Annotated in this window: 48 protein-coding genes, 2 tRNA genes and 1 pseudogene; 12 read left to right on the plus strand and 39 right to left on the minus strand. The window is 72.4% G+C overall.

What is annotated here, in order from left to right; genetic code table 11:
* The coding region (locus tag CXR44_RS31965) for an NAD(P)-dependent oxidoreductase (RefSeq protein WP_425437459.1) at positions 1-396 on the plus strand (396 nt) is incomplete at its 5' end.
* 26 nt (positions 397-422) lie between these two features.
* Here CXR44_RS31965 and CXR44_RS31970 read toward each other — a convergent pair.
* The 4 genes and pseudogenes from CXR44_RS31970 to CXR44_RS42265 form a co-directional block, all read right to left on the minus strand.
* Positions 423-1,337, minus strand: a complete 915-nt coding sequence (locus CXR44_RS31970) for a phosphatidylinositol-specific phospholipase C/glycerophosphodiester phosphodiesterase family protein (protein ID WP_101789877.1) — start codon at positions 1,335-1,337, stop codon at positions 423-425.
* A 179-nt stretch (positions 1,338-1,516) separates the two neighbouring features.
* Complete coding sequence (locus CXR44_RS31975; RefSeq protein WP_101789878.1) at positions 1,517-3,490, minus strand: ABC transporter ATP-binding protein; 1,974 nt, start codon at positions 3,488-3,490, stop codon at positions 1,517-1,519.
* Positions 3,491-3,700: 210 nt separating this feature from the next.
* Complete coding sequence (locus tag CXR44_RS31980) at positions 3,701-5,224, minus strand: hypothetical protein (RefSeq protein WP_245899652.1); 1,524 nt, start codon at positions 5,222-5,224, stop codon at positions 3,701-3,703.
* Positions 5,225-5,419: pseudogene (locus tag CXR44_RS42265) on the minus strand (helix-turn-helix domain-containing protein); the annotation flags it as partial.
* Between the two features lie 425 nt (positions 5,420-5,844).
* On the opposite strand from CXR44_RS42265, the gene CXR44_RS31985 reads away from it, so the two are divergent.
* Together CXR44_RS31985 and CXR44_RS31990 are read left to right on the plus strand one after the other, a co-directional pair.
* Positions 5,845-6,276: a hypothetical protein gene (locus CXR44_RS31985; protein ID WP_101789880.1), complete on the plus strand. Its 432-nt coding sequence runs from the start codon at positions 5,845-5,847 to the stop codon at positions 6,274-6,276.
* Between the two features lie 367 nt (positions 6,277-6,643).
* Positions 6,644-7,186 (plus strand): hypothetical protein, encoded by a 543-nt coding sequence (locus CXR44_RS31990; protein ID WP_101789923.1) that lies wholly within the window; start codon positions 6,644-6,646, stop codon positions 7,184-7,186.
* A 363-nt stretch (positions 7,187-7,549) separates the two neighbouring features.
* Here CXR44_RS31990 and CXR44_RS31995 read toward each other — a convergent pair.
* Positions 7,550-7,622 (minus strand) — tRNA-Ala (locus CXR44_RS31995).
* A gap of 241 nt (positions 7,623-7,863) precedes the next feature.
* On the minus strand, positions 7,864-8,922 hold the full coding sequence (locus tag CXR44_RS32000; protein ID WP_101789881.1) for a saccharopine dehydrogenase family protein: 1,059 nt from the start codon (positions 8,920-8,922) through the stop codon (positions 7,864-7,866).
* Between the two features lie 143 nt (positions 8,923-9,065).
* Between CXR44_RS32000 and CXR44_RS32005 the strand changes: the two genes are divergently transcribed.
* Positions 9,066-9,992 (plus strand): AraC family transcriptional regulator, encoded by a 927-nt coding sequence (locus CXR44_RS32005; protein ID WP_101789882.1) that lies wholly within the window; start codon positions 9,066-9,068, stop codon positions 9,990-9,992.
* Positions 9,993-10,065: 73 nt separating this feature from the next.
* Here CXR44_RS32005 and CXR44_RS32010 read toward each other — a convergent pair whose 3' ends face one another.
* The 5 genes from CXR44_RS32010 to CXR44_RS32030 all read right to left on the minus strand — a co-directional run bounded on the left by CXR44_RS32010 (position 10,066) and on the right by CXR44_RS32030 (position 13,687).
* Positions 10,066-10,890 (minus strand): alanyl-tRNA editing protein, encoded by an 825-nt coding sequence (locus CXR44_RS32010; protein ID WP_101789883.1) that lies wholly within the window; start codon positions 10,888-10,890, stop codon positions 10,066-10,068.
* A complete protein-coding gene (locus tag CXR44_RS32015; protein WP_101789884.1) occupies positions 10,887-12,134 on the minus strand; it encodes a CynX/NimT family MFS transporter in 1,248 nt (415 codons plus the stop codon). The genes CXR44_RS32010 and CXR44_RS32015 overlap by 4 nt, the downstream gene beginning before the upstream one ends.
* A 140-nt stretch (positions 12,135-12,274) precedes the next feature.
* Entirely contained in the window at positions 12,275-12,913 is a 639-nt protein-coding gene (locus CXR44_RS32020) for an SRPBCC family protein (protein ID WP_101789885.1), read from the minus strand.
* A gap of 31 nt (positions 12,914-12,944) precedes the next feature.
* A complete protein-coding gene (locus CXR44_RS32025; protein WP_180903804.1) occupies positions 12,945-13,325 on the minus strand; it encodes a hypothetical protein in 381 nt (126 codons plus the stop codon).
* Positions 13,322-13,687 carry a hypothetical protein gene (locus CXR44_RS32030; RefSeq protein ID WP_101789886.1) on the minus strand — a complete coding sequence of 122 codons (366 nt, stop codon included), beginning with the start codon at positions 13,685-13,687 and terminating at the stop codon, positions 13,322-13,324. Before CXR44_RS32030 ends, CXR44_RS32025 begins: the two co-directional genes overlap by 4 nt.
* A gap of 84 nt (positions 13,688-13,771) precedes the next feature.
* Between CXR44_RS32030 and CXR44_RS32035 the strand changes: the two genes are divergently transcribed.
* Positions 13,772-14,266: a 2-thiouracil desulfurase family protein gene (locus tag CXR44_RS32035; RefSeq protein ID WP_101789887.1), complete on the plus strand. Its 495-nt coding sequence runs from the start codon at positions 13,772-13,774 to the stop codon at positions 14,264-14,266.
* A gap of 3 nt (positions 14,267-14,269) precedes the next feature.
* Here CXR44_RS32035 and CXR44_RS32040 read toward each other — a convergent pair whose 3' ends face one another.
* From CXR44_RS32040 to CXR44_RS32050, 3 genes are all read right to left on the minus strand, one after another.
* Complete coding sequence (locus tag CXR44_RS32040) at positions 14,270-14,848, minus strand: TetR/AcrR family transcriptional regulator (protein ID WP_101789888.1); 579 nt, start codon at positions 14,846-14,848, stop codon at positions 14,270-14,272.
* A 72-nt stretch (positions 14,849-14,920) separates the two neighbouring features.
* The gene (locus tag CXR44_RS41835; protein WP_101789889.1) at positions 14,921-16,435 is read right to left on the minus strand and encodes a M20/M25/M40 family metallo-hydrolase; all 1,515 of its coding nucleotides are present in this window, start codon (positions 16,433-16,435) and stop codon (positions 14,921-14,923) included.
* Between the two features lie 141 nt (positions 16,436-16,576).
* Entirely contained in the window at positions 16,577-17,362 is a 786-nt protein-coding gene (locus CXR44_RS32050; protein WP_180903805.1) for a neutral zinc metallopeptidase, read from the minus strand.
* Between the two features lie 177 nt (positions 17,363-17,539).
* Here CXR44_RS32050 and CXR44_RS32055 point away from each other — a divergent pair, with 177 nt between their 5' ends.
* A complete protein-coding gene (locus CXR44_RS32055; RefSeq protein ID WP_101789891.1) occupies positions 17,540-17,950 on the plus strand; it encodes a hypothetical protein in 411 nt (136 codons plus the stop codon).
* A gap of 36 nt (positions 17,951-17,986) precedes the next feature.
* On the opposite strand, the gene CXR44_RS32060 is transcribed toward CXR44_RS32055, so the two are convergent.
* The gene (locus CXR44_RS32060) at positions 17,987-18,439 is read right to left on the minus strand and encodes a hypothetical protein (protein WP_101789925.1); all 453 of its coding nucleotides are present in this window, start codon (positions 18,437-18,439) and stop codon (positions 17,987-17,989) included.
* A gap of 44 nt (positions 18,440-18,483) precedes the next feature.
* On the opposite strand from CXR44_RS32060, the gene CXR44_RS32065 reads away from it, so the two are divergent.
* A complete protein-coding gene (locus CXR44_RS32065; protein WP_101789892.1) occupies positions 18,484-19,482 on the plus strand; it encodes a helix-turn-helix transcriptional regulator in 999 nt (332 codons plus the stop codon).
* Here CXR44_RS32065 and CXR44_RS32070 read toward each other — a convergent pair.
* On the minus strand, positions 19,460-20,419 hold the full coding sequence (locus CXR44_RS32070; RefSeq protein ID WP_101789893.1) for a GNAT family N-acetyltransferase: 960 nt from the start codon (positions 20,417-20,419) through the stop codon (positions 19,460-19,462). The genes CXR44_RS32065 and CXR44_RS32070 overlap by 23 nt on opposite strands.
* A gap of 115 nt (positions 20,420-20,534) precedes the next feature.
* Between CXR44_RS32070 and CXR44_RS32075 the strand changes: the two genes are divergently transcribed.
* From CXR44_RS32075 to CXR44_RS32090, 4 genes are all read left to right on the plus strand, one after another.
* Entirely contained in the window at positions 20,535-21,662 is a 1,128-nt protein-coding gene (locus CXR44_RS32075) for a MerR family transcriptional regulator (RefSeq protein WP_101789894.1), read from the plus strand.
* An 81-nt stretch (positions 21,663-21,743) separates the two neighbouring features.
* A complete protein-coding gene (locus tag CXR44_RS32080) occupies positions 21,744-22,223 on the plus strand; it encodes a sigma-70 family RNA polymerase sigma factor (protein WP_101789895.1) in 480 nt (159 codons plus the stop codon).
* The gene (locus CXR44_RS32085) at positions 22,220-23,170 is read left to right on the plus strand and encodes a YbgA family protein (RefSeq protein WP_101789896.1); all 951 of its coding nucleotides are present in this window, start codon (positions 22,220-22,222) and stop codon (positions 23,168-23,170) included. The genes CXR44_RS32080 and CXR44_RS32085 overlap by 4 nt, the downstream gene beginning before the upstream one ends.
* 83 nt (positions 23,171-23,253) lie before the next feature.
* Positions 23,254-23,916: an AIM24 family protein gene (locus tag CXR44_RS32090; RefSeq protein ID WP_101789897.1), complete on the plus strand. Its 663-nt coding sequence runs from the start codon at positions 23,254-23,256 to the stop codon at positions 23,914-23,916.
* A 114-nt stretch (positions 23,917-24,030) separates the two neighbouring features.
* Here CXR44_RS32090 and CXR44_RS32095 read toward each other — a convergent pair.
* The 4 genes from CXR44_RS32095 to nadD form a co-directional block, all read right to left on the minus strand.
* A tRNA-Ala gene (locus tag CXR44_RS32095) sits at positions 24,031-24,103 on the minus strand.
* Between the two features lie 118 nt (positions 24,104-24,221).
* Positions 24,222-24,851, minus strand: coding sequence for a histidine phosphatase family protein (locus CXR44_RS32100; protein WP_245899654.1), 630 nt, complete (start codon positions 24,849-24,851; stop codon positions 24,222-24,224).
* A complete protein-coding gene (gene rsfS, locus CXR44_RS32105; RefSeq protein ID WP_101789899.1) occupies positions 24,848-25,243 on the minus strand; it encodes a ribosome silencing factor in 396 nt (131 codons plus the stop codon). The genes CXR44_RS32100 and rsfS overlap by 4 nt, the downstream gene beginning before the upstream one ends.
* A complete protein-coding gene (gene nadD / locus CXR44_RS32110; RefSeq protein ID WP_245899656.1) occupies positions 25,240-25,926 on the minus strand; it encodes a nicotinate-nucleotide adenylyltransferase in 687 nt (228 codons plus the stop codon). Before nadD ends, rsfS begins: the two co-directional genes overlap by 4 nt.
* A gap of 86 nt (positions 25,927-26,012) precedes the next feature.
* On the opposite strand from nadD, the gene CXR44_RS32115 reads away from it, so the two are divergent.
* Positions 26,013-27,041, plus strand: a complete 1,029-nt coding sequence (locus tag CXR44_RS32115) for a M48 family metallopeptidase (protein ID WP_180903806.1) — start codon at positions 26,013-26,015, stop codon at positions 27,039-27,041.
* Positions 27,042-27,071: 30 nt separating this feature from the next.
* Here CXR44_RS32115 and CXR44_RS32120 read toward each other — a convergent pair whose 3' ends face one another.
* The 19 genes from CXR44_RS32120 to CXR44_RS32205 all read right to left on the minus strand — a co-directional run bounded on the left by CXR44_RS32120 (position 27,072) and on the right by CXR44_RS32205 (position 51,974).
* The gene (locus CXR44_RS32120; protein ID WP_245899658.1) at positions 27,072-29,588 is read right to left on the minus strand and encodes a protein kinase domain-containing protein; all 2,517 of its coding nucleotides are present in this window, start codon (positions 29,586-29,588) and stop codon (positions 27,072-27,074) included.
* Between the two features lie 82 nt (positions 29,589-29,670).
* Positions 29,671-29,847, minus strand: coding sequence for a hypothetical protein (locus CXR44_RS39785; RefSeq protein ID WP_180903807.1), 177 nt, complete (start codon positions 29,845-29,847; stop codon positions 29,671-29,673).
* Positions 29,848-29,912: 65 nt separating this feature from the next.
* Positions 29,913-31,196 (minus strand): glutamate-5-semialdehyde dehydrogenase, encoded by a 1,284-nt coding sequence (locus tag CXR44_RS32125; RefSeq protein ID WP_101789927.1) that lies wholly within the window; start codon positions 31,194-31,196, stop codon positions 29,913-29,915.
* Between the two features lie 438 nt (positions 31,197-31,634).
* On the minus strand, positions 31,635-32,753 hold the full coding sequence (gene proB / locus CXR44_RS32130; RefSeq protein ID WP_219602078.1) for a glutamate 5-kinase: 1,119 nt from the start codon (positions 32,751-32,753) through the stop codon (positions 31,635-31,637).
* Between the two features lie 22 nt (positions 32,754-32,775).
* Positions 32,776-34,128 carry a GTPase ObgE gene (obgE, locus tag CXR44_RS32135; protein ID WP_101789900.1) on the minus strand — a complete coding sequence of 451 codons (1,353 nt, stop codon included), beginning with the start codon at positions 34,126-34,128 and terminating at the stop codon, positions 32,776-32,778.
* A 231-nt stretch (positions 34,129-34,359) separates the two neighbouring features.
* On the minus strand, positions 34,360-34,617 hold the full coding sequence (gene rpmA, locus CXR44_RS32140; RefSeq protein ID WP_101789901.1) for a 50S ribosomal protein L27: 258 nt from the start codon (positions 34,615-34,617) through the stop codon (positions 34,360-34,362).
* A 15-nt stretch (positions 34,618-34,632) separates the two neighbouring features.
* Positions 34,633-34,935, minus strand: coding sequence for a 50S ribosomal protein L21 (gene rplU / locus CXR44_RS32145; RefSeq protein ID WP_101789902.1), 303 nt, complete (start codon positions 34,933-34,935; stop codon positions 34,633-34,635).
* A gap of 230 nt (positions 34,936-35,165) precedes the next feature.
* Positions 35,166-37,877 carry an Rne/Rng family ribonuclease gene (locus tag CXR44_RS32150; protein ID WP_425437460.1) on the minus strand — a complete coding sequence of 904 codons (2,712 nt, stop codon included), beginning with the start codon at positions 37,875-37,877 and terminating at the stop codon, positions 35,166-35,168.
* A 574-nt stretch (positions 37,878-38,451) separates the two neighbouring features.
* The gene (locus tag CXR44_RS32155; RefSeq protein WP_101789903.1) at positions 38,452-39,231 is read right to left on the minus strand and encodes a TIGR03936 family radical SAM-associated protein; all 780 of its coding nucleotides are present in this window, start codon (positions 39,229-39,231) and stop codon (positions 38,452-38,454) included.
* A gap of 161 nt (positions 39,232-39,392) precedes the next feature.
* Entirely contained in the window at positions 39,393-41,303 is a 1,911-nt protein-coding gene (locus tag CXR44_RS32160; protein ID WP_101789904.1) for a TIGR03960 family B12-binding radical SAM protein, read from the minus strand.
* 48 nt (positions 41,304-41,351) lie between these two features.
* Positions 41,352-42,518, minus strand: a complete 1,167-nt coding sequence (rodA, locus tag CXR44_RS32165) for a rod shape-determining protein RodA (protein WP_101789905.1) — start codon at positions 42,516-42,518, stop codon at positions 41,352-41,354.
* On the minus strand, positions 42,515-44,560 hold the full coding sequence (mrdA, locus tag CXR44_RS32170) for a penicillin-binding protein 2 (RefSeq protein ID WP_101789930.1): 2,046 nt from the start codon (positions 44,558-44,560) through the stop codon (positions 42,515-42,517). Before mrdA ends, rodA begins: the two co-directional genes overlap by 4 nt.
* On the minus strand, positions 44,557-45,024 hold the full coding sequence (mreD, locus tag CXR44_RS32175; protein WP_101789906.1) for a rod shape-determining protein MreD: 468 nt from the start codon (positions 45,022-45,024) through the stop codon (positions 44,557-44,559). Before mreD ends, mrdA begins: the two co-directional genes overlap by 4 nt.
* On the minus strand, positions 45,021-46,469 hold the full coding sequence (gene mreC / locus CXR44_RS32180; protein WP_101789907.1) for a rod shape-determining protein MreC: 1,449 nt from the start codon (positions 46,467-46,469) through the stop codon (positions 45,021-45,023). Before mreC ends, mreD begins: the two co-directional genes overlap by 4 nt.
* Positions 46,469-47,500 (minus strand): rod shape-determining protein, encoded by a 1,032-nt coding sequence (gene mreB / locus CXR44_RS32185; RefSeq protein ID WP_101789908.1) that lies wholly within the window; start codon positions 47,498-47,500, stop codon positions 46,469-46,471. The genes mreC and mreB overlap by 1 nt, the downstream gene beginning before the upstream one ends.
* A 235-nt stretch (positions 47,501-47,735) precedes the next feature.
* A complete protein-coding gene (ndk, locus tag CXR44_RS32190; RefSeq protein WP_101789909.1) occupies positions 47,736-48,146 on the minus strand; it encodes a nucleoside-diphosphate kinase in 411 nt (136 codons plus the stop codon).
* A gap of 221 nt (positions 48,147-48,367) precedes the next feature.
* Positions 48,368-50,332, minus strand: coding sequence for a hypothetical protein (locus CXR44_RS41840; protein WP_101789910.1), 1,965 nt, complete (start codon positions 50,330-50,332; stop codon positions 48,368-48,370).
* An 11-nt stretch (positions 50,333-50,343) separates the two neighbouring features.
* Entirely contained in the window at positions 50,344-50,685 is a 342-nt protein-coding gene (locus tag CXR44_RS32200; RefSeq protein WP_101789911.1) for a DUF4233 domain-containing protein, read from the minus strand.
* The gene (locus tag CXR44_RS32205; RefSeq protein WP_101789912.1) at positions 50,685-51,974 is read right to left on the minus strand and encodes a bifunctional folylpolyglutamate synthase/dihydrofolate synthase; all 1,290 of its coding nucleotides are present in this window, start codon (positions 51,972-51,974) and stop codon (positions 50,685-50,687) included. Before CXR44_RS32205 ends, CXR44_RS32200 begins: the two co-directional genes overlap by 1 nt.
* Positions 51,975-52,115 lie beyond the last annotated feature (141 nt).

Consider the following 52,115-nt stretch of genomic DNA (forward strand, 5'->3'; position numbering starts at 1 on the left):
GCGCGCGCCCTCGTCGAGGGGCTGGCCCGGGCCGCCGTCGGCCGGCTCGTCCTGGCCGGCATCGGCACCACGCTGGAGGCCGCGCCCGGCGTCATGGTGCACGACACGCCGGGGTTCCCGGAGGAGGCGCGGGCGTTCTCGCTCGGCCACGCCGCCGAGCTGGAGGCGCTCCGCGACGCGAGCACCGGCCTCGACTGGGTGGTGCTGGCCCCGCCGCCCGTCTTCCTCGACGACGCCCCCCGCACCGGCCGTTACCGGCTCGGCGGCGGCCAGGTCCTGCCGTCCTCCGGCGAGGCGACGTTCCCGTACGCGGACTTCGCGGTGGCGCTGGTCGACGAGGCGCAGGCCCCGACGCGCCACCGCACGCTGGTCGCCGTCGCCGGCCTCCAGGGCTGATCAGCGCTGGAGGCCGGCGACGCGCGTCACGCGGCGGCGTTCACCTGGTGGCGCTCGCCGTCCGCGCCGGTGTCGTGGGAGGCTCCGGCCGCGTCCTGCGGAGCGTCCGCCGCGTCGCGGTCGTGAGCGCGCAGGAACTGCTGGAGCCCGGCCAGGTCGTCGGTGTTGATGTGGTCCACGTCCGCCGCCACGAGCTCCCGCCAGAGCGCCTCGCGGGCGGGCCCGGCCGTGTCGGGGGTCGCCCAGAAGCGCACCCGCTGCCCGTCGCGGTGCGCGGTCCGGACGATCTCACGAAGCCGGTCCCGCTCGGCCTGCGGCATCTCACCCTCGCCGCGCCAGGCGAAGTGCTTGGTCCAGTTGTCGCTGATCAGCGGGATCAGCGACGCCCCGCCGAGACCGAGGTCGCCGAGCCGGCCGTCGTAGAAGGCGTACCGGTCACGCTGGGCGGCCATGAGGTCGCGCGGCCGGTCGCCGCTGACGACCACTGTCACGGCGCCGGGCTTGACCCTGCCCCGGTGGTAGGCGGTGAGCATCTTGCGGTACGAGCGCAGCACCCGGTCCAGCTCGGTGTAGGTCGCGGCGCCGTTGTTCTTGATGTCCACGAGGAGCTGGAGCCCCTGGCGGCTGCCGGGGAAGACCCGCCCGTGCCCGGCACGGACGCGGCGGGCCAGCGGGTCGAGGTAGAGCGACTGGAGGGTGCGGCCGGGCCGCAGGTCCTCCGGGTCGTGCCCGACGCGCAGCTCGCCGTCGACGAGGTAGATGTCGGCCTCGACGCTGGTGAAGCCGTGGTCGAGCGCGTCGAGGAGGGGGCGCTCGTGTTCGTAGTCGTTGTGGGCGTGGGCGCGGGCCAGCGGCTCGGCGGTGGTCGCCGCCGCGGCGGGGGTGACCGGCAGCAGCAGGGCGCCTGCGGCGACCAGCGCGCCGAGGGCTCGACGGAACATCACGTCTCCTTACGGATGCGACAGCGAGCAGTGATCGCGTGCCACGCTATGCGGGACAGGTGTTTCCGGAGTGACATTTCGCCAAATAGGCGAAGACAGCGCCATGTGACTGGAGGGGCGGAGCCGAGATCGCCACGGCACTCGAGTGAGCCCAGGTCGTACGCGGTCGTCCTCTGGGGCTACCTGCCGGCCGACCGCGTGTTCGGCGTCGTCATACGCGGGCTGTCGCCGTCCGTCAGGCCCGCCTCCGCGCCCGGCTCCCGCCCCGGCGGGCTCCCATCCGGCGAACCGGGCCCCTCGGCCTCCTGCGCCCGTCCGTCGCCCGAGGACCGTCCGTCGCCCGGCGACCGTCCATCGCCCGGCGAGTCGTAGCCGCTCGCCTGCAGGGTGAACAGCCGGGCGTACTCGCCCCCGGCCGCCATCAGCTCCTCGTGCGTGCCACGCTCGATGATCTGCCCGCCACTCAGCACCACGATGAGGTCGGCGTCGCGCACGGTGCCGAGCCGGTGCGAGATGAGCACGCTCGTCCGGTCGCCCCGGTAGCGGCGCAGGCTGGTGTGCACCTCGTGCTCCGCCTCGGCGTCGAGGCCGGAGCTGGGCTCGTCCAGGATGAGCAGGTCCTGGCGGCGGCGCATGAACGCGCGGGCCAGCGCGAGACGCTGCCACTGCCCGCCGGACAGGGCGACGCCGGACTGGTCGTCACGGTCGCCGAAGATGCGGCTGAGCATGGTGTCGTAGCCGCGCGGCAGGGCCGTGAGCGCGTCGTGGATGCCGGCCTGGCGGGCCGAGTCCTGGACGCGTCCGCGGTCGTCGCCCGCCTTCAGGTCGCCGAGCCGGATGTTGTCGGCCGCGCTGAGGTCGTACTCCATGTAGTCCTGGAAGACCGCGCCGATCCGCTCGCGCAGCCGCGACGGGTCCGTGTCGCGCAGGTCCACCCCGTCCCACCTGACGTGCCCGCGTTCCGGGTCGTACAGCCGGCACAGCAGCTTGACGATGGTGCTCTTGCCCGCGCCGTTGACCCCGACCAGCGCGACCGTGCGGCCCGCCGGGATGAACAGGTCGACGCCGCGCAGGATCCACGGGTGCTCGTGGCTGTAACGGAACCACACGTCGCGCAGCTCGATGCCCTCGCGCAGGGCGGGCAGCGGGGCGGGATCGGCGGGCACGGGCAGGTCGGGCCCGGCCTCCACGACCTGCGTGTAGTGGCCGAACATCAGCAGGGCGTTGTGGGCGTCCGCCCACTGGCCGACGATCGTGGTCAGCGCACCCTGCACCCCGGCGACGGCGGCGACGAACACCGTCACGTCGCCGACGGTGATGCCGCCCGACGCGGCGCTCAGGATGGCCCACAGCAACCCGCCGCCCGCGACGGCGCTGCCGAGCAGCGCCATCACGCCCTGGCTGCGCAGCGTCCTGCGGTCGAGGTCGCGCTCGGCGCGGTTGATGCCGCGTACCTCGCGGAGCATCCGCCCGCGCAGGTGGTCGCCCAGGCCGAACAGCCGCACCTCCTTGGCCGCCTCCGGCCTGGTGAGGAGGTCGCCGTAGAAGATCTGCCGGCGCATGGCGGGGGTGATGTCCCACATCATCTCGGCCCGTTCGCGGCTCAGCACGAGCTGGATCCGCACCGAGGGCAGAGCGGCCACGACGATGACGGCGACCATGATCCAGTTGACGGCCAGCAGCGTGACGACGAACCCCGACAGGGTGATCACCGCCTGGCCGATCATCAGGGTGCCCACGACGAGCCGGTCGGGCGCGTTGTTGCTGGACTCGTAGGCCAGCCGGAGCGTGTCGTGGAAGGAGGGGTTCTCGAACCGGCTGAGCCCGGGATGGGTGTTGACCGCCCGGAACAGCCGGTCGTAGATGAGCAGCCGCAGATCCCGGCGCAGCTGGGCCTGGGCGTAGTCGGCCACGTGGGGCAGCACGATGACCGCCAGTCCGGTGACGGCGAGCCCGGCGGCCAGCGGCACCAGGCGGGCGGCGCCGTCGCCTCGGGCGAGGGCGTCGAGCACGAGCTTCGTCAGCCAGGCCGTGACCACGGGCGCGAGCCCGGCGCAGACACCGAGGATGACGGCGCCGGTGGTGGCCGCCGGGTTCGCCTGCCAGGCCAGCGCGGCGACGGCACGGATCCGCCGTGACGTGGGACCCGCCATCACCGTCTCCCGACGGGACCGTCGCCTTGAGGCGATGGGGGAATCGGGACCGGGAGGGCCGTCGAGGCCCGAGTGTTCAGCGACCCGCCGGTTCGGGGCATCGGAGATCTCCGTTCGTCGCGTACGAGAGGTGCGGCGCTGTGATGCTGCTCGCGTGACTCGCCAGGTGCGCGCCTCCTCGGGCGGGATGCATGACCTCGGGGACCACCCCTACCGGTCGAACTCGATGAGCACCGGTTCCTCCGTGATCTGGATGTCGTCGCCTGCCCTGACGGCCGTCTCCCCGCCGTCCAGGCGGCGCACGATCCTGGCGCCGTCCCCCGTGGCGATCGTCGCCGTGCCGGTGTCCGTCCACACGACCGCCGCCTCGTGCCGGCGGCCGGGCTCGTCGATGGTGAACTGGCAGCGCCAGGCGTTGGCCGGCAGCCTGAACGCCAGGCCATGGCCGCAGGAATGGCCGCGGGCATGTGCGAGCCAGCGCTGCAGCTGCTCCACGGCCAGTGCGGCGGCGGTAGGGGGACTGCCCTCTGTCTGGAGCACGATGGGGATCTTGCCGCCGCCCCAGTTGTAGAAGTACATCCGTTCGACGTTCAGGGGGCGTGCGTACAGGCCGGTGAGGTAGAAGCGGACCGCGTAGGCGCGGGCCCTGGCGCCGTCCAGAGCGCCCTGCAGGGGGATGTCGTACGTGGTGCCGGTGCTCCACAGCCGGGGATGGACACCGGCCTGGTGGAACGCGCGGTCGACGGTCGCCGCGAGGCCGAGCATGGTCTCCGGCGGGTCGGCCGCTGTGCGCTGGTGCAGCTTGACACCCGCCACGTCGCAGTGGTCGTACCCGCCGAGCTCGGCGAACCTGCGCAACGAGGCACGCCCCTCCGCGCTCCACAGCCGGCCCATGCCGGGGCACACCAGCAGGGCGCCCGGATCGATCGAGCGGATGATGCGGCCGGCCCGTCGTGTCATCTCGACGAGGGTCTCCATGCTTCCGCTGTAGAAGCGACGGTCATTGGCGAGGACCCACAGTTCGTACGCCTCGATGCGGCCCCGGTAGCGCTTCGCCAGCGCGCCGACGAAGCTGTCCCAGTCGGACAGCCGGTCCGGCGGTGAGGTCCGCGAGCCGCCCGGGTAGGGACCGGTAGGCCCGGCGGGGCTGGCCCAGTGGGGAGTGCCGCCCATCACGAACAGCACCGGCAGCCCGGCCTGGCGGGCGCCGTTCACCAGCCGGTCCAGGATCGACCAGTCGAACTCGCCGCGGCTCGGGTGGATGTCGGACCACTTGGTGGTGCTGTCCCACAGGCGCACCGCGCCCACCCGGAACGCCGGCATGGCGCCGGTCGAGCTGTTGAGCGTGACGCCGAACAGCGTGGCCGGGACAGGGGCGGCCGGCCGCGTCCAGCCGCCGAGATCGCCTGGCACGACGAGAGCGCGCGATGCGTGGGGCCGCATCGGCGGGTGGACCGGCACGGCCGGGCCGTCGGACATCGGAGCCATCGAGACGAGCACGCCGATGACCGCCAGCAGCGCGATCTTCCATGAGGCCGTCAACCGGCGCGTCCGACGCCGCTGCCCGGCCTCGTCACCCGGCTCGGGCCCGGCATCGCCCGGCAGGGGCCCGGCGTCGCCCGGCGCGGGGTCAGGGTCACGGGCCATGGCGGGGGCGCCGGACGCCTGCTCCTCCTCCAAAGGGCCGGGGGCGAGCAGCACCGCGGCCTCCCACAGTCGATAAAGGCGGGCCATTTCCTCGGGCCGTGCGCCGCAGACGCGCGCGATGCGTTCGATGATGCTGAATTCGGGGGGAATCGAGTGGCCCGTGCAATACCGATGGACGGTGGACTTGCTGACGCTCACCGTTCGGCCTATCGACTGGTAACTGTGTCCGCTGCGTTTTTTCAGCTCAGTCAGTAAGGCTCCCACTTCCGCGGATGTTGCCATGGCCCACCTTTGGGTCTACGGAACAGGGCGGCGGCATCGCCGGGAAGAGAGTACCCCATGCGGTCGAGCGTCCCAAGGTCTGCCGTTTCCGCAGGCAGAGGCGGCTTCGTCGTCCCAGGCTTCCCAGATCGGGCCTCGCCTGTTGTCTTCCCGCAGCCGGCCGATCAGGCTGTGCGTGCGGAGGCGCCTCCCGCAGGCGAAAGCACGCGGAAGGCCTCGGCATATTCGATTCTCCAGGCCGGCACGGGCGTGGCGCGACGCCATGGAAATGACTTTCGCGCGCGTCCCATGAATATCCGGTTCCGCCCGCGACCCTCACCCGGAACTCGACTCGGCCGGAGGTGCGACCCTCCGCGACCGCACCGTGGCCGGAACCTCACAACAGCCGTGTCAGCGGCTGCTTTCGCAGACAAGAAGGAGTGACCGTGTTACGTCAGCTCAAGGCACATGCGGCTGTCGGTGCGACCGTCGCCGCGTTCGTCGGGATGTTCGCCGTCGCGCCCCCGGCTGCGGCCGGGGTGAGCACCACGGGCCCGAGCCCCGATCCGGCGGTGACGCCGCTGGGCGGTTGTATCGGCACCATGTGCGGCCTCGTCTACAACTACAGCCCGGACACCGTCTCCGTCACGATGGACTGGGGAAACATCAACGGAAACATCCGCTACCTCTACGGCGGGCAGAACACCAATGGCTGGGGCGACGTCGACGGCGTGCACGTGGGTCCGGGGCGGACCATGCGCGTCTACATCGACAGCCGTCTGTGGGGCGGCAGGGGCGACGGCTACTACACGTGGCTCGAAGGCTGGCACAAGATCGAGACCGACGAGATCGTCTACATCATGAATCCGAACGGCTGACCTGTCCGGCCTGCGACCTCCAGACTTCGCGGCAGCCGGCCTCCGACCGTTCCCGGGGGCGAGGCCGGCTGGCGTGTTCGAGGTCCATCGGCAACCGGCCCCATGACGGAGGTGTTCACCCGGCTTTCATGGGTGCGGGCTCGGGCGTGGGTACACGTCCCGCGGAGCCCACGGCCGGACTCCGGCCGGTCGAAGATCCGGATCGCCTGGACGAGCGGCGCACCCGCGCCACCGTCACCTCGGCAGTCGGTCGGGTGCGCCGAGGATGATATGCCGTGGTTTGCCTGACTCGGACTCCGCCTCGATCATCTGATCATGGCAGACGTGCCGCGGTTGAGGAGTGCCGAGAGCTGTTACGGTGCTCATCGTGGCGCACCCGGAGCCCCTGCTCGACCTCATCCACCGCGCCCCAGCGGCCGCCGAGTTGCTGACATGGCCGTTCGACTTCGACGTCTCCCGGACCGATCACGTCGAGGCGGTAAAGCTGGCGTCCGGTGATGCGCTGGAAGCGATTGCCGGTGACGGTGCGGGTGGGACGTTCTTCCTGTGCGGGGACACCGCCGGACAGCGGCCCGTACTGTATGCCGACTCCGAAGGACAGGCCGGACTGATCAGTCGTGATCTGAGCACCGCGATCCAGCTGATCGTGAGGGTCCCGTACTGGAGGGACTGTCTCGCACACGCTTCCGGCGGTCTGGAAGCGATGCGATCGATGGTCCCAGAGCTGGAGCGGGAGTACAGCGACGACGGCATCGATCTTGACTCGTGCCGCGCCTCGGCGGTCGGGTTGCTCACGTTGGATCTCCCCCCGGCGGCGGACGTGCTGGCCCGTCTCCTGGAGACGGTGACGCTGCCCGGCTTCGTCCTGCTCAACGAATGGGGCGATACCTATGAACCGATCAGCAGATGATTCGGTGATCGTGGATACGACAAGGCCATAATGTCGCCTCTGATGGCTAGGGTCTGCGTCCACAAGCGATGATCGCGATGGAGGTGCCGGATGGCCGAGCTGATCCGCAGTGTCGACGAGGCCGCTGAGTCCGAGCTCGACCAACCACACACCACATCACCGGCCGCGAGGCCACGCATGCCTCTCGGCCGGTCCGTGCTGCGCTCGCAGTGATTGCACACCGCCAGCACCCTTCTCCGCGGCCGCCACACCCACTCGGAAGAGTCTGTCGACGGTCACGCCATCCGGAGAAACGACGAGATCCCGTCCGATCGGACGGGATCTCGTCAACGTGCTTCAGGCCATTTCAAGAACGACCTGCCGTGGAGCTATGGGGATTCGAACCCCAGACCTCCTCCATGCCATGGAGGCGCGCTACCAACTGCGCCATAGCCCCGCGAGCCGTCGCCCAGTGTATCGGAATCGCGGCACCTGCGTGCCACACCGCGATTCCCCTCGGGCGGCGACCCGCCTCCCCGCTCACGGCGTCGAACGGCCCCGCTCCTGGCCCGCGGATGACGGCGGAAGCCGGCGTAGTTCTCCTGCCTGGCGACGGAGGAGATCGCCTACACCTCGCCGTCGTCCCCGGTCAGAGGCACACGGCTGTCTCCGGGCCCCTCCCGCCAGGCGGGCAAGGGTCAGGTGGCCGGCTCCTCCTCGACGGTCCACTGGATCCCGTACGGGACGAGAAAATCGAGGAAGGCGGTGGGCTCGAAGGCCTGGGCGGGTGCGAGTACTCCCGGCTTGGCAGGGTCGGCGATGAGACGACGGGCACTCTCGACCGCGATCACCGCGGTCGACCCGTACGTGTCAGGGCCCCGGACGACGCCGCGGGCGCGGCGGCCGTCGGTACCGGCGGCGTCGAGCACGTAGGTGAAGCGCTGGGTGCGGCGGCTCTCCGCATCGGGTCCTTCGGGCAGGCCTTCGATGATCTCCGACGTGAGCGGGGCGTTCAGCTGGTCGCCCAGCGCAGCCTCGGTCAGGCCCTCGACATGCCGGAGGCGGATGTGACGGGGAATGGTCACCACCTCCGACACGGGGAAGGCCATCACAGGGGTCGCCTCCGACTCCCCGGGCAGCCTGATCGAGGTGTGGCGGGGGGGGGCGCCCCCCCCCCCCCGCCACTCGCCGTCGTAGTACGTGATGCCTCCCGCCTTGATGGCGTCGATCGTCGCGACCAGCGAACGCAGCGAGCCGCGCGACATGGCACCACCCCCGACCACCCTGTGGGTGGAGATGATCTCTTCGACGGATTCAAGGCGGTCGGCCAGGATCTGCGCCATGAGGTCCACCGGGACGCAGCCGTCGTTGGCGGCGGGTACCACGGTGACCCCGGCGTTCTCCGCCTCGGTCGCGAAGGCGTCGAAGATCTTCTTGACGTAGAGCTGCTCGCCTGAGGTGTCGACGTAGTGGCAGCCGGCAGCGATCGCGGCGCGGACCACGGCCTCCCCCGACGTGGTGAACGGTCCTGCGCAGTTGATGACCCCGTCGCAGCCGCGGAACGCGTGCACGAGCGCCTCGTGGTCGTCGGTGCCGGCCACGCGTCGTTCCGCGCCGGGGAGGCCGACCGCCGAGGCGGCCCCCTCCAGCCGAGCGAGATCACGTCCGGCCAGGACCATCTCGATGTCACGTCGTGCCAGTTCGGTGAGCACGAGCTTTCCCTGGTATCCACTCGCGCCATAAACGGCGATCTTCATGTCTTCTCCTCACGGTGCGGACCTGCGCCTTCGCTCGGCCCTCGCAAACAGTAAGGCGCTGACATGAGACGGCTGAATGCGTGATGCGCTCGATAGTTTGCATCATCGTCTTCGCCGAAATCGCCGGTGGATATAGTGGCTGCGTGGATGTCCTGTCTGACGTGGTGAGTGCGGCACGCACCGGTCGCCCCCACTCGGGCCGGGTGACCAGGTCCGCTCCGTTCGCGCTGTGGTCTCCTGCGGCGCCGTCCGCCGGGTTCCACATCGTTCTCCAGGGGACGTGCTGGCTGATCCCGTCGCGGGGTGAGCCGATCGCGCTCGGGCCGGGCGACGTGGCGTTCCTGCCGCGCGGATCCGCGCACGGTCTGGCCGACGACCCGTCCACCCCGATGAGCGAGCCACCGGAAATCTCCACCGGAGTCGAGGGTGGACACGACGACGAGACGCCGGCCGACCGGCCGCCGACGGCGGTCATGCTCTGCGGCGCCTACCTCCTGGACGGTTCAGCGCCTCATCCGCTCCTGAACGACCTACCCGAGGTCATCCACCTGCCGACGCAGGTAGGGCGCCACAGGGAGCTCCGGGCAGCGGTCGAACTCCTCGGCGTGGAACTCGACAGCGACCCCCGCCCGGGCTCGGACACCATCCTGCTCACCCTGCTGGATCTTCTCCTGCTCTACATCCTGCGCGCGTGGTTCGAGGAACAGCGCGTCTCCGGCCGTTCCGCCACCGGCTGGGCCGCGGCCCTGCACGACCCCGCCGTCGCCGCCGCCCTCCGCGCCATCCACGGAGACCCCGGCCGGCCGTGGACCGTCGAGGAGTTGGGCGCGCAGGCACGCCTGTCGCGCGCCGCCTTCGCCCGGCGGTTCACCCATCTCGTCGGTCAGCCGCCGCTCACCTACCTGACATGGTGGCGGATGACCACCGCCGCCCGGCTCCTGCGCACCTCCGACGCTCCCGTCCACACGATCGCCCAGCAGGTCGGCTACAGCTCGCAGTACACCTTCACCCATGCCTTCAAACGCCAGTACGGGTCACCACCCGGCAGTTACCGGCGCCACGCCGGCTGAAGCACAACACCCGCGTAAGGGCCTCGGCGAACAGCCGGCGAACACATGTGGCCGGTGGGAGAGGCGGGGCCGGTCAGCGGGTCACGGTGGTGCGCATGGTGAGGGTCGCGTCCTCGCGCGACAGCGCGACGGTGACCGAGCCCAGCTCCGACGTGCGCGCGACGTGCGTGCCGCCGCACGGGATCGAGACCTCGCCCTCGGGCAGCGCGCAGTGCCAGGTACGGCGGGCGGTCAGCCACCGGCCGGGCACGTCGATCCGGACGGGCGCCCCGGCGGCCACCCAGGCGGCGAGCCGTTCGTTCGCGTCCGCGGCCACCCGGTCGAGGTCCAGGTCGTCGCCCGGGAAGCCCTTCTTGCGCAGCGACTTGCCCAGCCGGTAGACGTCCACGCTGCCGTCGGGCGTGATGCGGGACGAGGTGATCGCCGCCTGGTCGAAGTCGGGGTGCCCGAGCCCGTCGCGGGCGGCCTCCTTGCGCCAGTGCCCGGCGAGGGCGGCGTTCAGGGCGAGCGCCGCCAGGTGACAGGCCGTGTGCCCGGCCGACAGCGCCGCCCGGTGGCCGGCGTCCACGACGAGGTCCACCGTCTCCCCCACCGGCAGCGGGGTCTCGGTGACGTGCACGACCAGCCACTCCCAGCCGTCGGCGCCGCGCCGTACGGGGATGTCCGGACCCAGGCGCAGGCCCTCCTGCTCGGCCCAGGCGCCCGTCACGCAGTCGACGACGGGGAGCCCGCCGAGCGTGCCCAGGTCGGCGGGCTGGTCGGGCCAGGTGTGGTCGAGCGGGTGGAACGGGGTCTCGGCGACGACGAGGCCGTGCCGGGCCCCCACCGGCACGACCCCGACGATCTCTGACCGGCCGGTGACATGACCGTCCGGGAAGGTGACAACTGTCGAATTCACGCCGCTATCTTGCCAGTCCCGGCGAGGTCGCGCGGCTTCGCACCCTGCTCGTCCTCGAGGAAGCGGTCACCGCCCGCGTACAGGCCGGTGCCGAGCTGGGCCGCCAGGACGGCGAAGAGCAGCACGTACGGCAGCGACCACCCGCCGCTCAGCTCGTGCAGCACGCCGACGGCGAGCGGCCCGGCGCCGGCCATGAGGTAACCGGCGCTCTGCCCGAAGGCGGACAGCGCGGCCGTGGACTCGGCGGTGCGGGTGCGCAGGGCCAGCATCATGAGCGCGAGCGGGAACGAGCCCATGCCGACGCCGATCAGCACCACCCACACCATCGCCGTCGAGGGCGGCGCGAACCACAGTCCGAGGAACCCCACCGCGTAGAACGCCACCAGGCCGGCCACGACCGGCCGCTGGTCGCGGAAGCGCCCGGCGACCATGGGCACCAGGATCGAGACGGGGATGCTCAGGGCGGTGAAGACGCCGAGGATGACCCCCGCCTGCCCGGTGCTGTATCCGGCGTCGGTGAGAATCGTGGGCAGCCAGCCGAACATGACGTACGCGATCGTGGACTGGGTGCCGAAGTAGATCGCGACCATCCAGGCGAGCCTGCTGCGGGCGAGGTGGCGCAGGCCGGTCCCCTGCCGGCCGGCGCGGCGCTCCGGCTCGCTGCGCAGGAGCGCCAGCCACGGGATCGCGGCGACGGCGGCCAGCGCGGCCCACACGCCGAGCGCGATGTGCCAGTCACCCGAGGCCCGCTCGATGGGAACCGTGGCGGCGGCCGCCAGCATGGTGCCCGCGGCGAGGGCGGTAGTGTAGACGGTGGTCATGACCCCGGTCCTGGCCGGGAAGTGACGCTTGATCAGCGTCGGGATGAGCACGTTGCCCACGGCGCCGCCCGACAGGGCGAGCGCGCTGCTCAGCAGGAAGACCGTCGCCGAGCCGACGACGGACCGCACGAGCAGGCCCACGCCGAGCGTGACGAGCGCGAGCAGCAGCAGGCGGTGCTCGCCGATGCGGATCGCGAGTGCGGGCGTGACCGCGCCGACCGTGGCGAACGCGAGCACGGGCAGCGTGGTGAGCAGCCCGGTGCCGACGCTGCTCATGCCGAGGGCGCCGGCGAGCTGGTCCAGCAGCGGGCCGACGCTGGTGACGGCGGTGCGCAGGTTCAGGGCGGCGAGGACGATCCCCAGCACGAGGAGCCAGGCGAGGGGCCCGGTCCGGTCCCTGGACTCGGGGGCGAGCACAGTCATGCGGAGTCAATCCTTCGGTCATGGGGTCATGGGATGACTCGCATGCTAACAGGCCCTAAATGGCATTTTATTCCTGGCACATGGTGAAGCCCCCGATCGCTCGGGGGCTTCACCATGTCCTGTGACGCGGCTCTCAGCTGCTAGAGCACCGGTCGCGGGCCCTGCGGCGGCTCGTCGCGCGTCGGGATCGGGCCGGGCGGCGGCAGAGTGGAGCCCGGGGTGCCGCCGGGAGTGAGGTCGGGGCCGCCCACCGTGCCGGGGGGAACGTTCCCGCCGGTGCCGGGAGGCACCGCGCCGCCGGCGTCGTAGCCGGAACCGTGCTGGTGCGGGCCGGGCACGTCACCGCGCCAGGCGCCGGTCTCGCCGCCGCGCGACTCGATGAACGCCTTGAAACGCTCCATGTCGCCGCGGACGCGGAGGCGGACGAGCTGCAGCCAGTCACCGGCCGTCTCGACGAAGCCCTCGGGGTCGTACTCCAGCTGGAGCGTGACCTTGGTGGTGTCGTCGTTGAGCCGGTGGAACGTCACCACACCGGCCTGGCGCGGCTTGTCGATCGAGTGCCAGGCGATGCGCTCGTCCGGGTGCTGCTCGCTGATCTCCGCGTCGAACTCGCGCTTGACCCCGGCGATCTCGGTGATCCAGTGGGTGCGCGTGTCGGTTAGCTGCTTGACGGACTCGACGCCTTCCATGAATTCGGGGAAGCTCTCGAACTGGGTCCACTGGTTGTAGGCGACCCTGATCGGAACGTTGACGTCTACGGAATGCTCGATCGTACTCATGGAAATGCTGACTGCCCCGGCGGGGCGGGCCCTAACGTCGGCGCAGCAACCAGTAGAGGCCGATCAGCGGCAGCACCAGCGGAATGAACAGGTATCCCCTGCCGTACGCCGACCACACGGTCGCCTCGGGGAAGGCGGCCGGGTCGAGCAGGCTGGCCGTGCCGATGACGAGGACGCCCACCAGCTCGACGAGCAGCGCCGCCAGCGCGAGCCGCCGCGCGCCGCGCACCAGCGCGACGGTGAGCAGCACGTAGACCAGCGCGGCGAACGCCGACAGCGAATAGGCCAGCGGCGCCTCCCCGAACCTGGTGAGGATCTGCACGGTGGCCCGGGCCCCGGCGGCGAGCGCGAACAGCCCGTAGACCGCGACCAGCGCCCGGCCCGGCCCGGTGCCCAGCGACGGCACGCTCACGCCACGCCCTGCCAGATCTGCAGCAGCCGCGCCGTCATCACCGCGACGGCGAACCCGGCCACGACGAGGATCGCCGTGCCCCACCGGCTGCGTTCGGCCAGCGCCAGGAACACCCCGGCGGGCGGGATGACGGCCTGGCCGCCGAGATAGCCGAACAAGGTGCCCTTGGACACGCCGGCGCCCTCGCCGCCCGCGACGGCCGCGATCACGACGCCGGCCTGGACCAGCACCGCCACCTCCAGCAGCGCGAAGCCGACGAGCAGGATCACGCCCATGGCACGGTCCCGGACCGCCGTGATGAGGCTCGCCAGCGCGAGCAGCAGCGACCCGGTGATGACGATCGTGGCGACGGTGGTGTTCATCAGCGCAAAGGCTATCGCCCGCGGGGGCCGCCCCCTGATCCCGCCGACCGGTCCCGTCGCGGGGACGGCCGTAGGATCGAAGGCGTGGAGAGGATCCTGGTCAGCGCGTGCCTGATGGGCCGGCGGGTGCGCTACGACGGCGGCGCCAAGACCAGCGCGGACCGCCGCCTGGCCGCCTGGCGCGACGAGGGCCGCCTGGTGCCGTTCTGCCCCGAGGTGGAGGGCGGGCTGCCGACACCGCGTCCGGCCGCCGAGATCGAGGGCGGTGCGGGAGGCGCCGCGGTGCTGGCGGGCGCGGCGCGCGTGCTGGCCGCCGACGGTTCCGACGTGACGGCGGAGTTCCTGTCGGGCGCGCAGGCGGCGCTCGCGGTCGCGCGGTCCTTCGGGATACGGCTCGCGGTGCTGAAGGAAGGCAGCCCGTCGTGCGGCGCGCTGGCCGTCTACGACGGCACGTTCCGGGGGCGGCGCACGCCCGGCCAGGGGGTCACCACGGCCCTGCTGGAGGCCAACGGCATCCGCGTCTTCACCGAGGACCAGCTCGCCGAGGCCGCCGACCACCTGCGCGCCCTGGAGGCGTGACCGTCACCGGGCCGGCGGCGGCAGCACCCTTGCGACCAGGCGGACCGCCTCGTCGATGGTCTCCGCCGCCTCGCGCTCCGACTCGCAGGCGGCGACCTCCCGGCCGGCCTCGCGCATCATGGTCGTCAGGAGCACGACGAGCACGTGGCTGCGCCGGGTGTCGTCCAGGCCGAGCAGCCGTTTGTTCCCGCCGATCCAGTCCCATCCGCGCTGCCGGCGCAGCGCGTCGAACTCGGCCGGCCCGTCGCTCTCCAGGAACAGCCGGGCCAGGTCACGGTCCTCCCAGGAGCCTTCGAGATAGGCCCGGGCCCCGGCGAGGAACCGGCCGGCCGTGCCCTCGACCGCGCGGGCGGCGCGGGAGGTGCGCTCCTGCTGGGCGCGCATGAACTGCTCCCACAGGGCGAGGAACAGGCCGGGCTTGCCACCGAAGTGGTGGTAGAGGCTGCCGACGCTGATGCCCGACGCCTGCACGATGTCGGCCACCGTCGCATCGCCGTACCCCCTGGCCAGGAAGACGTCGCGGGCGGCGCGCAGCAGCGCCTCACGGGTGCCGGTGGACCGGCCCCAGCGGCGGCCGGTCATCGGCGCTCCCAGCCGCCGGTGCGGCCCCCGTGCCGGTGCGGGCTCCCCTGGTTCACCGGCACGGGGCGGCTCCTACGGGCGGGTGATCGTCACGTCGTCCACGCCGGCCTCCACCAGGCTGGCGGTGGCGGCGTCGGCCGCCTCGACGACGATGCGGACGGTCTGCCCGGCGTAGGCGGAGATGTCGGCCGTGGCGGTGCTCCACGCGCCGTCGCGGTCGGTGGCCGCCCCGGCCTGGCTGAGCACCGTGGCCGTGCCGCCGCTGCCGACGACCCGGACACGGAGGAAGTCGGCGGCGGAGGAGTTGCTGCCGTGGGCGAGATACCACGCGAGCGTCAGATGCAGCGGCCCGCCGGACGGCAGCGTGATCTCCGGCGACCGGATCGACGTGACGCCGCCGTCGACGTCGTACGTCCCCGCGCCGGAGCCGGCGAGCCGCCCGGTGACCAGGGCGTTGACCCCGCTCGCGGTGGTGCCGAGTTGCTTGGCGCCGCTGGAGGAGGTCGGCTCCGGGTCGCCGCGCTCCCACTGGCCGCTGGTCGCGGTGTCGGTGCCGTCCGGATCGGCGGTCCAGGCCGGCGACCCGGTCTCGAACGTGTCGGACCACACCGTCTGCGGCGGCGCGGCGGTGCCGAGCGTCCACACGGCGTGCGCGATGGCGTCGGCGTTGCGGTCCAGCGCCGTGTCGTTGATGTTGGCCGTGGTGTCGCAGGAGCGGTGGTAGCACCGGTCGAACGCCTGCCCGGCCGTGCCGCCCCACAGCTGCGCCTGGGCGCTCGTCTTGGTGCCCTCGGCGCCGGTGAACGTGCCGCCCGCGGGGATTCCCGCGCTGATGAACGGCCCGTAGTCCGAGCGGCCGTCGAAGTCGGTGCCCCGGGTGGGGACGCCGATCGAGGTGAAGTACGACTGCAGGACCCGCTCCAGCTCGGCCGAGCCGGCGGGCCCCGGCCCGGCGCCGACGCCGTCGGAGTCGTCGCCGTCGTAGACGAAGTAGCCGGCGTTGGGCGAGCCGACCATGTCGAAGTTCAGGTACGCCTTGATCCTGGCTCGCTCGGCGGCGGGCAGGGTGTTCACGTAGTGCCGCGAGCCGCGCAGGCCCAGCTCCTCGGCGCCCCACCAGGCGAACCTCAGGTGCTTGGCCGGCCGCAGCGCCTGCCGGGAGACCTCGAGCGCCACCTCCAGGATCGCCGCCGACCCGGAGCCGTTGTCGTTGATGCCCGGCCCGGCGGTCACGCTGTCCAGGTGGGCGCCGGTCATGACGACGTCGCCGGGGTCCCCGCCGGGCCAGTCGGCGATGACGTTGTAGCCGGTGGCGCCGTTGTAGGTGAACGACTGCAGGGTGGTGGTGAAGCCGGCGGCGTCCAGCGTGTCCTTGACGTAGGTGGCGGAGGCCAGGTAGCCGGGGCGGCCGTGGGCGCGGTTGCCGCCGTTCGCGTCCGCGATCGTCTGTAACCGGGCGAGGTGCGCCTTGACGTTCGCCAGCGGGATGTCGGGGGGCGCGAGCGCGGCCGCCGCGCTCGCGGGCGCGGCCGGGGTGAGCGCGACGACCAGCGCGAGAGCAGACAGGAGGGCGTGGAGCTGCTTCATGGGTCCTCCGCTGGGGTGGGGACGAAGGAGTGCTCAGCGGGAGCGGCGGAGTGCGCCGCTCCCGTCGTTCCATGCGCGCGCTGCCCGAACGTAACGAGCCAGGCTCACCTTGAGAAGGCCCATAAATCAGGAAATTTCGGGTTAAGCGACCTTCGCGGAGGGCGCGGCCCACGTGTTGCACGAGCCCGGGTCACCCGTCGCGTACCCGGCCCTGAGCCACGCCTTGATGCTGGACGTCTTGCCGTACCAGCGGCCCTCTCCCTTGCTGTCGCCCTGCATGAAGCCGACGAGCCGCCGCCAGTCCCTGGAGTGCCTGCCGTCCAGCGGCCAGACGCTCTTGAGGAAGGCGCCACCCAGGCAGTCGGTCTGCAGGTTCCGCCGCCGCGCCTGCTCCATGTCCTCGGACTTGCCGCGGTACGACATGTTCTCGAACGCGGTGTTGATGCCGACGAGGTTCTGCACGTGCAGGCCGTACATCGACGAGCCCACGTAGGCCAGCCACAGGCTGTCCGCGTCGCTCAGCCACGACCTGCCGAGCTGGATCATGAGAGTGTTGTTGCCCGCGCAGTAGTAGGCCTGCGAGTTGTAGTCGCCCGTGGTGAATCCACACCACTTCTTGGGCGTTTTGGCGACGTGCTTCACGCGGATCTTCTTGAACGGCAGCCCGGCCCCGGTGAGGTGCTGCTCCCAGGTGTTGTCGAGGCATTCCACAATGCCGTCGAGGTAGGCCCTGGCCGAGGCGCGGTCATTGGCCTTGATTTTCTTTTCCGCGCAGGTGGTGGCGGGCAGGGCACCCGCCTCGTACAGCGCGTTCTTCGTCAGGGTGGCGTCCTTGACGGGATAAGCGGTCTGCGCCGCGGCCGCGCCCGCACTCGCGAGGGGGATCAGTGCGGCGGAGGCCAGCACCGCGAAATGGCGGATTCTCATGAGCCGCGACGATAAGGCCATGATCAGACAAACTGCAACTCGCTTGTTCCGCGTCACCGAACGTCACGCCACGGCGGCGATCAGGAGCCTTTTCCGGCCCGGTCGCCATTCACGGTGGCGGGGCCCGGCAAGGGTGCGTAACGTACCGTCGGTGGATCTCTCCCGGAAACAGCTGACATGACCATGGCCCATGTCTTCGTCAACGTCCTGCTCAGCCTGACCGTCGCCGCCGTGCTGATCGTGGGCGTCGTACTCATGGTGCGCGGCCGCAGGGAGCACGGCAGGGCGGCCGTGCTGGGCCTGTGGGGCTGCGTGGTGCTGCTGGCGGGCATCGTCCTGGGCGTCGTGCGCGGCTACGCCCTGCCCTTTCTGGCCGACGCCCTGGGCATGCAGTCCCTCTCGATCGTCCTCGTGGTGGAGAGCGCGCTTCAGACGTTGCTCACCGTCGTCGGCACCGGGCTGCTGATCTGGGCCGTGATCGCCCGCCGGCCGCCCGCCCGTGATCCGCGGCAGCCCGCCTGGCAGCCTCCGCCGCCCCCGCCCCCGTATCAGCAGCCCCGCCAGCCGCCGCAGCCTCCCGGCCACTGACATCCGCTCCGGCCACCCTCCTGGCCGCCCCCGCGATCACGCGCGGGTGAAGTCCATCGTCCAGTTGGTCTCCCAGGTGCGCTCACCGTCCACCGAGAACGCCTGCTCCCACCGGCAGGAGTCCGGCCCGTGCACCGTCCAGACGAACCGGCAGCGCACCGGCGTGCCCTCGTGGGAGTCGTCGGCGTAGAACTCGCCCCTCGGCCCGTCGAAGCGGCCGACCATCGGCGGCAGGTCGAGCACGCCCCGCGCGCTGTTCGCCCAGTAGATCGACCACAGCTCGGTGGCCGAGTCGTAGAGGCGCAGGGTCAGCCCGGAGAAGCCCTTGGTCGGGAAGACGATCTCGTCAAAGTTCGCCGCCCCGTCGAAGTGCCGGGTGCTGACCGTGCTGCCGGGGAACTCGTCCCACACGTCACTGCCGGACAGCGGCTTGACGAGCCTGCGGTTGGCGACGTTCCAGGCGCCGTCGAAGAAGTCGAAGTCGTTCATGGAGAGACCGTAGGCGTGGGTCACTGACAGGTAGTGTCAGTGGAATGCGCGCTTCCCGGCTCGTCTCGATCCTCCTGCTGCTGCAGACGCGCGGGCGCATGACCGCCCGGGAGCTCGCCGACCGGCTGGAGGTCTCGGTGCGGACGATCTACCGCGACGTCGAGTCCCTCCACTCCGCGGGCATCCCCCTGTACGGCGACGCCGGACCGAACGGCGGCTACCAGCTGCTCGACGGCTACCGCACCAGGCTGACCGGGCTGACGAGCGACGAGGCGGAGTCGCTGTTCCTGGCCGGGCTGCCGGGCCCGGCAGCCGAGCTGGGCCTCGGCGCGGTGGTGACCGCCGCCCAGCTCAAGCTGATGGCCGCGCTGCCCGTGGAGCTGCGCGACCGGGCCGGCCGCGTCCGGGAGCGGTTCCATCTGGACGCCCCCACCTGGTACCGCGACCAGGACCCGGCCACCCACCTGCCCGCCGTGGCCGACGCCGTGTGGAACGAGCGGGTCATCCAGGTGAGATACCGCCGCTGGCGGGCGCCGCAGGAGGTGGAGCGGCGGCTGGAGCCGTACGGGCTGGTCGTCAAGGCGGGCCGCTGGTATCTGGTCGCGCGGTCCGGTGACCGGGTGAGCACCTACCGGGTCTCCCAGATCCTCGCCCTGCACCCGCTGCCCGAGCACTTCACCCGGCCCGCCGGGTTCGACCTGGCAGCCTACTGGCAGGCCTATCTGGCCGAGTTCGAGGAGCGGCTGCGCCGGGGCGAGGCGGTGGTGCGGCTTTCGCCGCGCGGGCTGGAGCTGCTCGGCAACCTCATGACACCGGGTGTGGTGGCCGCCGCCGGGACGAGCGCGGAGCCGCCCGACGCCGACGGCTGGACCACGGTCACCGTGCCGATCGAGTCCGTCGGCCACGCCACGGGCGAGTTCCTGCGGCTGGGCGCCGAGGTCGAGGTGCTCGCGCCCCACGAGCTGCGGCGCGCGGTCGCGGACACGGCCGCCGCGGTGGCCCGCCGGCACGGCGGTGACGCTAGTCCGCCTGCCGGCGCATGACGTGGAAGCGCCGGGTGATGCCGTAACCCGCCCGCGCGTACAGGTGGCCCGCCGAGCTGGTCTCCCCCGTCCACAGGAACCACGACGAGTGCAGCCCCTCGGCGCGCATCATCGTCATGGTGAGGTGGAGCAGGATCTTGCCCAGCCCGGAGCCGCGCTCCGCCTGATCGACCCCGAACGGCCCGAACCGCTCAGGAATCCCGCGATAGGCCCCGTAGGCGGCAAATCCCACTATGCGGTCCTTTTTCGCGATGATGAGCCGGTCGGGGTTCGGATGCCGCCTGATCGCCTCGCCCCAGTCCGGGCTGAACGCGCCCGCCGCGAACCTGACCAGCTCCGGCAGTTCCCCGTCCAGCGGCGCGCGGAAGGCGTACCCCTCGCCCTCCCGCCTGGCCCGCAGCTCGTGCACGCCGTCCGGCGGCAGGTAGCCGACGAGCGTGCGGTCCATGGCGACGGGCGAGTACAGCCGCTCGAACCCCGCCCGGCGCAACAGCCCCAACCCGTCCGGGTACAGCTGCGGATCGACGCCCGGCAGCACGTAGTGCGGCGTGTAGCAGGCGAAGTCCACCCGGGTCCGGCCCTGCGCCGCCAGGAACGCCACCGCCTCCTCCAGCAGCCGCAGCCCCAGCCCGTTGCCCCGGTGCTCCGGCACGACGAAGAAGAACGGGATCCAGCCGGTCTCCGGATCCAGGCCGGCGCCGGGCGCGATCGGGACCAGCCTGCGCACCGCGTACGCGCATCCGGCCACCCGCCCGTTCACGACGGCCACCCGCAGCCCCTCGGGATCGAAGTTCGGATCGAGCAGCACGCACTCGCGCAGCCAGGCACGGGTGGTGGGGTCGGCCGGCATGCTGCGGTTCCAGCCTTCGACCAGGGACGCCTCGTCACCCGAGACGAACCCGCGGACGATGAGGTCCTCCTGCTGGCATGGGTCCATGGGCCAACCCTCGCAGAAAGATCATCGTTGCCCCAACCTCGCGTTACGAGTCCGTGATCTCACCGATGGCCGGTTCTGGTCCGGATGCAACCGCTCGGCGGCGGTGTCCGGAAGAATGACCAGGAAAAGCGCGATAGGGGACGTCCGCGTGGAGGAGATCGGCCCGGTCACCACCGGGGAGGAGCCAGGGTACGGCATCGGCGCCGTGTCCCGGCTGCTCGGCGTGCCCGCGCCCACGCTGCGCACCTGGAACCTCCGCTACGGCATCGGCCCGAGCCGCCGCAGCCCCGGCGGGCACCGCCGCTACGACCGGGCCGACCTGGCGCGCCTGGAGGAGATGAACCGGCTCATCCACGCGGGCGTCCCGCCCGCCGACGCCGCCCGCCAGGCCCTGCGCCTCACCGTCCCCTCCGAAACCGCACCCTCCCGCACCGAAGCCACCCCGCCGGGAGCCCTCTCACCCGCAACCACCCCGCCCGGAACCACCCCGACCGAAACCACGCCGACCGGAACCACCCCGCCGAAAACCCCGGCAGCCCAAACCACCCCGCACAGAGCCACTACCCCGGCCACCGCCTCCCCCCAGCCGGCCCCGTCCGGGCTCGTCCGGGCCGGGCGCGGCGAGCTCGGGCCGCACGTGCCGTCGGCGGCGATGCTGGCCCGCTCCGCGCACGCCCTCGACGGCCGGGCCGTGGCCGACGGCCTCGCCGCCGCCCTGACCCGGCTCGGCGTCGCGGGCACCTGGGACCGCCTGGTCCGCCCGGTCTTCGCGACGATCTGCCGCCGGCAGGAGGAGACCGGCGCCGGAGTCGAGGTCGAGCACCTGTTCTCCGACCGGCTGCTGGCGGCCCTGCTGCCCCTGGCGGCCCGACCGGAGCGCCCGGTGAACCAGCGCCCGGTCCTGCTGGCCTGCGCCGAGGACGAGCAGCACAGCCTGCCCGTCCACGCGCTCGCCGCCGTGCTGGCCGGCGAGCGCGACGTGGACTGCCGCGTGCTGGGCGCCCGCACCCCGTACCCGGCGCTGGCGGACGCGATGCGCCGCCTCGGGCCCGCGGTCGTCTTCGTCTGGTCGCAGCGTGCTGCCACCGGCGACCCCGCGCCCCTCGCCGCGCTGCCGGTCTCGCGGCCGCCCGCCCGGATCGTCGTCGGCGGCCCCGGCTGGGGTCCCGGCCTGCCGCCCAAGGTCGTCAGGGTGGACTCGCTGCCGGATGCCGTCGCCCGGATCGTCGCGACACTCCACTGATCTCCCTGTCCATGGTTGCCCGTTTTCGCACGAAGAGGGTTGAATAAGTTTTGAAGAGGTTATCCGTGGAAGGAGAGGGCGATGGAATCGCTCGCCGAGTGCTATCGCACCCATGCTTCGCTGGTCCGCTCGTACCTGAGGCGTCTCGTCCCGCCCGCGGACATCGACGACATGACCCAGGTCGTCTTCCTGGAGTTCTGGCAGTCCCGGCACCGCTACGACCCGGCGCGCAGCCTGGAGGCCTGGCTGCTGGGCATCGCGCGCAAACGCGCCGTGGACCACCTGCGTGCCCGCCGCCCGGTCACCGTCCCGCTGGAGGCCGTCGGGGAGCCCACCGGCGAGGACGGCCGGGCCGACAGCGACGGCCTGGCCCGTCGCGACCTGGTCCACCGGGCGCTGGCCGAGCTGCCCGCCGCCCAGCGGCAGGCGATCGAGCTGGCCTACTACGGCCAGCTCACCCAGCGCGAGATCTCCGAACGGCTGCGCGTGCCGCTGGGCACGGTCAAGGCCCGGACCGCCCGCGGTCTGCAGCGGCTCTCCGGCCTGCTGGAGCCGGCATGACCAGGCCCAGGGTGGCGGTGTCGAGCTGCCTCATCGGCGAGCCCGTGCGCTACAACGGCGGCCACAGCCGCGACCGCTTCCTGTCCGGCCCGCTCGACCCGTACGTCGACTGGGTGCCGATCTGCCCCGAGATGGAGGCCGGGCTGGGCACGCCGCGCGAGACGCTGCGCCTGGAGCGCTCCGGCGCGGGACCGCGCCTGATGACCCGCACCACCCGCGCCGACCTCACCGAACGGATGACCGCCCTGGCCGCGGCCCGCGCCGCCTCGCTCGACGTGGACGGCTACGTCTTCAAGTCCCGCAGCCCCACCTGCGGCGTCCACGGCATCCCGCTCTACCCGGGAGCCGACGGACCTCCGATCGACCGGCGCCACCGGGGCGTGTTCGCCGCGCGGGTCATCGACGCGCACCCGTCGCTGCCCGTGGAGGACGAGGGCCGGCTGAACGACGCCGTCCTGCGCGAGGCGTTCGCGGAGCGGATCTTCGCCCACGCCCGGCTGCGCGAGCTGCTGGCCGGCGACTGGCGCCCGCGCGACCTGGTCGGCTTCCACGCCCGGCACAAGATGCAGCTCCTCGCCCACGACCCGGCCGGATACCGCGCGACCGGCGCCCTGGTGGCCCGGGCCGGGGTGCGGCCACGCGCCGAACTGGCCGCGGGCTACGCCGAGGCGTTCCGCGCGGCGCTGTCGAAGAAGACCGGCCCCGGCCGGAACGTCAACGTGCTGCACCACCTGCTGGGCATGGTTTCGCTCGACCGGTCCCGGCGCGACCACCTGCTGGAGGTCATCGAGGCCTACCGGGCCGGTCTGGTGCCGCTGAGCGTGCCGGCGACGCTGCTGCGCCACGACGCCGAGGGCGAGGGAACGGCCGCCGCCTACGTCCGCGCCCAGACCTTCCTCGCCCCGTACCCGGAGGAGCTGCGGCTGCGGCACCACGTCCCCGCGTGACGGACCCCGCCGCCGGGGAACCCGAGGCCCCGCCCGTACGTCCTTCACCCTGTACGCACCACGATCCAGCGGAATGGGGCCACATGCGCAGCGCGCTCTTCGGGAATCTGGACTCCCAGCAGGTGCCCGGCACCTTCGCCCTGCAGAACGCCAAGATGCTCGTCGTCCAGCTGCCTCCCGAGGTGCTCGCCCGCCAGGGCTCCATGGTGGCCTTCCAGGGTCAGATGGACTTCAACTACGAGGGCGGCGGCGTCGGCAGGATGTTCAAGAAGATGGTGACGGGTGAGGGCGCGCCCCTCATGCGCGTCACCGGGCAGGGCAGGCTGTTCCTCGCCGACAACGCCGACGACATCCACCTGTTCTATCTGGAGAACGAGGCGCTGACCGTCAACGGCCGCAACCTGCTGGCCATGGACGCCCACCTCACCTGGGACATCCAGCGGGTGCAGGGGGCGGGCGTCGCGGCGGGCGGCCTGTTCAACATGACGGTCAAGGGCACCGGCTGGGTCGCGGTCACCGCGCACGGCACGCCCGTGCTGCTCGACGCCTCGCAGGCGCCGACCTACGCGGACGGCCAGTCGGCCGTGTGCTGGAGCGCCGGCCTGCACGTGGGCGTCAACCGCACGTTCAAGGCGAGCGCGCTGATCGGCAGGGGCAGCGGCGAGGCCATGCAGCTCGCCTTCCAGGGGCAGGGCTTCGTCCTGGTGCAGGCCAGCGAGGGCCCTCCGGTCATCCCTAGCCAGTGACCCCGAGGCCGCCCGGCTGCGCGGGCGGCGGGGATCACCCGTGAACGACGAAAGCTCGTCCGATCATCACGATCAGACGAGCTTGGTCTGGGCCGTCTCACGAACGGCTCCAGGTGGAGCTATGGGGATTCGAACCCCAGACCTCCTCCATGCCATGGAGGCGCGCTACCAACTGCGCCATAGCCCCTGGTCACCGCTCCGAGTCCGCTCGAAGACGGCGCTCGGGAAGCATATAGCCATCCGGAGGAATCACCTAATCGGCAGGAACGCCGCGGCTCGTACGGCCGAGACCGTACGGGCGCGCGTCAGACCTGCGTCTCCGGGCGGTCGTCGCTGCTGACCGGCTCCGGCAGCGTGCCCGCGTTGTGCTCCAGCAGGCGCCAGCCCTTGCGGCCCTCCTGCAGCACCGACCACGAGCAGTTGCCGAGCCCGCCCAGGGCGGGCCAGAGCTCCTCGGGCAGGCCGAGCAGCTCGCAGATGCCGAGCCGCAGCGCGGCGCCGTGCGAGACCACGACGAGCAGGCCGTCGTCGTCGAGCTCGGCCGCCCAGCGGCGCATCGCGGCGGCGACCCGCGCGGCGACGTCGCCGACCGGCTCGCCGTCGGGCGCGTCCCACGCCACGTACTCCTCGGGCCAGCGGGCGGCGATCTCGTCGCGGGTGAGCCCCTCCCACTGCCCGCCGCCCCGCTCGCGGAAGGCCTTGTCGACGGCCACGTCCAGGCCGACGATCCGGCCGAGCGCGAGCGCGGTGTCGTTGGCGCGCTGCAGGTCGGAGGAGACGATGAGCGTCGGGCGCAAGGACGCCAGCAGTGAGGCCGCCCTGGCCGCCTGGGCCACGCCGGTCTCGTCCAGGGGGATGTCGGAATGGCCCTGGAACCTGTGCTCGACGTTCCACAACGTCTGCCCGTGCCGGAGGCAGACCATCCGCTTGCTCAAGTGCGCGCTCGCTGCATGTTGGCCTGCAGCACGCTCTCCGGCAGGCCGATCGCCGGGCAGTCCTTCCACAGCCGCTCCAGGGCGTAGAAGGTGCGGTCCTCCTCGTGCTGGACGTGCACGACGATGTCGAGGTAGTCGAGGAGCACCCAGCGCCCCTCCCGCTCGCCCTCGCGGCGCACCGGCTTGGCGTCGGCCTCGGTGCGCAGCCGGTCCTCGATCTCGTCGACGATGGCACGGACCTGGCGGTCGTTGGTGGCGGAGCAGAGCAGGAAGGCGTCGGTGATGACGAGCTGCTCGCTCACGTCGTAGGCGAGGATGTCATCGGCCAGCTTGTCCGCCGCGGCCTCGGCGGCGATCCGGACGAGCTGGACGGCTCTCTCAGATGCGGTCACGGTGCGGGTCGGTCCTCCTGTGTCGGCAGTATGCCCAACCTTGAGCCTACCCGTTTCCGCCGGCGCTCCTCCGATTCGCGGTACAGGCCGCGCTTGTTGATGTACTGCACGATGCCGTCGGGCACCAGGTACCAGATCGGCTCGCCCATGGCCACGCGCTGCCTGCACTCCGAGGAGGAGATGGCCAGCGCCGGGATCTCCAGCAGCGTGACCTTGCCCTCGGGCAGTCCGGGGTCGTGCAGCGGATGGCCGGGCCGGGTGCACCCGACGAAGTGGGCCAGCTCGAACAGCAGGTCGGCGTTCTGCCAGGTGAGGATGGCGCCGAGGGCGTCGGCACCGGTGATGAAGTACAGCTCCGTGCCGGGGCCGTGGATCCGGGCGATGTCGCGCAGGGTGTCGATGGTGAACGTCGGACCGGGCCGGTCGATGTCCACCCGGCTCACCGAGAAGCGAGGGTTGGAGGCGGTCGCGATCACCGTCATCAGGTAGCGGTCCTCGGCCGCCGACACCTCCTGCTCCGACTTCTGGTACGGCCGTCCCGTCGGCACGAAGACGACCTCGTCGAGCTGGAAGTGGTGGGCCACCTCGCTGGCGGCCACCAGGTGACCGTGATGGATGGGGTCGAACGTGCCGCCCATGACACCCACACGCCGTTTCCCATCGACACCTGGGGCATTCATCATGAAACGGACCTTACGCGGAGGGCGTATCCCGCCCGATGGCACCCCCCTTCGCGATGCCCGCGCATCCCTCCCGATGCGGACGTAGCATGCCGGGCATGACGACCACCCCGGACCGCAACCGCGTCCAACTGCCCGGCATCTCGTCCCGTGCCTACGAACACCCCGCAGACCGGTCCGCCCTGGTCGCTCTGCGTAAGTTGAGTGGGTTCGACACGGTTCTCAAGCAGATGTCCGGCCTCGTCAGCGAGCGACGGTTGCGCCTGATGTACCTCGCGTCGGCCGTGCGCGTGAGCGAGACCCAGTTCCGCTCCCTCTACGACATGGGACGCGACGCCGCGTACACGCTCGACCTGCACCGCATTCCCGAGATCTACGTCCAGCAGGACCCGCAGGTGCAGGCCAAGGCCATCGGCTTCGACGATCCGTTCATCGTCGTGACCACCGGTCTGCTCAACCTGATGAACCAGGAGGAGCAGCGCTTCGTCATCGGCCACGAGACCTCGCACATCCTGTCGGGACACGCGGTCTACCGGACGATGCTCGACATCCTCACGCGTCTCGCCTCCCGCGTCGCCTGGATCCCGCTCGGCTACATCGGCCTGCGGGCCATCGTGGCCGGCCTGGAGGAGTGGTACCGCAAGTCGGAGCTGTCGTCCGACCGCGGCGGCCTGCTCACCGGCCAGGACCCGGAGGCGGCCAAGCGCGCGCTGATGAAGCTCGCCGGGGGCGACTACACCCACGAGATGAACATCGAGGCCTTCCTCGAGCAGTACAACGAGTACGACACCGCGGGCGACCTCCGCGACGGCTTCCTCAAGGTCCTCAACCTGCTCGGCACCACCCACCCGTTCGCCGTGGTGCGCGTGGCCGAGCTCGACAAGTGGCAGCGCGGCGGCGAGTACGACCGCATCCTGGCCGGCGACTACCCGCGCCGCGAGGACGACGCCAACGCCAGGGTCACCGACGAGGTCAAGGCGGCGGCGGAGTCCTACCGCGCGTCCTGGTCGCAGTCGCAGGACCCGTTCATCGGCGTGCTGCGCGACGTGGCCGAGGGCGCCGTCAACGCGGGCGAGCGCATCTTCAACCGCTTCTCGCGCCGCGACGGCCAGGGCTGACCCGCCGGCCGGAGGGCGGCGTGCCCCCGGTCAGAGCAGCAGGGCGATGGCGCGCACGGCGGCCGCGCACAGGGCGACGAACCCGCCCAGCACGGCCAGTGCGCGCAGCCCCTCCCTGCGTAGTTCCGGCAGCCGGGCGCCGACCCGCTCGATCTCGCGGCCGGTGATCCCGCCGCACAACATGCCGAACACCACGCCCGCGGCGGTCACCGGCGCGGGCTGCTGCCACCAGTCGGAGTGGATCTCGCCGCCCCCGGTGAGCCAGAGCGCCCCACCCGCCGCCACCGCGACGGGCACGCCCGGCCAGACCACCGCGCTCGCGGCCGACCCGGTCAGCGCGAACGGGAAGAGCAGCACCCGCAGCGCGATCCTCCACCGCCGCGACGGGCGCTTCCTGACCAGCCAGTGACTCGTCCAGATGGTCCGGGTCAGCACCACGAACACCGTCGTGATGCCGATCGAGGCGATCGGCCACATCACCGAGGCCACCACGCACGGCACGGCCAGCACGGCCAGCAGCAACAGCGCGGCGCTGCCGGCCGGCAACCCGCCGGCGCCCTGCTCGGCCCCCTTGCCGGTGGCGCGCCCGCCGCGCGCCCGCGCCGCCGCGGCCCGCGCCCGGACCCGCGCCGCTCCCTCGACCGCACGGGCCCGCGCCCTGGCGTCCGTACGGCCACGCGGCGCCGGCACCGCGACGCCCTCCGCCGCGGAACGGGCCCTCGCCCCCTCCACGCCGGAGCGGACCCGTGCGCCGTCCACCGCGGAGCGGGCCCGCGCCCCCTCGCCGGTGGCGCGGCCACGCCCCGGCTCGGTCACGGCCCGGCTCCTCGCGCTCTCCGCGCTCGTCCGGCCGCGCACGTTCTCGCCGCCGGATCGGCCGCGCGTCACGTCAGCTGCGGCCCGGCTCCGCGGCGCGGGCACCTCGCCCTCGCCGCCCTGCCGCCGGGCGCCGCCGTCCGCGCCGGTCGTACGGCCACGGGGATCGGTGTCCCCGCCGCCCATCGCGCGCCCACGCCCGGCGCCGTCCGTGCCCGCGGCCCCGCGACCGCGTCCGGTGCCCTCGGCCCCGGTCTCACGCCCGCGACCCTCCACACCGGCACCCCGGCTCCGCGCCGGCCCGTCAGCGCCACCGGCCCCCGCGCCGCGCCCGCGGCCCGCTCCGTCCGCGCCACCGGCTCCGGCGACTCGCCCAGGGGCGGCCCCCTCGGCGCCGCCGGCCCCGGCGCCCCGGACGCGCGCCGGGCCCTCGGCCCCTCCAGGACCGGTGGCCCGCCCTCGCGCGGCAGCCTCGGAACCCCCCGCACCGGCGCCCCGGCCACGCACCGCGCCGTCCGCGCCACCACCCGCACCCCGGCCACGCAGCGCGCCGTCCGTGCCACCACTCGCGCCCCGGCCACGCACCGGGCCGTCAGCGCCGCCCACGATCCGCCCGCGTGCGGCCGGGTCCGCCGCGCGGCCGCGGGGATCGGTGTCCCCGCCCGACCGGCCCCGGACGGCCCCCTCGGCCGCCGAACGCCCGCGCGTCAGGGCGTCGCCGCCCGGCCTGGGCCGCGGCCCGGAGCCCCGGCCGTCCTCCGGCGGCGCCTTGCGCGGCGCGGGCAGCTTGGCATCCTCACCGCCACGCCCGCGCGCCTCGCCCGGACGGCCACGCGCCTCACCGGCCCGCCCCCGGGCCTCCCCCGGACGGTCACGCGCATCCTCCGCGACCGGCGCGGCGAGCAGCCCGGCGGGCGAGGCCGTGATGTCGGGCACCCCGGTCGCCTTGGCCAGCCGCGACAGGCGGTCGGCCAGCAGCGCCGCCGTGGGCCGCTTGGCCGGTTCGCGGTTGAGCGCCGCCCGCACCAGCGGCAGCAGCGCCACCGGCACGCCCTTGAGGTCGGCCTGCCCGTTCAGCACCGCGTACATCTGCGCCTCGGCCGTCCCCCGCCCGAACGCGGGCCGTCCCGTCGCCGCGAACGCCACCGTCGCGGCCCAGGCGTGGATGTCGGCCGGAGAGTCCACCTGCTCGTCGGCGAAGATCTCCGGCGCGGTGTAGCCGGGCGTGCCGAGGAACGTGCCGGTCATGGTCAGCCGGGTCGCGTCGAGCACTTGGGCGATGCCGAAGTCGATGAGCACGGGGCCGTCGGCGCCCATGATGATGTTGGCCGGCTTCAGGTCGCGGTGGACGACACCGGCCGCGTGGATGATGGCCAGCGCGGCGGCGATGCCCTGCGCGAGCTGCACGAGCCGCGGCAGGTCGAGCGGCCCGTCCTGGCGGACGAGGTCGAGCAGCGTGACGCCCTCGATGTTCTCCATCACCAGGTAGGGGCGGTCGCAGTCGAGGTCGGCGTCGAGCACCTTGGCCACGTACGGGCTCTCCACCCGCCGGAGCGCCCGAACTTCGCGCTCAAGCCGAATACGGGAGGAATCATCCTGGGTGAGCTCATGCAGGACCTTGAGCGCGACTCGTTCGCCGCGCCGGGAGCTGGCGAGGTAGACCTCGCCCATGCCGCCCCGGCCGAGCCGCTCGAGCAAGGCGTACGGCCCGACCTTGCCGAGCTTGCTCACCGTCCCTCCCTGCTCGGCGTGCCCATAAGGGGCACAACCCTAGCGGCACGGAGGCCCGTGGTGTCCGAGGCGCGCCGAAGCTTTATCGGCGGGTGTGTTCGGACAGCATGGTGTCCAGCCGGGTCGTGGGCTCCAGCGAAAGGTCGCGACGGCCCGTCCTGCGCCAGCGGACATGGCCGCGGCTCTCCAGCCAGAGCAGCAGGCGGTCGGCACCGAACAGCACGGCGGCCGCGGAGGCCAGGGCGATGACGATCTCCATGTGTCCAGCCAAGCGGGACCCCGGCGGGCCGGGCACGCCGACACGCCGGGGTCTGCCGTAATCGGTCAGCGCGCTGACCCGGCGATGACCGTGCCGTCGGACGTGCGCAGGTGCCCCTCGCCGGTGTAGACCCACTTGGTGGAGGTCAGCTCCGGCAGCCCCATCGGCCCACGGGCGTGCAGCTTCTGCGTCGAGATGCCGATCTCGGCGCCGAACCCGAACTCGCCCCCGTCGGTGAACCTGGTCGAGGCGTTGACCGCCACGGCCGCCGAGTCGACCAGCGACACGAACCTGCGGGCCGCCTGCTGCGACCGGGTGACGATCGCGTCGGTGTGGCCGGAGCCGTACCTCCTGATGTGCGCCACGGCGTCCTCCAGCGAGTCCACCACGGCGGCGGCGATGTCGAGGGAGAGGTATTCGGCGAGGTAGTCGTCCTCGGTGACGGGCACGACACCGTCGCCGTGGCCGGCGATGCGCTCGTCGCCGTGCACGGTCACGCCCGCCTCCCTGAGTGCCGCCAGCGCCTTGGGCACGAACCGGTCGGCCACACCGGCGTGCACCAGGAACGTCTCGGCCGCGTTGCACACCGACGGCCGCTGTGCCTTGGCGTTGACCAGGATCTCGACGGCCAGGTCCACGTCCGCCTCGGCGTCGACGTACACGTGGCAGTTGCCGACCCCGGTCTCGATGACCGGCACGGTCGACTCCTCGACCACCGAGTTGATCAGGGAGGCGCCGCCGCGCGGGATCAGCACGTCCACCAGCCCGCGCGCCCGCATCAGCTCCTTGACCGAGTCGCGGGTGAGCCCCGGCACGAGCTGCACGGCGCCCGCGGGCACGTCGGTCGCGGCGAGCGCCTCCTGCATGATGCGGACGAGCGCGGTGTTGGAGGAGTAGGCGCTGGACGAGCCGCGCAGCAGCACCGCGTTGCCGCTCTTGAGGCACAGCGCCGCGGCGTCGACGGTGACGTTGGGGCGGCCTTCGTAGATGATGCCGATCACGCCGAGCGGCACCCGGAGCTGGCGCAGCTCCAGGCCGTTGGGCAGCGTGCCGCCGCGCACCACCTCGCCGACCGGGTCGGGCAGGTCGGCCACCTGCCGTACGGCCTCGGCGATGGCGGCGATCCGGCCCTCGTCGAGCCGCAGCCGGTCGATCATCGCCTCGGCCGTGCCCTGCGCGCGGGCCTGCTCGACGTCCTTGGCGTTGGCCTCGATGATCTCGGCGGCGCTCGCCACCAGGGCGTCGGCGACGGCGCGCAACGCCCGGTCCTTGGGCGCCCGCGGCAGCGGGGCCAGCTCGGCGGTGGCCTCTCGTGCCGCACGGGCGACCTTCAGGAACTCCTCGGACATCACACGCTCCTCGTTGTCGTGCCGCTCGCGGAGCGACGTCTCTCGCCGCCCCACCCACCACCACCCCGGCCACCGGGACGTCGCGGAAGGCGACGGCCCGCGACGGGACCCCCAGGCTCCGCCCGAGGCGACGACCCGGAGAGGCCGCACGCCCGAGCCCGCGACCGGCAGCACCCTCCATCCGGAGGAACCGCGTGCCCGGGCCCCCGACCGGGAGAACCGGAGGAACGCCCGACCCCCCGACCGGAAGGACCGGAGGAACCTCGCGCCCGACCCTCCGACCGGAAGGACCGGACGCACCTCGCGCCCGAGCCCCCGACCGGGAGAACCGGACAAACCGTCGCACGGCCGAGCCCGGCGAACCCGACCCACGTCGTGAGCCGCCCCTGGGCACGGCCCGCCACGCGGCCCCGCCGCACCCCGGGGGACGCGGCGGAGTCAGCTGTGGGCTTCCAGTATGACGATGTCGTCGCGATGGATCAGCTCACGTTCATATTCCGGACCGAGCTCGCTCGCCAGGTCGCGGGTGGACCGCCCCAGCAGCCCCGGGATCTCCACCGCGTCGAAGTTGACCAGCCCTCGCGCCACGACCGCGCCCCTCGGCCCGCACAGGTCCACCGGGTCGCCGGCCGCGAACTCGCCCTCGACCGAGGTCACCCCCGCGGGCAGCAACGACTTGCGGCGGCTGACGATCGCCTCGACCGCGCCGTCGTCCAGGTGCAGCCGTCCGCGCCCCGTCGTCGCGTGCGCCAGCCACAGCAGCCGGGTGCCCGGGTGGCGGCCTCCCGGATGGAAGTAGGTGCCCACGTCGGCCCCGGCGAGCGCCTGCGCGGCGTGCGCGGCGGCGGTCAGCACGACGGGCACGCCGGCCCCGGTGGCGATCCGCGCGGCCTGGACCTTGGTCACCATGCCGCCCGTGCCGACCGCCGCGCCGTTGCGGCCCAGCTCGACGCCTTCGAGGTCCTCGGGGCCGCGGATCTCGGCCAGCCGCCGCGAGCCGCTGCGGCTCGGCGGCCCGTCGTACAGGGCGTCGACGTCGGACAGCAGCACCAGGGCGTCGGCGTGGATGAGATGGGTGACCAGCGCGGCGAGCCGGTCGTTGTCGCCGAAGCGGATCTCGTCGGTGGCGACCGTGTCGTTCTCGTTGACGATCGGCATGATGCCGAGCTCCAGCAGCCGGTTGAGGGTCCGCTGGGCGTTGGCGTGGTGGGCACGGCGCATCATGTCGTCGGCGGTGAGCAGCACCTGGCCGACGCGCAGGCCGTACCTGGCGAAGGAGGAGGTGTAGCGGGCGACGAGCACGCCCTGGCCGACGGACGCGGCGGCCTGCTGGGTGGCGAGGTCGCGCGGCCGGGTGGTCAGCCCGAGAGGGCCGAGCCCCGCGGCGATGGCGCCGGAGGAGACCAGCACGATCTGCGTGCCGGCCAGCCGGCGCGCCGCCAGGACGTCGACCAGCGCGTCCACCCGGTCGACGTCGATCACGCCCTGAGGTGTGGTGAGCGAGGACGAGCCGACCTTGACGACGACCTTCGACGCTGCGCTGATCCGTTGCCGCACGACCGAAACCCTACTCCTCTTCCTATCCCAGCCGGCTGTCGGTGCCGCGCGGCCCCTGGTGCACGGACTCGGCGCTCAGCGTCGGCTGCCAGTCGAAGATGTAGCCGTCCTCCATGGAGCCGATGACGACCTCGGCTCCCGCGGTGGCGCCGGCCTTGACCAGCTCCTCCTCGACGCCGAGCCGTTCGAGCCGGTCGGCGAGGTAGCCGACGGCCTCGTCGTTGGTGAAGTCGGTCTGCCTGATCCAGCGTTCGGGCTTCTCGCCGGTGACCTGGAACAGGTTGTCGTTGACCTTCCGCACGGTGAACCCGGACTCGCCGAGCTGCCGGGGCCTGATCACCAGGCGGGTGGGCTCCTCGACCGGCTTGGCGGCCCGCGCCGCGGCCACCCACTCGCCCATCGCGTACGTCAGCTCACGCAGCCCCGCGTGGGTGGCGGCGGAGATCGTGAAAACCTGGAGCCCCCGCTCCTCGAACTCGGGCCTGACCAGCTCGGCCAGTTCCTGCGCGTCGGGCACGTCCGCCTTGTTCAGCACCACCATCCGGGGGCGGCCCTCCAGCTTGCCGTACGCCTGGAGCTCCGCCTCGATCACCTCGAAGTCGGTGACCGGGTCGCGGCCCGGCTCCATGGTGGCGCAGTCGATGACGTGCACCAGCATGTCGCAGCGCTCGACGTGGCGCAGGAACTCGTGCCCGAGACCCTTGCCCTGGGATGCCCCCGGAATCAGCCCCGGCACGTCGGCGACGGTGAACACCGTGTCGCCCGCGGTGACCACGCCGAGGTTGGGGATCAGCGTCGTGAACGGGTAGTCGGCGATCTTTGGCCGGGCGGCGCTCAGCGCGGCGATCAGCGACGACTTGCCCGCGCTGGGGAACCCGACGAGGGCCACGTCGGCGACGCTCTTGAGCTCCAGCATGACGTCGAGCCCGTCGCCCGGCTCGCCGAGCAGCGCGAACCCCGGCGCCTTGCGCTTGGTGCTGGCCAGCGCGGCGTTTCCCAGCCCGCCGTGGCCGCCCTTGGCGATCACGTAGCGGGTGCCCGCTCCGACGAGGTCGACGAGAACCTCGCCGGTCTCGGCGTCCTTGACGACGGTGCCGTTGGGCACCGGCAGCACGACGTCACCGCCGTTGGCGCCGTCACGGTTGGAGCCCTGGCCCTGCTTGCCGTTCTCGGCCTTGCGGTGGGGGCGGCGATGGTAGTCGAGCAGGGTGGCGGTGTTGGGATCCACTTCCAGGATCACGTCGCCACCACGACCGCCGTTGCCGCCGTCGGGCCCGCCGAGCGGCTTGAACTTCTCCCGGTGGACAGAGGCGCAGCCGTTCCCCCCGTCACCGGCCCTGACATGCAGGATGACCTGGTCCACGAAGTCCGGCATGCTCGTCTCTCCTTCGGGCCCCCGCTGGGGCTGTTTCCCTCGTCACGGCCGGAACACCCGGCCCGTGCGGCCCGGTGCTCCCCACGGCCCTCCCGGACCGGCGGCCACGGGGAGCAGCCCCGCCCACACACGGGACACGGACGGTCCGGCAGGCGCACAAACGCCCATAGAACACACAAAGGGGCGGATCGCCACCGATCCACCCCTGTGCTAACGCTTACCGGCGGCGGATTACTCCGCGACCGGGACGATGCTCACGGCCCGACGGCCGCGCTTGAGGCCGAACTGCACGTGACCAGCGGTCAGCGCGAACAGCGTGTCATCGCCACCACGGCCGACGTTGTCGCCGGGGTGGAAGTGGGTGCCACGCTGACGGACGATGATCTCGCCCGCGTTGACCAGCTGGCCGCCGAAGCGCTTGACGCCCAGGCGCTGAGCGTTGGAGTCACGGCCGTTCCGGGTGGACGACGCGCCCTTCTTGTGTGCCATCTCTCTAACTCCCGATCAGGCCTGGTCGATACCGGTGATCTTCACCTGGGTGTACCGCTGGCGGTGACCCTGGCGCTTCTTGTAACCGGTCTTGTTCTTGTACTTGAGGATCCGGATCTTCGGGCCCTTGGTCTCGCCGAGGATCTCGGCGCTCACCGTGAACTTGCCCGCCTCCGTGGTCACATCGCCGTCGTTGACGACGAGCACCGTCGGCAGCGAAATCGAAGAGCCGACCTCGCCGGCGACCTTGTCCACCTCGAGGACGTCACCGACGGAGACCTTCTGCTGCCTGCCGCCGCAACGAACGATCGCGTACACCGCGGAACCCTTCTACTGTCTACTGCTGCGATCTTCGGTCATCCCGGACGGGAGGACCGTTGACTGCCGAGTGCTGCGCCCGCACCCGCATGGTCTGGAACCGACGACCCGAGTGGGCGCGCCAACAGGGCACGTCACCTGACGCACCGGCTCACTAGGTTACCGGATTAACGGTGCCCTAGGCGAACCGGACGGATCGTCGGGCAGCCCCCCGAGACCACTCAGTGGTGCTACTCGGCGGACTTGGCTCGGCGGGAGCGTCGCCGCCCCCTGCCGGAAGTCTGACCGGCCTGGTCGTCCTCTGCGGGGACGTCATCAAGCGCACCGGTCACAGTATCACGACCGGCGGAGTCCTTCGCGGCGGAAACCTTGTCGGCCTTGTCGGCGGTCTTCTCGGCGACCGCCTTCTCGACCGCCATCTTGCCCTGCGTGCCACGCGGCTCGGACCTGGACTCCACCGGCTCCGTGGAGACGATGAGCCCGCGGCCGTTGCAGCACTCGCACGGCGTGGAGAAGGCCTCCAGCAGCCCCTGGCCGACCCGCTTGCGCGTCATCTGCACCAGGCCCAGCGAGGTCACCTCGGCGACCTGGTGCTTGGTCCTGTCGCGCGCCAGGCACTCCAGCATCCGGCGCAGCACCAGATCGCGGTTGGACTCCAGCACCATGTCGATGAAGTCGATGACGATGATGCCGCCGATGTCACGCAACCTGAGCTGGCGGACGATCTCCTCGGCCGCCTCCAGGTTGTTGCGGGTGACCGTCTCCTCCAGGTTGCCGCCCTGGCCGGTGAACTTGCCGGTGTTGACGTCGACGACGGTCATCGCCTCGGTCCGGTCGATCACCAGCGAGCCGCCGCTGGGCAGCCACACCTTGCGCTCCATGGCCTTGCCGAGCTGCTCGTCGATCCGGTACGACTCGAACACGTCGCCCTGCTCGCCGTCCCACTTCGACAGGCGCTCGGTCAGGTGCGGCGCGACGTACTTGACGTACTCGTCCACCGTCTCCCAGGCGTCCTCGCCCTGCACCACCAGCGAGCTGAAGTCCTCGTTGAAGACGTCGCGCACCACGCGGATGGTCAGGTCGGGCTCGGCCGAGAGCAGCTCGGGCGGGCTGGCCGACTTGGCCTTCTTCTGGATGTTCTCCCACTGGGCCGACAGACGGGCGACGTCGCGGGCCAGCTCGTCCTCCGAGGCGCCCTCCGCGGCCGTGCGCACGATGACGCCGGCGTTCTCGGGCATGACCTTCTTGAGGATGCTCTTGAGCCGCGTGCGCTCCTTGTCGGGCAGCTTGCGGCTGATGCCGGTCATCGAGCCGTCGGGCACGTAGACCAGGTAGCGGCCGGGCAGGCTGATCTGCGAGGTCAGCCGGGCGCCCTTGTGGCCGATCGGGTCCTTGGTGACCTGGACCAGCACCGACTGGCCGGACTTCAGGGCCGACTCGATGCGCTTGGGCTGGCCCTCCATCCCGGCGGTGTCGAAGTTCACCTCACCGGCGTACAGGACGGCGTTGCGGCCCTTGCCGATGTCGACGAACGCCGCCTCCATCGACGGCAGCACGTTCTGCACCTTGCCGAGGTAGACGTTGCCCACGTAGGACTGGCTCGCCTCCCGGTTGACGTAGTGCTCTACGAGCACGCCGTCCTCCAGCACCGCGATCTGCGTGCGGTCGCCCTGGCGGCGCACCACCATCATCCGGTCGACCGACTCGCGCCGGGCCAGGAACTCCGACTCGGTGATGATCGGCGGGCGCCTGCGGCCCAGCTCGCGGCCCTCGCGGCGGCGCTGCTTCTTGGCCTCCAGGCGGGTGGAGCCGCGCACGCTCTGCACGCCGTCGGCGGAGGTGTCGAGCGCGGCGGCGCGACCCGAGCGGGGCGCGCGGATGCGGACGACCGTGTTGGGCGGGTCGTCGGCGACCGGCTCGGCCCCCTCCTCGGAGCCACGGCGGCGACGGCGGCGACGGCGGCGCGAGCTGGAGACCTCCTCTTCCTGGGTCTCCTCGGCCGGCTCCTCGTCGCCGTCGTCCTCCTGCTCGTCGGAGTCGTCGGCCTCGTCGCGCTCGCGCTGCTTGCCGCGCCCCCTGCCGCCGCGGCGGCGACGGCGGCGGCGGCCGCCGCTCTCGTCCTCGTCCTGCTCGTCGGCCGTGTCGTGCACGTCCTCGTCGGTCTCGTCGACGGTCTCCTCGGGCTCCTCGACGGGCTCCGGCTCCACGCGGGCGGGCTTGGCGACGGGCGTGGCCTGGCTCGGGTCGGGCGCCTGGAACAGCGGCGCGAAGATCGCGGCCGGCCGCCGGATCGCGGCGCCGGGCTCGTCGTCCCTGCGCATCGCCGCCAGGCCGAACGGGTCGGCCAGCAGGCTCGGCCGGTCGACCTCCTCGTCGAGGTCCTCGCCCGCGGGCTCGTCGTCGAGCGGCTCCTCCTCCGGCAGCACCTCGACGATGTCGTCGCCCTCGGCGGCGGGCTGCTCCTCGACGGGCTCCGGCTCGGCCTTCTTGCGCGTGCGACGCCGCTTCGCGGGCGCCGCGCCCTCCTCGGCGGCCTGCTCGCCGCCGGCCGCCTGCGCCTCCGCCTGGGCCGCCTGCACGGTCTCGGCCGCGACGTCCTGCGTGGCGGCGCCCTGCCGGACGTCCTGCGGCGCGGCCTCCTCGGCGGCGGCCCGCGCGGTGGCGTTCCCGTCCGCCTGGGCGGCCTGCCCGGCCTCCTGAGCCACCCCGGTCGCCGCCTGCCCGCCGTCGGCGGGCTGCGCGGCCTCCTCCGCGGCCTTCCTGCTCGTACGGCGGCGCGGTGTGGTAGCCGTCGACCTGGTGCGCGTGGCCCTCTTGGGCTTGTCCTCCACGGCCGGCTCGGCGGCCCCGTCGGCGGCCGCTGCCACGGCGTCCGCGACGCCCGCCTCGGCGGCCACCTGCGCCACGGCCCCGGACACGGCGTCAGCCACCGAGTCGGACACCGCCGCCTCCGTCGGGCTCCCCGCGGCCGTTACGGCCTCGGCGGCCTCCGCGGCCGAACCGCCGGCGGCCGGACCAGTCGCGGCCGTATCGGTCGCGGCCGGACCAGCGGCCGTCGCGCTCTTCGCCGCGGACGACCTGGCGGACCTCGTCACGGGCGCGGCCGGCCCGGCCGGCTCCTCCACCGGCGCGGGCGACCCGGCGGGCCGCGACGCCCGGCGGCGGGTGGAACCCGTCGTCGCGGCCGGCTCCCCCGTGATCACCTGACCGCCTGTGCCCGCGGCGGGCGCCACGGTCACCGGGGCGGGCTCGTCGGGCACCTCGGGCGGCGGCCCGGCGGGCCGGCTGGCCCGGCGGCGCGGAGTCGCCGCAGACTGTTCTGTTGTTTCGCCGTCAGGGCCAGTGGCCCCGGCGTTGGGCTCGTTCTCGAGCATGCGGGCGCTCTCCCGTCAGCTCCCGGGCGCGTCGCCGCGCCGCGCAGGAGCTCTCGTGTTTCGTTGTCCGCCCACGCCCCCGTCAAGGGGCGTGGGCGCCAAGTCCTGTCAGCGGTCGCGCCTCGCTCTCGCAAGGCACTCCCTAACCGGCGACCTGCTCACTCGCCTGTCCCGGGTCGCCGCCGCGCGTGGTCTCGCGGTCAAGGCCGAACGGGTCGGCAAGCGCACCGGTGCTGGCGTCGAGCGGCCCCTGCGCCAGCCTGGTCACCTCAGGGGGGACCGGCGGCGCGAAGTCGGCCACAAGGCGTAGCCCCGTGAGCACGTCGTCGGGTCGAACGGCAGGCGTCATGTGCCGAACAACCATGCGCAGTATGACACACGACCGTCCGGGCACCTGAGCTGCGGTTCTGTCTGTCCCCTCGGGCGGTGTCCCCGCCACCGCGAGTCTCAGCACGGCCTCCCGCGCGTCGAAGCGGCGCGGCCCCTTCTTGGTGAGGCGCTCGACCTCCACGGCGCCGGCGGCGAGGAACTTCTCCACCGCCGCTCCGGCGAGCCCGGGATCGGCGCCGGGCAGGCGCACCTCCCACTCGGAGGCCTCCAGGCGGTCGGCCAGCCCTCCAGGGCCCGCCTCGACGACGTCGAGCACGTCGAGGCCGGGGGGCAGCGAGCCGTCCAGGTCGGCCCGGACGCGCTCCGGGTCGCACGGCGTCGTGACACCGAGCTCGAGGTATTCGGCTTCGCTCGCCACGCCGGTCGGCGCGGCGCCCGCGTAGGAGATCTTCGGGTGGGGCGAGAAACCCGCGCTGTAGGCCACCGGAATGCCGGCACGGCGGACCGCCCTCTCGACGGCCCGCGAGATGTCGCGGTGACTGGTGAAGCGCAGGCGGCCGCGCTTGGCGTAGCGCACACGCAGGCGCTGCACCGTCGGCGCGGGCGGGGGCCCATCGGGAACAGGTTTCAGAGCTTTGTCGTCCTTCCCGTGTCAGAGTGTCTTCGTTTCAGAATAAGCCGCCCCGCCGTCTGGTCGGCTCGGCACGTGTACGGCGAGACACCGCGCAGCCACCGAGCGCGCCCGGACGCCCGCTAGACGACCGTCAGCGGAAGGAGCTTGCGGCCCGTGGGACCGATCTGGATCTCGGTGCCCATCGTCGGGCAGACGCCGCAGTCGTAGCAGGGCGTCCACCGGCAGTCCTCGACCTCGGCGCCGGACACGGCGTCCTGCCAGTCCTGCCACAGCCACTCGCGGTCGAGCCCCGCGTCGAGGTGGTCCCACGGGAGCACCTCGTTCTCGGCCCGCTCGCGCACGGTGTACCAGTCGACGTCGACGCCGGCCTTCTCGGCGGCCGACATCCACCGCTCGTAGGAGAAGTGCTCGCTCCACCCGTCGAAGCGCCCGCCGTCCTCCCAGACGGCGCGGATGACGGCGCCCACCCGCCGGTCGCCGCGCGAGAGCAGGCCCTCCACGATGGACGGCTTGCCGTCGTGGTAGCGGTAGCCGATGGCGCGGCCGTACTCCCTGTCGCCGCGCAGCGAGTCGCGCAGCGCCTTGAGCCGCCGGTCGACGGTCTCGTGGTCGGCCTGACCCGCCCACTGGAACGGGGTGTGCGGCTTGGGCACGAAACCGCCGATGGACACGGTGCAGCGGATGTCACGCGAGCCGGTCGCCTCGCGGCCCGCCTTGATGACCTTCTTGGCCAGGTCGGCGATGCCGAGCACGTCCTCGTCGGTCTCGGTGGGCAGCCCGCACATGAAATAGAGCTTCACCTGCCGCCACCCCTGGGAGTAGGCGGTGGTGACGGTGCGGATGAGGTCCTCCTCGGTGACCATCTTGTTGATCACCTTGCGCATCCGCTCGGAGCCGCCCTCGGGTGCGAACGTCAGGCCGGAGCGCCGCCCGTTGCGGGAGAACTCGTTGGCCAGGTCGATGTTGAACGCGTCGACGCGGGTGGAGGGCAGCGACAGCGAGGTGTTGGTGCCCTCGTAGCGGTCGGCCAGCCCCTTGGCCACGTCGGCGATCTCCGAGTGGTCGGCCGACGACAGCGACAGCAGGCCGACCTCCGTGAAGCCGGACTCCTTGATGCCGTTCTCGACCATGGCGCCGATCGTGGTGATGGACCGCTCGCGCACCGGCCGGGTGATCATGCCGGCCTGGCAGAACCGGCAGCCGCGCGTGCAGCCGCGGAAGATCTCCACGCTGAACCGCTCGTGCACGGTCTCGGCCAGGGGCACCAGCGGCTTCTTCGGGTAGGGCCACTCGTCGAGGTCCATGACGGTGTGCTTGTGGACGCGCCACGGCACGCCCGGCCGGTTGGGGGCGACCCGCTTGATCCGGCCGTCGGGGTGGTAGTCGACGTCGTAGAACTTCGGCACGTAGACGCCGCCCGACTCCGCCAGCCGCATGAGCAGCTCGTCACGGCCGCCGGGCCGGCCCTCGGCCTTCCACTCGCGCACGACCTCGGTGATGGCGATCGCGATCTGCTCGCCGTCGCCCAGCACGGCCGCGTCGAGGAAGTCGGCGATCGGCTCCGGGTTGAACGCGGCGTGCCCGCCGGCCAGCACGATCGGGTCGTCGTCGCCGCGGTCGACGGCCAGCATCGGGATGCCGGCCAGGTCGAGAGCGGTCAGCATGTTGGTGTAGCCGAGCTCGGTGGAGAACGACAGCCCCAGCACGTCGAAGGCACGCACCGGCCGGTGGGCGTCGACCGTGAACTGCGGCACCCCCTCGGCGCGCATGAGCGCCTCCAGGTCGGGCCAGACGGCGTAGGTGCGCTCGGCGAGGGTCGCGGGCAGCTCGTTGAGGATCTCGTAGAGGATCGCGACGCCCTGGTTGGGCAGGCCCACCTCGTAGGCGTCGGGATACATCAGCGCCCAGCGGACGTCGGCCGCGTCCCAGTCCTTCACGGTCGAGTTGAGCTCACCCCCCACGTACTGGATCGGCTTCTGCACCTTGGGCAGCAGCGCTTCCAGGCGGTGGAAAATCGACTCGACAGGCATATGTCAAGGGTAGCGGCGCGGGCAAGGTGGCGGCGACGCGCCGTCACGTCAGGTGAACGACTGCTCGCGGATCCTGATCGACTGCAACAGGCCCACCGCGATGAGGTTGGCGAAGGTGGCCGTGCCTCCGTACGACACGAACGGCAGCGGCAACCCCGTGATCGGCATGATCCCGATCGTCATGCCGATGTTGATGAACGTCTGGAACGCGAACCAGCACACGATCGTCCCGGCCGCCAGCGTGCCGAACCGGTCGTCGCACCTGCGCGCGATCTTCAGTCCGCGCAGCAGCACCACCCCGAGCAGCAGCACGATCGTCACCGAGCCGAGGAAGCCGAACTCCTCACCCGCCACCGTGAAGATGAAGTCGGTGTGCTGCTCCGGCACGAACCTGCCGGTCGTCTGACCGCCCTCGAACAGCCCCTTGCCGAACACCTGCCCGGAGCCGATGGCGATCAGCGACTGCGTGCTGTTGTAGCCGACCCCGCGCGGGTCCACCCCGGGGTCCACGAACGCCGTGAACCGCGCCACCTGGTACGGCTCCAGCATCTGGAAGGCGAACACCGCGAACACCCCGGCCCCGGCGGCGAGCCCGAGCAGCGCGATCCACCGCTTGCGCACCCCGCTGATCACCAGGGCGCCGACCACGATGACCCCCAGCACCAGCGCGGTGCCGAGGTCGGGCTGCGCCATCACCAGCCCGATCGTCAGCGCCGAGAGCACCAGGGCGATGACCACGTCGAGGTTGCGCGGCCGCTCACCGCTGTCCGCCGGCTGGGCGAGCAGCATGGCCAGCATCAGCGTCAGCCCCAGCTTGGCGAACTCCGACGGCTGCACCGCGAAGCCGCCGCCGAGCAGGATCCACGAGTGCGACCCGTTGATCGTCGCGCCCAGCGGCGTGATCACGAGGACCAGCCCGATGACGCTGAGCAGGTACACCAGCGGCGAGTAGGCGCGCATCGCCCGGTGGTCGACCGCGGTCGTCACCACGAACAGCCCCGTCCCGATGAGCAGGTTCAGCACGTGCTTCTTGACCAGCCCGGTGGCGCCGGGCGCCCACGTCCGGGTGGACGACCACACCAGCAGCGTGCCGATGACGCACAGCGCGGCCACCGCGACCAGCAGCACCCCGTCGAGCCGCCACACCGGCGACTGCGCGCCGACCGCCCGCCGGGCGAACGACCGTCGTCCCCGCGTCACCGCGCCGTCCGTCATCCCCGCGCCACCGTCCCGTCGGGCCTGAAGACCGGCAGCACGTCGACGGGCCTGCCGCCCGGCAGCACGGCGGGCCGTTTGATGCCGTAGATGCCCTCGTAGATCTCCCGTACGGCCGGCGCCGCGGCCTGGGACCCCATCCCGCCCTGCGAGATCATGGCGACCACCACGAACCGCGGGTTCTTCGTCGGCGCGAACGACGCGAACCACGAGGTGTCGGCCTTCCCCCACACCTCGGCCGTGCCGGTCTTGCCGCCGATGCGCACCTTGTCCATCGGGAACCCGCTGAACGCCCCGGCCGCGGTGCCGTCGGAGGCGACCTCACTGAGCGCGTTCTTGATGTAGACGCGTTCCTTCTCGTTGATCGGCAGCTTCCCGACGACCGGCACGTCGTACGTCTCGACGACCGTCCCGTCGGGCCGCACCCGCGCCCACCCGATGCGCGGGCTGCGCAGCTTGCCGTCGCTGACCAGGGCCGCGTACGCGCGGGCGAGCTGCAGCGGCGTCACCAGCACGTCACCCTGGCCGATGGAGAAGTTGGCCGAGTCGCCCGGCCGCAGCACGAACCCCTCGGTGCAGTTCTCGTGCGCCAGCCGCTTGAGGAACTCCGCCCGCGCCCGGTCGGTCACCTCGGGGTAGCCGGTCTGCGCCCGCTTGCAGTTGGTGGCGCTGGTCAGCGTCCACATCTCCTTCTTCCACGCCCGGTCGGGGATGCGGCCGGCCGACTCGCCGGGCAGGTCGACCCCGGTCGGGCTGCCGAACCCGAAGCCTCTGGCGGTGTTGGCGAACACCTCCTTGACCGTCTTCTTCGGGTTGCGCCCGCCGTCGCGCAGGTACTGCTCGTACGCCGCCCGGTAGAAGATCGTGTCGCACGACTTGACCAGCGCCGTGTGCAGGGTGAGCGTGCCGAGCCCGATGCCGCGGAAGTTGTTGAACGCCCGGTCGCCCACCATGTAGGAGCCGGGGCAGCCGTACTGCCCGTCGATCGGGTAACCGGCCCGCAGCATCGCCGCCACCGACGACACCTTGAACGTCGATCCCGGCGCGAACTGCCCGTTGATGGCCCGCGACACCAGCGGCTTGCCCGACTTCTCCGACATCAGGCGCTGGTAGGCGCCCGCGGTGATGCCGCCGGCCCAGATCTCCGGGTCGTACCCGGGCGCGCTGGCCAGCGCCAGCACCCGCCCGGTGCGCGCGTCGAGCACGACGGCGGCACCGCCGTCCGCCCGCGGCGCGCTCTTCATGGCCCGGTGCAGCGCCCGCTCGGTCACCTCCTGCAGCCCCGCGTCGATGCTGGTGATCAGGTGATCGCCGCTGACCGGCCGCACCTCCTGCTCCAGCCCGATGGGCTTGCCCATCCTGTCGACCTGCACCCGGCGCTGCCCGGACTTGCCGCGCAGCGCCTCGTCGTAGACCTGTTCGAGGCCGTCGCGCCCGGCCAGGTCGACACCGGAGTAGGCGGCCTTCAGCCCTTCGCGCTTCTCCAGCTCGGCCTCGGTGACCGGCTGCAGGTAGCCGAGCATCTGGGCGCCGGCCCGGCCGAGGGGGTACTGCCTGACCGACTGGATCTCGGCGGTGATGCCGGGGAACTCCTCCTGCCGTTCGAGGATCTGCAGCGCCTCGCGGGTGTTCGCCTTCTCCTCGATCGGCACCGGCTGGTACGGCGAGCCGGTCCAGCACGGCTGCGACACCGTGGGCCCGCACGGCCTGATCCGCTCCTGCAGCTCCTTGAGCGGCTTGCCGAGCACCGCGCCGAGCTTGCGCAGCACCCCCACCCCGCGGTCGGGGGTGCGCAGCAGCGCCGTCCGGTCGACCGACACGACCAGCGAGGTCTGGTTGCGCACCAGCGGCCGCCCGGAGGAGTCGAGGATCTGGCCCCGCACCGCGGGCACGATCACCGTGCGCGTCCGCGTCTCGGCCGCCCTGGTCACGAACTCCTGCCCGCGCACCACCTGCACCTGCCACAGCCGCACGGCGAGCACCACCAGCAGCGTCAGGACCAGCACGTGCAGGATGAACAACCGGGTCCTGATCCTGATCATGTCGCGTACCCCGGCCTCGTCGTCCGTCCCGACAGCCACATCACGACCGGGGAGAGCAGCAGCGTGTAGGCGATCGTGAGCGGCACCTGGTCGGTCAGCGTGGCGACCGTGACCCGCGGGTCGGAGATCAGCCCGCCCAGCCCCGCCGCCAGCAGCGGAGCGAGGATCACGCCGGCCATGACGGTGGTGACGACGCTGCCGCCGAGCCCCTGCCCGGCCAGGTAGCCGACGACGGCGAGCACGAACGCGTACTGTCCCAGCAGATGCGCCGTGGGCGGCATCACGTCCGCCAGCAGCCCCGCGCAGAACCCGATCACGGCGCCGGCCGCCGGCCCGCGCGCCATGGCCACCCCGATCACGGCCAGGACCACCAGGTCCGGCGTCACCCCGCCCGGCAGCGACATCCGGTTGACCACCATGACCTGGACGAGCACCGTGGCCAGCACGATCAGCGCGCCTGTCATCGCCCTCCCTCCCCGCGCGACGCCCGCCCGCCGTGCGCGGCGGGCCTGACGGTCTCTCCGGAGTCGCGGACCGGTGGCCGCGCTGCCGCGCCCCCGCGCGCGGCCGGCCGTGGCTGCGCCCGCCCCGCCTCGCCCGGAGCGACCGCGCCGGCCGGCGGGGAGGTGACTCCGCCGTCACGGGGACGGGCCGAGGGCCGGACCGAGGGCCTTGCCGCGGGCCTTGCCGCGGGCCGGACGGACTGCTGTTCCGCGTCGGGCCTCCGGACCGCTCTCGTCGAGTCCCGTCCCGGCGCCACTCCCGCGCCCACCGGCTCCTGCCCGTCGTCCTCACGCCCGGACGTGGCTCCGGGCGTCCGCGACTCGCTCTCCGGCTCACCCTCCGGCGCCGGCGCGGACGGCTGCCTGGACGGCTGCACAGGCGGCTGCGCAGATGGCTGCACGGGCGGCTGGACGGGCGGAGCGGTGCCGCCCCGGCGGCCGCGGGTGGGACGCAGCGCGGCGTCGCGCGCGTCGCGCCGCGGCGCGACCACACCGCGCTTGGGCGGGCGCGCGGCCTCCGTCAGCTGCTTCCTCGGGTCGGGCTTGGGCGGCAGCACCGCGTCACGGGGATCGCGGGCGGGCGCCCGCACCACCACGCCCACCACGTCCAGCGCGGTCAGGTCGGCGTACGGCCGGGCGAAGGCCACCCGCGTCAGCTCGCCCGGCGTCGCCTCCACCCGCTCGATCACGCCGATCGGCACCCCCGGCACGTACGGCCGGCCGTACTGCGAGCCGAAGCTGACGATGCGCCCGCCCGGCGCGAGCGGCGCCGACGCGTCGAGCAGCTTGAACCGCAGGAGCCGCCCGTTCTCGCCCACCCCGTGGACCACGCCGATCTCCTGGCCGCCCTCCAGCCTCGCGCCCGTGGCGGAGCCTCGGTCGCTGATGAGCACGGCCGTCGCGGTGTCGGCCGTCGCGCTGATGACGCGGCCGATCAGCCCGTCGCCGTTCAGCACGGTCATCTCGGGACGGACGCCGTCGGCGGTGCCGGCGTCGATCTGGATGGCCTCCTCGAAACCGGGGCTGCCGCGCCTGGCGATCACGTTGGCGGTCACGACCTTGTAGCCGCCCCTCCCGGCCAGTCCGAGCATCCGCTTGAGCTGCTCGGAGCGGCCGGTGTCGAGCTCCTTGGCGATGAGGGAGGTCCGCAGCCGGGCGTTCTCCAGCTCCAGGCGTTCGATCTCGTCATGGGCGGCCGGGGCGTTGGCGACGGCACGCAGGAACTCGCCGAACGGGCGCGTCACCGACCCCGCGGTCCGCTCGACCGCGCCGAAGATCCAGGTGCCGGCCGCGCGCAGCGGCCCGAACGGCGAGGCGGCGCCCAGGCGATGGTCGACGGTCAGGATCACGAGGGCGGCCGTCAGCAGGATGCCGAGAGTCAGTCTGGCGCGGCGGGAGTCTCTCATCAGTGCCGCGACTCCGGCACGAGGACCTGCTGCAGCGCCTCGAACTCCTCGACGCATCTGCCGGACCCCAGTGCCACCGAGTCGAGGGCGTTCTCGACCAGGTGGACGGGCATGCCGGTCTCGGCCTTGATCCGTTCGTCCATGCCCTTGAGCAGGGCTCCGCCGCCCGTCAGGGCGATCCCCCGGTCCATCAGGTCGCCCGACAGCTCGGGCGGGCACCGGTCGAGCGTGGTCTTGACGGCGTCCACGATGGTGTTGACCGGCTCCTCGGTGGCCCTGCGGATCTCCGCCGCCGACACCACGACGGTCTTGGGCAGCCCCGTCACCAGGTCACGGCCGCGGATCTCGGCGTGCGCCTCGTCGCCGGCGGACCACGCCGAGCCGATCGCCATCTTGATCTCCTCGGCGGTGCGCTCGCCCAGCATGAGCGAGAACTCCTTCTTGGCGAACGTGATCACCGCCTGGTCCAGCTCGTCACCGCCGACCCTGATCGACTGGCTCGTCACCACCCCGCCCATCGAGATGATCGCCACCTCGGTGGTGCCGCCGCCGATGTCGACCACCATGTTGCCGGTGGGCTCGTGCACCGGCAGCCCCGCCCCGATGGCCGCGGCCATCGGCTCCTCGACGATGTAGACCTTGCGCGCCCCCGCCTGGTAGCCGGCCTCCTTGACGGCCCGCTGCTCGACACTCGTGATGCCGCTCGGCACGGCGATGATCACTCGCGGCTTGGCGAAGTGGCGCCGCCGGTGGACCCGCTGGATGAAGTAGCGCAGCATGCGCTCGGTCACGTCGAAATCGGCGATCACACCGTCCTTGAGCGGCCGGACGGCCACGATGTTGCCCGGCGTGCGACCGATCATCCGCTTGGCCTCGATGCCGACTGCCACGATCTTGCCCGTGGAGGTGTTGATGGCGACGACGGACGGCTCGTTGAGCACGATGCCGCGGCCTCGCACGTACACCAACGTGTTGGCGGTGCCGAGGTCAACGGCCATGTCACGGCCGAGAAACGCGAGCTTGCTGCCCATGGGGAACGGAGCCTTCCGTGTCGTACGCCTTTGACTACGGACCGAATTCGAATCGTAACGTGACGTACCCACCAGGACCCGCAATGAGCCCACGCGCCCCTCAAAAATCCTGCCGCCTCTGCACCAAGCCCGTTTTGCCCGATATGCGGGCTAAAAGCACGATGCCCGCCCGGCAGCTACGGCCAGGCGGGCATCAGGCGACGGCGCGGCGGGCGAACCCGCGCGGCGCGCGGGCCTAGAAGCGGTCCGGGAAGAAGATCTTGATCTCTCGGGCGGCGGACTCGGGCGAGTCGGAGCCGTGGACGACGTTCTCGCCGATCTCCAGGGCGTGGTCACCGCGGATGGTGCCCGGAGCCGACTTCACCGGGTCGGTGAGCCCGGCCAGGGCGCGGAAGGCCTCCACAGCGCGCGGCCCCTCGAGCACCAGCGCGACGAGCGGGCCGGAGGTGATGAACTCGACGAGCTCGCCGAAGAACGGCCGCTCGGAGTGCTCGGCGTAGTGGGCCTTGGCCGTGTCGACGTCGAGGGTGCGCAGGTCCATCGCGACGACCTTGAGGCCCTTGCGCTCCACGCGGGCGATCACGTCACCGATGAGGCCGCGCTTCACCCCGTCGGGCTTGATCAGGACAAGAGTGCGCTCGGACACTTGAGGTTCTCCTTTGAACGGGTCTGGGGGTCGCGGATGCGGCTACGCGCGCCGGGGAGCCTCCGTCTCGGGGGCCGGGAACGGCTCTGCGGCTCGGAGCGCCTCGATCGCCGTAGCTGCGGCTCAGCTTACCGCCCCACGGCCGCCGGCCCGCGTACGCGGGCTCAGGCCCTCCAGGAACCCGTGTCCGCCGCGCGCCCTCGGCACCGGTGGGCCCGCCCCTACGGCGTTCCGCTGTCCTCCGGAGACCCCGCCTGCGGCGGAACCGGCGGGACCGGCGGGACCGGCGGGACCGGCGGGACCGGCGGAACGGCTGGAACCGGCGGAACGGGTGGAACCGGCGACCCGGACGAGTCCTTCGGACGCGACCGGTCCGGCCGAGGGGACGGATCCGCCCGAGGGCCCGGCTGTCCTTCCGGAGCGGCACCCGGCGGCATGGGCGGCGGACCCGACGGAACGCGCGGGACAGGACCGGTGTCCTCTCCTGACGACCCGCTGCCCTCCCGCGCGTGTGCGTCCGCCTGCTCTTCGCCCGCCTGCCCCGCCTCGGCCTCTCGCTGCCCGACGTCGGCAGCATTCCGCCGCACGCCTGCATCCGCCACGCCGGCCACGGCCCCGCCATCGGCCGCCCCATGCGCGGAGTCATCCGCTGCACCGGCCGCGGGCTCCTCGGCCGCCCCAGGCGCGGGCTCAGTCGTCGCGTCCCTGCCGCCGCCCACAGGAGCGGACCCGCCCTGCCCGACCGGATCAGCAGGCGCCGCGGGCCCGCCGCCCACACCCGGCCGCGGCCCGGCGCCCTCGGCCGTGGCGGCGCGCCGGGCCAGCAACGCGACCAGCACGATGATCGCCACGACCAGGAACCCGCCGATCAGCGCCCACAGGTGCAGCGCCCCCACGAACCTGTCCACCAACTCCTGCGGCGACCTGACCCCCTGCAGCAGCGCCATCTGCACGCCCGTGCCCAGCAGGTAGCCCGCCAGCACCCCCGGGAAGCACAACGCCACACCGAACAGCGCCGCCCCGAGACCGGCCTCGCGCAGAGCGGCCGTGAGTGCCACGGCGGCGCCCACCGCGAGCAGCGCGAACGGCACGACCAGCACCAGCCCGTCAGGGTCCGGCACCACGACCCGCACGGAGCTCAGCCCCAACACCATCGCCAGCAGGCCCAGCGACGTCAGCCACCGGCCGCCGTCGGCCGCGAACAGGCACACCAGCACGGCGGCGGCCACCGCCAGCAGCCCCGCGACGCCGAACGGGATCCACAACCCCTTGAGCCCCGGCCCGCCGAGGCCGCCCATCTCGATGAACGTCACCTGGGCGATGCTGGGCAGCAGCACCACCCCCACGGCCACCATCGTGCAGGCCGGCGTGCGCCCCTCCGCGGTGCCGGCGGACGCGAGCGCGAGCAGCGCCACGATCGCCAGCGCCGCCACGAGGATCACCAGCTGGGCCTGCCAGTCCTGGCTCGCGGTGCTGATCGCCGCGACCGCGATGCCGGTGGCGGGCACGGCCGCGAGGAGCAGCCGGTTGCGTTCGCGGGGCTCGGGCCGCGGGGCCGCCTGACGGCCTCGCAGCAACCAGACGACGAGGTAGGCGGCGGCGAGGGCCAGCGCCACGCCGCTCACCAGCGGGTACGGCTGCAGCGTGACCTTCCAGTCGTTCACCCCGTCGAGCGGCCACAGCGCCAGCGCCTGCGCGCCCAGGAGGCTCAGCGCGAGCACGCCCGCCCACAGGGCGCGCAGCAGCGGCGGGCGCTCCCAGACGGCGACCAGCGTGGCGGGCACGAGCAGGCCGGCGCCGATGCCGTGCAGCACGCGCATGACGCCGACGATGAACGTCGAGGCGGCATAGCCGCCGGAGGCGTCGGCCAGGGCGAGCAGCAGCAGCCCCGCGATCACGAGGTGGGGCGCCCTGACCCGGGCCAGCGCCACGGCGGCCAGCGGCACGGTCAGCATCATCGCCGGCAGGGCGAGGCCGTGCGCGCGCATGAGGCCGAGCCGGTCGAAACCGTCGGGCAGCAGGTCGCCGACGATGGAGACGGTGTTGGGGATCGAGACGATCGCCAGGGGCAGCGCCGCCACGACGAGCAGCGCGAGCACGGTGTCGAGCAGCCAGGGGAACCTGACGCTCTCGGCGGGTCCCGTGACTGACTGGTGCGGGAACCGCTGAATCGGGGGGACGGCCATGTTCGCCGACTTTAGCGGGAAGTCACGCCCTCGACACGGCGAGCGACGAATATCGCCGTGATCCACAGCGCGGCGAAGATCCCACCGAGGAAGAACATGGCCGGGACCAGGAACCCGGTGGCGATCGCCAGCACCTGCGCGAGCGTGCCCAGAACGTAGCCGACCGGCTTCTTCAGCAGCCCGGCCGACACGACGCACAGCACCGCGAGCCCCGCGCCGGCGCACACGGCCAGCACCGGCCGCACCCCGCCGACGGAGATCGCGACGGGGATGGTCAGCGCGGCGACGATGGACTCCATGCCGAGCACGCTCGCGCCGAGCCTGCGCATGCCGGGAGTCACCTGGAATCCCATCAGGCGCCCTCCGCCTTGAGCAGGAGGCGGGCATCGCCCGCGGTCACCACCGAGCCGGTGATGAACACGCCCGTGCCGCTGAACTCACCCTCGGCGTCGGCGGCCGCGATGGCCCTGTCGATGGCGTCGTCCAGCCGCTCGACGGCGTGCACCCGGTCCTCGCCGAAGATCGGCTCGGCGAGCTCGGCGAGCTCCGCCGCGCTCATCGAACGCGGCGAGGAGTTGCGCGTCACGACCACCTCGTCGAGAACGGGCTCCAGCAGCTCCAGCAGCCCGTCGACGTCCTTGTCCCGCATCGCGGCGACGACGCCGATCACCTTGGCGAAGTCGAACGCCTCGTGCAGCGCCTCGATCGTGGCCTGCATCCCGCCGGGGTTGTGGGCGGCGTCGACGACCACGGTCGGGTTGCGGCGCACCACCTCGAGCCTGCCCGGCGACGACGCCTGCGCGAAGGCCTGGCGTACCAGGTCGACGTCGAGCGGCTCGTCGCCGCCTGTCAGCGCCTCCACCGCGGCCAGCGCGGTGACGGCGTTGCTCGCCTGGTGGGCGCCGTACAGGGGGAGGTAGACGTCCTCGTACACCCCCTTGAGCCCGCGCAGCGTCAGGAGCTGCCCGCCCATGGCGATCTCACGGGCGAGCACGCCGAACTCCAGCCCCTCACGCGCCACGACCGCTCCGACGTCGGCGGCGCGGCGCATCAGCACCTCCGCCGCCTCCAGCTCCTGCTGGGAGAGCACCGCGGTGGCGCCGGGCTTGATGATGCCCGCCTTCTCCCCCGCGATGCTCGGGATGTCGGGTCCGAGCCGGTCGGTGTGGTCGAGCGAGATGGGCGTGATGACGGACACGGTGCCGTCGGCGACGTTGGTCGCGTCCCAGGAGCCGCCCATGCCGGCCTCGACGACGGCGACGTCGATCGGGGTGTCGGCGAACGCCGCGAACGCCATGGCCGTCAGCAGCTCGAAGAACTGGATGCGGCGGCCCTGCGTGTCGGCCAGCTCGACGTACGGGATGATCTCCTCGTAGACCTGCGCGAACCGCTCCTCGCTGAGCGGCTCGCCGTCCACGGTGATGCGCTCACGCATCGAGACCAGGTGAGGGCTGGTGAAGCGGCCCACCCTCAGGTTGCGCTCCTTCAGCAGCGCCTCAGTGAGCCGCGCCGTGCTCGTCTTGCCGTTGGTGCCGGCTATGTGAATGACCGGATACGCCCGCTGCGGCGAGCCGAGCAGATCCATGAGAGCCGCGATCCTGTCGAGCGTCGGCTCGAAGTCCCACTCGACGCCACGCTCCATGATCGCGCGTTCAACCGCACGATAGTCCACACCTCAACCCTACTGACCGCCGCGACCGGTCCCGCCCCGGGGCGGGGGCGACCCCCCGAAAACAGAAATGGGGCCTCACCCGAAGGTGAGACCCCATTTCCAAAGATTGTC

The organism is Nonomuraea indica (genome assembly GCF_002850745.1).
In the GTDB taxonomy this organism is placed as follows: Bacteria; Actinomycetota; Actinomycetes; order Streptosporangiales; family Streptosporangiaceae; genus Nonomuraea; species Nonomuraea indica.

Excerpts from the sequence above, each read along its gene's own strand:
- CXR44_RS31970 (WP_101789877.1), bottom strand. The coding sequence starts at position 1,337 with ATGTTCCGTCGAGCCCTCGGCGCGCTGGTCGCCGCAGGCGCCCTGCTG.
- CXR44_RS31975 (WP_101789878.1), bottom strand. The coding sequence starts at position 3,490 with ATGGCGGGTCCCACGTCACGGCGGATCCGTGCCGTCGCCGCGCTGGCC.
- CXR44_RS31980 (WP_245899652.1), bottom strand. The coding sequence starts at position 5,224 with ATGGCCCGCCTTTATCGACTGTGGGAGGCCGCGGTGCTGCTCGCCCCC.
- CXR44_RS32000 (WP_101789881.1), bottom strand. The coding sequence starts at position 8,922 with ATGAAGATCGCCGTTTATGGCGCGAGTGGATACCAGGGAAAGCTCGTG.
- CXR44_RS32015 (WP_101789884.1), bottom strand. The coding sequence starts at position 12,134 with ATGACTGTGCTCGCCCCCGAGTCCAGGGACCGGACCGGGCCCCTCGCC.
- CXR44_RS32020 (WP_101789885.1), bottom strand. The coding sequence starts at position 12,913 with ATGAGTACGATCGAGCATTCCGTAGACGTCAACGTTCCGATCAGGGTC.
- CXR44_RS32030 (WP_101789886.1), bottom strand. The coding sequence starts at position 13,687 with ATGAACACCACCGTCGCCACGATCGTCATCACCGGGTCGCTGCTGCTC.
- CXR44_RS32040 (WP_101789888.1), bottom strand. The coding sequence starts at position 14,848 with ATGACCGGCCGCCGCTGGGGCCGGTCCACCGGCACCCGTGAGGCGCTG.
- CXR44_RS41835 (WP_101789889.1), bottom strand. The coding sequence starts at position 16,435 with ATGAAGCAGCTCCACGCCCTCCTGTCTGCTCTCGCGCTGGTCGTCGCG.
- CXR44_RS32050 (WP_180903805.1), bottom strand. The coding sequence starts at position 17,362 with ATGAGAATCCGCCATTTCGCGGTGCTGGCCTCCGCCGCACTGATCCCC.
- CXR44_RS32055 (WP_101789891.1), top strand. The coding sequence starts at position 17,540 with ATGACCATGGCCCATGTCTTCGTCAACGTCCTGCTCAGCCTGACCGTC.
- CXR44_RS32060 (WP_101789925.1), bottom strand. The coding sequence starts at position 18,439 with ATGAACGACTTCGACTTCTTCGACGGCGCCTGGAACGTCGCCAACCGC.
- CXR44_RS32065 (WP_101789892.1), top strand. The coding sequence starts at position 18,484 with ATGCGCGCTTCCCGGCTCGTCTCGATCCTCCTGCTGCTGCAGACGCGC.
- CXR44_RS32070 (WP_101789893.1), bottom strand. The coding sequence starts at position 20,419 with ATGGACCCATGCCAGCAGGAGGACCTCATCGTCCGCGGGTTCGTCTCG.
- CXR44_RS32075 (WP_101789894.1), top strand. The coding sequence starts at position 20,535 with ATGACCAGGAAAAGCGCGATAGGGGACGTCCGCGTGGAGGAGATCGGC.
- CXR44_RS32080 (WP_101789895.1), top strand. The coding sequence starts at position 21,744 with ATGGAATCGCTCGCCGAGTGCTATCGCACCCATGCTTCGCTGGTCCGC.
- CXR44_RS32085 (WP_101789896.1), top strand. The coding sequence starts at position 22,220 with ATGACCAGGCCCAGGGTGGCGGTGTCGAGCTGCCTCATCGGCGAGCCC.
- CXR44_RS32090 (WP_101789897.1), top strand. The coding sequence starts at position 23,254 with ATGCGCAGCGCGCTCTTCGGGAATCTGGACTCCCAGCAGGTGCCCGGC.
- nadD (WP_245899656.1), bottom strand. The coding sequence starts at position 25,926 with ATGATGAATGCCCCAGGTGTCGATGGGAAACGGCGTGTGGGTGTCATG.
- CXR44_RS32115 (WP_180903806.1), top strand. The coding sequence starts at position 26,013 with ATGCCGGGCATGACGACCACCCCGGACCGCAACCGCGTCCAACTGCCC.
- CXR44_RS39785 (WP_180903807.1), bottom strand. The coding sequence starts at position 29,847 with ATGGAGATCGTCATCGCCCTGGCCTCCGCGGCCGCCGTGCTGTTCGGT.
- CXR44_RS32125 (WP_101789927.1), bottom strand. The coding sequence starts at position 31,196 with ATGTCCGAGGAGTTCCTGAAGGTCGCCCGTGCGGCACGAGAGGCCACC.
- obgE (WP_101789900.1), bottom strand. The coding sequence starts at position 34,128 with ATGCCGGACTTCGTGGACCAGGTCATCCTGCATGTCAGGGCCGGTGAC.
- rpmA (WP_101789901.1), bottom strand. The coding sequence starts at position 34,617 with ATGGCACACAAGAAGGGCGCGTCGTCCACCCGGAACGGCCGTGACTCC.
- CXR44_RS32160 (WP_101789904.1), bottom strand. The coding sequence starts at position 41,303 with ATGCCTGTCGAGTCGATTTTCCACCGCCTGGAAGCGCTGCTGCCCAAG.
- rodA (WP_101789905.1), bottom strand. The coding sequence starts at position 42,518 with ATGACGGACGGCGCGGTGACGCGGGGACGACGGTCGTTCGCCCGGCGG.
- mrdA (WP_101789930.1), bottom strand. The coding sequence starts at position 44,560 with ATGATCAGGATCAGGACCCGGTTGTTCATCCTGCACGTGCTGGTCCTG.
- mreD (WP_101789906.1), bottom strand. The coding sequence starts at position 45,024 with ATGACAGGCGCGCTGATCGTGCTGGCCACGGTGCTCGTCCAGGTCATG.
- mreC (WP_101789907.1), bottom strand. The coding sequence starts at position 46,469 with ATGAGAGACTCCCGCCGCGCCAGACTGACTCTCGGCATCCTGCTGACG.
- mreB (WP_101789908.1), bottom strand. The coding sequence starts at position 47,500 with ATGGGCAGCAAGCTCGCGTTTCTCGGCCGTGACATGGCCGTTGACCTC.
- CXR44_RS41840 (WP_101789910.1), bottom strand. The coding sequence starts at position 50,332 with ATGGCCGTCCCCCCGATTCAGCGGTTCCCGCACCAGTCAGTCACGGGA.
- CXR44_RS32200 (WP_101789911.1), bottom strand. The coding sequence starts at position 50,685 with ATGGGATTCCAGGTGACTCCCGGCATGCGCAGGCTCGGCGCGAGCGTG.
- CXR44_RS32205 (WP_101789912.1), bottom strand. The coding sequence starts at position 51,974 with ATGGAGCGTGGCGTCGAGTGGGACTTCGAGCCGACGCTCGACAGGATC.